Annotated in this window: 38 protein-coding genes and 2 tRNA genes (1 of these 40 running past the window's edge); 31 read left to right on the plus strand and 9 right to left on the minus strand. The window is 66.8% G+C overall.

Features of this window, described 5'->3' with window-relative positions:
- The 5 genes from C2L80_RS14120 to glmM all read left to right on the plus strand — a co-directional run.
- The coding region (locus C2L80_RS14120; RefSeq protein WP_204600519.1) for a hypothetical protein at positions 1-209 on the plus strand (209 nt) is incomplete at its 5' end.
- A 769-nt stretch (positions 210-978) separates the two neighbouring features.
- Positions 979-4,515, plus strand: a complete 3,537-nt coding sequence (rpoB, locus tag C2L80_RS02715) for a DNA-directed RNA polymerase subunit beta (protein ID WP_092199633.1) — start codon at positions 979-981, stop codon at positions 4,513-4,515.
- Positions 4,516-8,928, plus strand: coding sequence for a DNA-directed RNA polymerase subunit beta' (locus C2L80_RS02720; RefSeq protein ID WP_103262584.1), 4,413 nt, complete (start codon positions 4,516-4,518; stop codon positions 8,926-8,928).
- A gap of 265 nt (positions 8,929-9,193) precedes the next feature.
- Positions 9,194-9,682, plus strand: a complete 489-nt coding sequence (locus C2L80_RS02725) for a phosphoribosyl-ATP pyrophosphatase (RefSeq protein WP_103262585.1) — start codon at positions 9,194-9,196, stop codon at positions 9,680-9,682.
- A gap of 190 nt (positions 9,683-9,872) precedes the next feature.
- Positions 9,873-11,207, plus strand: coding sequence for a phosphoglucosamine mutase (gene glmM, locus C2L80_RS02730; protein ID WP_103262586.1), 1,335 nt, complete (start codon positions 9,873-9,875; stop codon positions 11,205-11,207).
- A 138-nt stretch (positions 11,208-11,345) separates the two neighbouring features.
- On the opposite strand, the gene C2L80_RS02735 is transcribed toward glmM, so the two are convergent.
- From C2L80_RS02735 to C2L80_RS02745, 3 genes are all read right to left on the minus strand, one after another.
- The gene (locus C2L80_RS02735) at positions 11,346-11,795 is read right to left on the minus strand and encodes a hypothetical protein (protein ID WP_092199636.1); all 450 of its coding nucleotides are present in this window, start codon (positions 11,793-11,795) and stop codon (positions 11,346-11,348) included.
- Between the two features lie 266 nt (positions 11,796-12,061).
- Complete coding sequence (gene ppk1, locus C2L80_RS02740) at positions 12,062-14,836, minus strand: polyphosphate kinase 1 (RefSeq protein WP_239938671.1); 2,775 nt, start codon at positions 14,834-14,836, stop codon at positions 12,062-12,064.
- 35 nt (positions 14,837-14,871) lie between these two features.
- Positions 14,872-15,807, minus strand: a complete 936-nt coding sequence (locus C2L80_RS02745; protein WP_103262587.1) for a Ppx/GppA phosphatase family protein — start codon at positions 15,805-15,807, stop codon at positions 14,872-14,874.
- 754 nt (positions 15,808-16,561) lie between these two features.
- Between C2L80_RS02745 and C2L80_RS02750 the strand changes: the two genes are divergently transcribed.
- The 6 genes from C2L80_RS02750 to C2L80_RS02775 all read left to right on the plus strand — a co-directional run bounded on the left by C2L80_RS02750 (position 16,562) and on the right by C2L80_RS02775 (position 24,561).
- Positions 16,562-18,319 carry a polyphosphate--AMP phosphotransferase gene (locus C2L80_RS02750; protein WP_103262588.1) on the plus strand — a complete coding sequence of 586 codons (1,758 nt, stop codon included), beginning with the start codon at positions 16,562-16,564 and terminating at the stop codon, positions 18,317-18,319.
- Positions 18,320-18,683: 364 nt separating this feature from the next.
- On the plus strand, positions 18,684-20,009 hold the full coding sequence (gene srtB, locus C2L80_RS02755; RefSeq protein ID WP_103262589.1) for a class B sortase: 1,326 nt from the start codon (positions 18,684-18,686) through the stop codon (positions 20,007-20,009).
- Entirely contained in the window at positions 20,006-21,511 is a 1,506-nt protein-coding gene (gene purF / locus C2L80_RS02760; RefSeq protein ID WP_103262590.1) for an amidophosphoribosyltransferase, read from the plus strand. The genes srtB and purF overlap by 4 nt, the downstream gene beginning before the upstream one ends.
- A gap of 24 nt (positions 21,512-21,535) precedes the next feature.
- Positions 21,536-22,681 (plus strand): phosphoribosylformylglycinamidine cyclo-ligase, encoded by a 1,146-nt coding sequence (gene purM, locus C2L80_RS02765; protein WP_103262591.1) that lies wholly within the window; start codon positions 21,536-21,538, stop codon positions 22,679-22,681.
- 279 nt (positions 22,682-22,960) lie between these two features.
- A complete protein-coding gene (purN, locus tag C2L80_RS02770; protein WP_103262592.1) occupies positions 22,961-23,572 on the plus strand; it encodes a phosphoribosylglycinamide formyltransferase in 612 nt (203 codons plus the stop codon).
- A complete protein-coding gene (locus tag C2L80_RS02775; RefSeq protein WP_087198072.1) occupies positions 23,569-24,561 on the plus strand; it encodes an XdhC family protein in 993 nt (330 codons plus the stop codon). Before purN ends, C2L80_RS02775 begins: the two co-directional genes overlap by 4 nt.
- Before the next feature lie 198 nt (positions 24,562-24,759).
- Here the strand turns inward: C2L80_RS02775 and C2L80_RS02780 are convergent, their stop codons facing one another.
- Positions 24,760-25,935 (minus strand): MFS transporter, encoded by a 1,176-nt coding sequence (locus C2L80_RS02780; protein WP_087198070.1) that lies wholly within the window; start codon positions 25,933-25,935, stop codon positions 24,760-24,762.
- Between the two features lie 311 nt (positions 25,936-26,246).
- On the opposite strand from C2L80_RS02780, the gene purH reads away from it, so the two are divergent.
- The 3 genes from purH (at position 26,247) to C2L80_RS02795 (ending at position 30,921) form a co-directional block, all read left to right on the plus strand.
- Positions 26,247-27,848, plus strand: a complete 1,602-nt coding sequence (gene purH / locus C2L80_RS02785) for a bifunctional phosphoribosylaminoimidazolecarboxamide formyltransferase/IMP cyclohydrolase (protein WP_087198068.1) — start codon at positions 26,247-26,249, stop codon at positions 27,846-27,848.
- 615 nt (positions 27,849-28,463) lie between these two features.
- Positions 28,464-29,609 carry an ATP-grasp domain-containing protein gene (locus C2L80_RS02790; protein WP_087198066.1) on the plus strand — a complete coding sequence of 382 codons (1,146 nt, stop codon included), beginning with the start codon at positions 28,464-28,466 and terminating at the stop codon, positions 29,607-29,609.
- Positions 29,610-29,637: 28 nt separating this feature from the next.
- Entirely contained in the window at positions 29,638-30,921 is a 1,284-nt protein-coding gene (locus tag C2L80_RS02795) for a lysylphosphatidylglycerol synthase transmembrane domain-containing protein (protein WP_224758738.1), read from the plus strand.
- On the opposite strand, the gene C2L80_RS02800 is transcribed toward C2L80_RS02795, so the two are convergent.
- From C2L80_RS02800 to C2L80_RS02810, 3 genes are all read right to left on the minus strand, one after another.
- The gene (locus C2L80_RS02800; RefSeq protein ID WP_087198064.1) at positions 30,918-31,355 is read right to left on the minus strand and encodes a PaaI family thioesterase; all 438 of its coding nucleotides are present in this window, start codon (positions 31,353-31,355) and stop codon (positions 30,918-30,920) included. The two genes, C2L80_RS02795 and C2L80_RS02800, sit on opposite strands and share 4 nt — an antisense overlap.
- Before the next feature lie 991 nt (positions 31,356-32,346).
- A complete protein-coding gene (locus tag C2L80_RS02805; protein ID WP_087197477.1) occupies positions 32,347-33,402 on the minus strand; it encodes an NHL repeat-containing protein in 1,056 nt (351 codons plus the stop codon).
- A gap of 243 nt (positions 33,403-33,645) precedes the next feature.
- Complete coding sequence (locus C2L80_RS02810) at positions 33,646-34,404, minus strand: hypothetical protein (protein WP_129589872.1); 759 nt, start codon at positions 34,402-34,404, stop codon at positions 33,646-33,648.
- Positions 34,405-34,626: 222 nt separating this feature from the next.
- Between C2L80_RS02810 and C2L80_RS02815 the strand changes: the two genes are divergently transcribed.
- The 15 genes from C2L80_RS02815 to C2L80_RS02885 all read left to right on the plus strand — a co-directional run bounded on the left by C2L80_RS02815 (position 34,627) and on the right by C2L80_RS02885 (position 53,204).
- Positions 34,627-34,703: transfer RNA gene (locus C2L80_RS02815), tRNA-Pro, on the plus strand.
- Between the two features lie 129 nt (positions 34,704-34,832).
- The gene (gene tatA, locus C2L80_RS02820; RefSeq protein WP_087192760.1) at positions 34,833-35,090 is read left to right on the plus strand and encodes a twin-arginine translocase TatA/TatE family subunit; all 258 of its coding nucleotides are present in this window, start codon (positions 34,833-34,835) and stop codon (positions 35,088-35,090) included.
- Positions 35,091-35,255: 165 nt separating this feature from the next.
- Positions 35,256-35,726, plus strand: coding sequence for a transcription elongation factor GreA (gene greA / locus C2L80_RS02825; protein WP_087197472.1), 471 nt, complete (start codon positions 35,256-35,258; stop codon positions 35,724-35,726).
- A gap of 192 nt (positions 35,727-35,918) precedes the next feature.
- Positions 35,919-37,952, plus strand: a complete 2,034-nt coding sequence (lysS, locus tag C2L80_RS02830) for a lysine--tRNA ligase (RefSeq protein ID WP_087197470.1) — start codon at positions 35,919-35,921, stop codon at positions 37,950-37,952.
- Positions 37,953-38,886: 934 nt separating this feature from the next.
- Positions 38,887-41,451: an ATP-dependent Clp protease ATP-binding subunit gene (locus C2L80_RS02835; RefSeq protein WP_103262594.1), complete on the plus strand. Its 2,565-nt coding sequence runs from the start codon at positions 38,887-38,889 to the stop codon at positions 41,449-41,451.
- A gap of 174 nt (positions 41,452-41,625) precedes the next feature.
- Positions 41,626-42,570, plus strand: coding sequence for a serine O-acetyltransferase (locus tag C2L80_RS02840; RefSeq protein ID WP_103262595.1), 945 nt, complete (start codon positions 41,626-41,628; stop codon positions 42,568-42,570).
- A 172-nt stretch (positions 42,571-42,742) separates the two neighbouring features.
- On the plus strand, positions 42,743-43,585 hold the full coding sequence (gene ispD, locus C2L80_RS02845; protein ID WP_103262596.1) for a 2-C-methyl-D-erythritol 4-phosphate cytidylyltransferase: 843 nt from the start codon (positions 42,743-42,745) through the stop codon (positions 43,583-43,585).
- Positions 43,585-44,091, plus strand: a complete 507-nt coding sequence (ispF, locus tag C2L80_RS02850; RefSeq protein ID WP_087197464.1) for a 2-C-methyl-D-erythritol 2,4-cyclodiphosphate synthase — start codon at positions 43,585-43,587, stop codon at positions 44,089-44,091. Before ispD ends, ispF begins: the two co-directional genes overlap by 1 nt.
- 167 nt (positions 44,092-44,258) lie before the next feature.
- Positions 44,259-45,776 (plus strand): cysteine--tRNA ligase, encoded by a 1,518-nt coding sequence (gene cysS, locus C2L80_RS02855; RefSeq protein WP_087197463.1) that lies wholly within the window; start codon positions 44,259-44,261, stop codon positions 45,774-45,776.
- 181 nt (positions 45,777-45,957) lie between these two features.
- Complete coding sequence (locus C2L80_RS02860) at positions 45,958-47,187, plus strand: peptidase U32 family protein (RefSeq protein WP_087197462.1); 1,230 nt, start codon at positions 45,958-45,960, stop codon at positions 47,185-47,187.
- A 172-nt stretch (positions 47,188-47,359) separates the two neighbouring features.
- Entirely contained in the window at positions 47,360-48,193 is an 834-nt protein-coding gene (locus C2L80_RS02865; RefSeq protein WP_087197461.1) for a tryptophan-rich sensory protein, read from the plus strand.
- Positions 48,194-48,454: 261 nt separating this feature from the next.
- Positions 48,455-49,330 (plus strand): methylenetetrahydrofolate reductase, encoded by an 876-nt coding sequence (locus C2L80_RS02870; RefSeq protein WP_087197460.1) that lies wholly within the window; start codon positions 48,455-48,457, stop codon positions 49,328-49,330.
- A complete protein-coding gene (locus tag C2L80_RS02875; protein ID WP_103262597.1) occupies positions 49,318-50,223 on the plus strand; it encodes a vitamin B12 dependent methionine synthase in 906 nt (301 codons plus the stop codon). The genes C2L80_RS02870 and C2L80_RS02875 overlap by 13 nt, the downstream gene beginning before the upstream one ends.
- Complete coding sequence (locus C2L80_RS02880; protein WP_103262598.1) at positions 50,216-52,813, plus strand: homocysteine S-methyltransferase family protein; 2,598 nt, start codon at positions 50,216-50,218, stop codon at positions 52,811-52,813. The genes C2L80_RS02875 and C2L80_RS02880 overlap by 8 nt, the downstream gene beginning before the upstream one ends.
- Positions 52,814-52,904: 91 nt before the next feature.
- On the plus strand, positions 52,905-53,204 hold the full coding sequence (locus tag C2L80_RS02885; RefSeq protein ID WP_087192745.1) for a CDP-alcohol phosphatidyltransferase: 300 nt from the start codon (positions 52,905-52,907) through the stop codon (positions 53,202-53,204).
- A 407-nt stretch (positions 53,205-53,611) separates the two neighbouring features.
- Here C2L80_RS02885 and C2L80_RS02890 read toward each other — a convergent pair.
- Together C2L80_RS02890 and C2L80_RS02895 are read right to left on the minus strand one after the other, a co-directional pair.
- Positions 53,612-53,687, minus strand: a tRNA-Ala gene (locus C2L80_RS02890).
- A gap of 420 nt (positions 53,688-54,107) precedes the next feature.
- Positions 54,108-54,950: an Mrp/NBP35 family ATP-binding protein gene (locus tag C2L80_RS02895; protein ID WP_103262599.1), complete on the minus strand. Its 843-nt coding sequence runs from the start codon at positions 54,948-54,950 to the stop codon at positions 54,108-54,110.
- A 152-nt stretch (positions 54,951-55,102) separates the two neighbouring features.
- Here C2L80_RS02895 and C2L80_RS02900 point away from each other — a divergent pair, with 152 nt between their 5' ends.
- Entirely contained in the window at positions 55,103-56,404 is a 1,302-nt protein-coding gene (locus C2L80_RS02900) for an amidohydrolase family protein (protein WP_103262600.1), read from the plus strand.
- Between the two features lie 428 nt (positions 56,405-56,832).
- Positions 56,833-57,671, plus strand: partial view of an MDR family MFS transporter gene (locus tag C2L80_RS02905; protein WP_224758737.1) — the 5' portion only. 634 nt of this gene lie beyond the right edge of the window; the window shows 839 of its 1,473 coding nt (coding positions 1-839); its start codon is at positions 56,833-56,835; the stop codon falls past the right edge of the window.

The following is a 57,671-nucleotide window of genomic DNA, read 5'->3' on the forward strand; positions in this document are numbered from 1 at the left end:
CCCCTGTCACACCCCTGTCACACGCATCCGCTCCTGCCACGCCAAAATGCACGACGTTTCGCCATCTCGGAACATGTGGCGTCATCCCGTTCTTTCGTCGCATGGTCGCGCGATGGCAGGAAATCGCCGGTTTCGGAAACTCCCACCGCCGTTTCGCCCTGTTTCGCGGCGGCTCACGCTCCCTGCGTTTTTTCGACCAGGCGTTTTAGGGGATTCGCGGTCGCGAAGTTTCCGAAATCGGTGATTTCTTGCCATTTTGGTCGGCTACGGAGCGCGGCACGCGATCCCGGTGCCCGCGTCGATGCGATTTCTGGCGGGTTTTTACGGAAATCCGCGGTCGGAGAAGGGGCTTGGCCGCCTTTCTTCCCCAAGCCACGCATGCGCGATCGATTGACCTGCGAAAACCGAAATCCTCTCGCGCGCAGAGGCTCGAATTCGCGAACGCAGAGGTGGATTTCCGTCAAAACCCGCCACGAAACCCGGATCGACGCGCGCTCGAAGCGATGGGCGACCCGCTCCCGTGCGCCGCCGGGCTGCCTCCCTCGCGCAACCGAGCCGCCTCCGTTCGCTTGCAGGCGGTTCCCCTGCGTCCGATTCCGTGATCGGCTCTGATCGAGGCATCCGATCCCGCCCGAAACCGCGCCCCCCGCGTTTGCGCCTCCTATGCGCTCGCGCACTGCGTGTGCCCGACCCTCGCTTTCGGCTGCGGACGTTCTTCGCGCGCTCGCCATCATTCGCCCGCATCTGCCCTTCCCGGCCCTCCCTCCCTCCGCACCCCGCCAAGCAACGATCCGCTGTCGGACAACGCCTGCGAGAACGCCGCCTCGCCCAACGGTCGTCCCTGCTAAAAGCCCAAATCAACAGCAAATTTCCACAGTTCGTAAAAATTTTTCTTGACATTGCTTGACACGCATCGTATTTTGATCAACTGCGAATTTTTCGCATAGGTGCGGGTGCTCATGAAGGAGGAAACGCCTCGTGGCTCAAGGAAAAACGACTGATCAGACCAGCCTTTACAGAGATCGGCGAAGCTTCGCGAAGATCCCGGACGTCATGGACGTCCCGAACCTCATCGCCATCCAGACGGAAAGCTTCGAGTTCTTCAAGGGCGAAGGTCTGGCGCAAGCGTTTAGGGACATCAGCCCCATCGAGAACAGCACGAAGGACATGTGCGTGGAGTTTGGTCGCCACGAGTTCGGCGAGCCGAAGTACACGGTCGACGAGTGCAAGGAGAAGGACGTCTCCTATCAGGCGCCGCTGTTCGTCGAGATCCGCTTCATCAACCGCGAGACCGGCGAGATCAAAGAGCAGGACGTGTTCGTGGGCGATTTCCCGCTCATGACCCCGCGCGGCACGTTCATCATCAACGGCACCGAGCGCGTCGTGGTGTCCCAGCTCGTCCGCTCGCCTGGCGTCTACTTCGCCGCCGAGCGCGACAAGGCCTCCGACAAGACCATCTACAACGCGAAGGTCATCCCGAGCCGCGGCGCGTGGCTCGAGTTCGAGACCGACAAGCGCGACATCCTGTCCGTGCGCATCGACCGCAAGCGCAAGCAGCCGGCCACGCTGCTCGTGCGCGCCCTCGGCCTCGCCGAGTCGCGCGAGGAGATCATCGAACTTCTCGGCTCGAGCGAGATGGTGCTGCGCACGCTCGACCGCGACCCCGCCACCACGAAGGAGGAGTCGCTCATCGAGCTGTACAAGCGCTTCCGTCCCGGCGAGCCTCCCACCATCGACTCTGCCCGCACGCTCCTCGAGGGCCTGTTCTTCAACCCGCAGCGCTACGACCTGGCGAAGGTGGGCCGCTACAAGATCAACAAGAAGCTCGGCTTCGACCCGGACTACGAGGCATCCACCCTCACCGACGAGGACGTCGTGCGCACGATGCAGTACATCGTGGCGCTGCACGAGGGCCAGGAGGGCTTCCAGACCGACGACATCGACCACTTCGGCAACCGCCGCATCCGCACGGTGGGCGAGCTCATCCAGAACCAGTTCCGCATCGGCCTGTCCCGCATGGAGCGCGTCGTGCGCGAGCGCATGAGCATGCAGGAGCCTGACGAGATCACGCCGCAGTCCCTGGTGAACATCCGTCCCATCGTGGCGGCCATCAAGGAGTTCTTCGGAAGCTCGCAGCTCTCGCAGTTCATGGACCAGACGAACCCCGCCGCCGGCATCACGCACAAGCGCCGTCTGTCGGCCCTCGGCCCGGGCGGTCTGTCCCGCGAGCGTGCCGGCTTCGAGGTGCGCGACGTGCACACCTCGCACTACGGCCGCATGTGCCCCATCGAGACGCCTGAAGGCCCGAACATCGGCCTCATCGGCTCGCTTGCCACCTACGCCCGCATCAACCCCTACGGCTTCATCGAGACGCCGTACCGTCGCGTGGTGGATGGCAAGGTCACCGACGAGGTGGACTACCTCACGGCCGACGAGGAGGAGAACTACGTCATCGCGCAGGCCAACGACCTGTTCGACCCTGAGACGCGCCTGTTCGGCACGTTCGACGACGACGGCGTCTTCCACGAGGCCGCGCGCGTGCTCTGCCGCACGAAAGACGCCGCCGGCGTGTTCGGCGAGCCCGACGAGGTGCCGCCCGCGCAGGTGAACTACATGGACGTGTCCCCGCGCCAGATGGTGTCGGTGGCCACCTCGCTCATCCCGTTCCTCGAGCACGACGACGCGAACCGCGCCCTCATGGGCTCGAACATGCAGCGCCAGGCCGTGCCGCTTCTGCGCCCCTCGGCGCCGCTCGTGGGCACCGGCATCGAGCACCGCATCGCGGTGGACTCCGGCGAGATCCTCGTCGCCCAGAACCCGGGCGTCGTGGACTACGTGGACGGCCAGACCATCATCATCCTGAACGACGATGGCGAGTACGACGAGTACCTCGTGCCGAAGTTCCAGCGCTCCAACCAGTCGGGCTGCATCAACCACCGTCCCATCGTCCGCAAGGGCGACGAGGTCCGGGCGGGCGACGTGCTGGCCGACGGCCCCAGCTGCGACAAGGGCGAGCTGGCGCTCGGCCAGAACCTCATGGTGGCCTACATGCCGTGGGAGGGCTACAACTACGAGGACGCCATCATCGTGTCCGAGCGCGTGGTGGCCGAAGACCTGCTCACTTCCATCCACATCTCCGAGTACGAGATCGACGCGCGCGATACGAAGCTCGGCCCCGAGGAGATCACCCGCGAGATCCCGAACATCTCCGAGGACATGATCAGCGACCTTGACGCCGACGGCATCATCCGCGTGGGCGCCGAGGTGTTCCCCGGCGACGTGCTCGTGGGCAAGGTCACGCCGAAGGGCGAGACGGAGCTCACGGCCGAGGAGCGCCTTCTGCGCGCCATCTTCGGCGAGAAGGCCCGCGAGGTGCGCGATACGTCCCTCAAGGTGCCGCACGGCTCCGGCGGCCGCGTCATCGGCATGAGCCGCTTCAGCCGCGAGGCGGGCGACGAACTGGCGCCGGGCGTCAACGAGCTCGTGCGCATCTACGTCGCTCAGAAGCGCAAGGTGCAGCAGGGCGACAAGCTGTCTGGCCGCCACGGCAACAAGGGCGTCATCTCCCGCGTGCTGCCGGTGGAGGACATGCCCTACCTCGCCGACGGCACCCCCATCGACGTCATCTTGAACCCGCTTGGCGTTCCGTCCCGTATGAACGTCGGCCAGCTCTTGGAGAACCATCTGGGCTGGGCCGCGAAGTGGGGCTGGGACGACGCGGAGGAGACGGACGCCGTGGTGGAGGGCCCGATGCACGTGGCCACGCCCGTGTTCGACGGCGCCACGGAGCGCGAGATCTCCGACGCCATCGAGAAGGCGAACCGCAACCTCATCAACATGAACCATGCGAAGTACGGCGACAAAGCGCGCGACGAGTTCGTGCCGCAGCTGTCCCGCGAGGGCAAGACGTGGCTGTACGACGGCCGCACCGGCGAGCGCTTCCGCGAGAAGATCACGGTGGGCCAAAGCTACATCCTCAAGCTCGGCCACATGGTGGACGACAAGATTCACGCCCGCTCGACCGGCCCCTACAGCCTGATCACGCAGCAGCCGCTCGGCGGCAAGGCGCAGTTCGGCGGCCAGCGCTTCGGCGAGATGGAGGTGTGGGCGCTCTACGCCTACGGCGCCTCCAACGTGCTGCAGGAGATCCTCACCGTGAAGTCCGACGACACCGCCGGACGCGTGAAGAGCTACGAGTCCATCGTCAAGGGCGAGAACATCCCCGCCGCCGAGGTGCCCGAGAGCTTCAAGGTGCTCGTGAAGGAGATGAAGTCGCTGTGCCTGAACGTGGAGCTTGAGGGCCACGATCACCAGACCATCGACGTCACTCGCGACATCGACGGCTCGCAGGACGCCGATCGCGCGCTGTACGAGGCGATAGCCGCCGACGCGCGCAAGACCGAAGAGGACGACGCGGCGAACGCGCTCGACAGCATCGCCGCTGAACTGGGAGAATTGATGGGCGAAACCAAAAACGAGAAGAACGACCTTATCGGAGAAGGGGAGGAGCTGTAAATGACGACGGAATTCGACGTCACCAATTTCGACGCCTTGCGCATCTCCCTCGCCAACGCCGAGGACGTGCGCAGCTGGTCCCGCGGCGAGGTCAAAAAGCCCGAGACCATCAACTACCGCACGCTCAAGCCCGAGAAGGACGGCCTGTTCTGCGAGAAGATCTTCGGCCCCACGAAGGACTGGGAGTGCGCGTGCGGCAAGTACAAGCGCGTGCGCTTCAAGGGCATCGTGTGCGAGCGCTGCGGCGTGGAGGTCACGCGCTCCAAGGTGCGCCGCGAGCGCATGGGCCACATCGAGCTGGCCGCGCCCGTGAGCCATATCTGGTACTTCAAGGGCTCGCCCTCGCGCCTCGGCTACCTCCTCGACATCCCGCCGAAGGAGCTGGAGAAGGTGCTGTACTTCGCCTCCTCCATCATCACGAGCGTGGACAAGGAGGCTCGCGAAGAGGATGTCGACGAACTGCGCGACGAGCTGGCCGCCGATCTTGAGGAGTTGGACGCCGAGCGCGAGCGCCTCATCGAGGCCACGCGCAAGCTGTCGGTGGACTACGTGCCCGAGGACGACGACTTCGTCGACGACATCGACGAGGACGAGCGCATGACGCCCGAAGAGGTCGAAGAGGAGATCGCCGACATCTACGAGGAGTTCAACGAGCGCAAGGCCCTGCGCCAGGACGCGTTCGACGCCTTCATGAAGATCGAGCCGAAGCAGCTCGTGCCCGACGAGGCCCTTTACCGCGAGATGCGCCTCAACTACCGCGACTACTTCACGGGCGGCATGGGTGCCGAGAGCGTGCGCGATCTGCTGGAGGCGATGGACCTCGAGGCCGTGGCCGAGGAGCTGCGCGAGGTCATCGCCAACGGGAAGGGCCAGAAGCGCGCTAAGGCCATCAAGCGCCTCAAGGTGGTGGACGCGTTCCTGAAGTCCACGAACAAGCCCACGGACATGATCCTCGACGTCATTCCGGTCATCCCGCCCGATCTGCGCCCGATGGTGCAGCTCGACGGCGGCCGCTTCGCCACGTCGGACCTCAACGACCTGTACCGTCGCGTCATCAACCGCAACAACCGCCTCAAGCGCTTGCTTGACCTCGGTGCGCCCGAGATCATCGTGAACAACGAGAAGCGCATGCTGCAGGAGGCCGTCGACAGCCTGTTCGACAACGGCCGTCGCGGTCGCCCCGTCACGGGTCCGGGCAACCGTCCGCTCAAGTCGCTCTCCGACATGCTCAAGGGCAAGCAGGGCCGCTTCCGTCAGAACCTGCTCGGCAAGCGCGTGGACTACTCCGGCCGTTCGGTCATCGTCGTGGGTCCGCAGCTGAAGCTGCACCAGTGCGGCCTGCCGAGCCAGATGGCGCTCGAGCTGTTCAAGCCGTTCGTGATGAAGCGCCTCGTGGAGCTTGAGTACGCTGCCAACATCAAGGCCGCCAAGCGCGCGGTCGATCGCGGCGCCAGCTACGTGTGGGACGTGCTCGAAGAGGTCATCACCGAGCATCCGGTGCTCTTGAACCGCGCGCCAACCCTGCACCGTCTGGGCATCCAGGCGTTCGAGCCGGTGCTCGTCGAGGGCAAGGCCATCAAGCTGCATCCGCTCGTGTGCACCGCCTTCAACGCCGACTTCGACGGCGACCAGATGGCCGTGCACGTGCCGCTCGGTGCCGAGGCGCAGGCCGAGGCCCGCGTGCTCATGCTCTCCGCTAACAACATCAAGTCGCCGGCGCATGGCCGTCCGCTCACCGTGCCCACGCAGGACATGATCATCGGCCTGTACTACCTCACGGCAGCCCGCGAGGGCTTCCCGGGCGAGGGCCGCGCGTTCATCGACTTCGACGACGCCATGAACGCCTACGACGCGCGCGCCGAGCTTGACCTGCAGGCCAAGATCTGGGTGCGCCTCACGAAGGACACGCAGGTGGCCACGGCCTTCGGCGTGTTCGAGGACCGCCGTGCGGGCGAGCGCATCGAGACGACCATCGGCCGCATCACGTTCAACAAGGTGCTGCCCGAGGACTACCCGTTCCTCAACTACGAGATGAACAAGAAGGAGATCAGCCGCCTCGTCGAGGACGTGTGCAACCGCTACGAGCTTTCCGACGTGCCGGCCATCCTCGACGGCCTGAAGGACGCGGGCTTCCACTACGCCACGCGCGCCGGCGTCACGGTGTCGGTGTACGACGCCACGGTCCCGCCGAACAAGGGCGAGATCTTGGCGGCCGCCGACGCTAAGGTCGCGGCCATCGACGAGGACTACGAGATGGGCCTCATGAGCCGCGAAGAGCGCCACAAGCAGGTCGTCGACATCTGGAACGAGGCGAACGAAGAAGTCGGCGACGCTATGGCCGAGAACTTCGACAAGTTCAACCCCATCTACATGATGGCGTTCTCCGGCGCTCGAGGCAACATCAAGCAGATTCGCCAGCTCGCCGGTATGCGCGGCCTCATGTCCGACCCGAAGGGCGAGATCATCGACCGCCCCATCAAGGCGAACTTCCGCGAGGGCTTGTCGGTGTTGGAGTACTTCATCTCCACGCACGGTGCCCGCAAGGGCCTCGCCGACACGGCGCTGCGCACCGCCGACTCGGGATACCTCACCCGCCGTCTCGTGGACGTGGCGCAAGACGTCATCATCCGCGAGATCGATTGCGGCACGACCGACGGCGTGCCGTATCCGCTGCGCAACGAGAAGGGCGATCTGGACGAGAACCTCATCGGCCGCTGCCTTCTCGAGGACGCTGCGGGCGCCAACGGGGAAGTGGTGCTGGCCGCTGGCGAGTACATCGAGCGCATGGAGCAGCTGCGCGAGATGGATCGTGCCGGCATCGAGGAAGTGGTCATCCGCACGGTCATGACCTGTCATGCTGATCATGGCGTGTGCCAGAAGTGCTATGGCTGGGATCTCGCCACGAGCCGTCCGGTGAACATCGGCACGGCGGTGGGCATCATCGCCGCCCAGTCCATCGGCGAGCCGGGCACCCAGCTCACCATGCGCACGTTCCACACCGGCGGCGTGGCTGGCGAGGACATCACGCACGGTCTGCCGCGCGTTCAGGAGCTGTTCGAGGCGCGCAAGCCCAAGGGCCTCGCCGTGCTCGCCGAGATCTCCGGCACGCTGCAGATCTCGGGTGACAAGCAGCAGAAGACGCTCACGATCCACGACCAGCAGGGCAACTTCCGCGAGTATGTGGTGAGCGCCCGCGCCCAGATGCTGCCAGGCGTTGCGGACGGTTGCGAGGTCACGGTGGGCCAACAGCTCACCAAGGGCTCCGTGAACCCGCACGACCTGCTGCGCCTCACCGACCCGAACACCACGCTGCGCTACATCGTGAGCCAGGTGCAGGGCGTGTACGTGAGCCAGGGCGTGGACATCAACGACAAGCATATCGAGGTCATCGCGCGCCAGATGCTGCGCAAGGTGGCCGTGATGGACGCCGGCGACTCCGACTACTTGCCGGGTCGCCAGGTGAACCGCTTCGAGTTCGAGAAGGCGGCCAACGAGCTGATCGCCGAGGGCAAGGAGCCGCCCGTGGGCCAGCCGCTTTTGCTCGGCATCACGAAGGCGTCGCTCGCCACGGATTCCTTCCTGTCGGCGGCCTCCTTCCAGGAGACGACGAAGGTGCTCACCGACGCGGCCATCGAGGGCAAGGTGGACCATCTGGCCGGCCTCAAGGAGAACGTCATCATCGGCAAGCCCATCCCGGCGGGCACCGGCCTTTCGCGCTACCGCGAAGTGGGGCTCACCTACAAGGGCCGTCCGGTGGCGGGCGTGCAGGGTGAGCAGCTGCCCGACTTCGCGCCCGATGCGCTTCGCGAGATCGAAGAGCTGTTGCCGCAGCCGCAGGATTGGTCGCTCGATGGCGAGGGCTACCTCAACATGGGGTCGAGCTACGGCAGCTACTACAGCGGGCTTTCGCTCGGCCACCGCGGGCCGCAGCTGTCCGACGAAGACGCGCGCCTGTACATCTACGACGATCTGGGCGTGTCGCAGCGCTGGGCCAACAAGTTCAGCGAGGCGGGCATCGAGACGGTGGCCGACCTCGTGGGACACACCGAGGAGGACCTGCTGCGCATCGAGGGCATCGGCGTGAAGGCTATCGAGGAGTTGAAGGAGGGCTTGGCGGCACGCGATCTCATGCACGTGATCGAGGACGACCTTGCTGCCACAAGCGACGATATGTCGCAGCTGCTCGACATGGTGTTCAGCCCCGACGATACCATCCTCATCGGCGGGGACGAGCCGCCCACGTTCGACACGTCCGGCGAGGACATGTTGGGCGAAGCCCTGCCGCCGCGCTCCTACCAGCGCAACCTGGAGGAGTTGGACGCGCTTCTGGGCTCGGTCGGCTCGCTTGGCTTCGGGTTGACCAGCAAAGAGGACGAAGAGGCATCCAACGATGCCGAGGACGTGGAGGAGTAGGCCACGCGAACGGGAGGGGGTGCGCTGCGGCGCGCCCCCTCTTTTCAAAGGCGGGTCGGCGCCCTCGCCCCCTTCTTTTCCATAAGCGGTTTTTGCGGTCTGCCCTCTGTGCCGCGACAGGGGGGCGATAGGGCATGCATCGCCCCCTGTCGCGACGAAAGATTCTCGACGGGAGGGCGGTTGCGCGATACGTGCGTCGACCGCTTCCGCTCAGGGTTCTCTCCCGTAGCTCTTCTTCCCTTCCCGCTATTTGAAAGGTGCTTCCATGACGCTCAAAACCTATCTTCCGGAAAACGAGGAACCGCCGTCGTCTCAGATCGGGGCGACGTTCGAAGCCCTTGCCGCCACCATCGCCGCCCGACGCGACGCGGGCGACGAGAGCTACACGCATCGTTTGCTCGTCGGTTCGCCGGACGGCGTGCTGAAGAAGGTTATGGAGGAATCCGGCGAGGTGGCGCTGGCTGCGAAGGACGTCGAGTCTTGGGCCACCTCATCGCTTGCCGCCACGCTTGCGGTGGCCGGCGCAGATGAGGGCGATGTCTTGTCTGTGGAGCTGCCGCCCGAGTACGCAACCGCCGTCGACCATCTGCGTTACGAGGCGGCCGATGTGGTGTATCATCTTCTCGTCGTGCTCGAACGTTACGGCATCGACCTCGACGAGTTCGCTGCGGAGTTGAACGCGAGGATGACGGAGGGCGAGCGCCCGCGAGGTGCCGTTCGCTTGCGCGAAGAGCATATCAAGAGAGGAAAGTAGGCGGTTCCGACGGCCTATGGCTGTCGGAACCGCTCGACGCTGCGACCTTCAGCAGCGCCCGATCTTCGCGGCGATGCCGATGACGTGCGTACCATAGTGCGCTTCGTCGTCGCCATCCCCTCGATCTCGGGTGCTGCCGAAGCCCTCGCTGGCTTTTACTGAACCGACTAGATTGGAGAGGGGCATCAACATGGCACGACTTTTCGGGACCGACGGCGTGCGCGGCGTAGCCAACACGCAGCTCACATGCGATCTGGCGTTCAAGCTCGGCCAAGCGGCGGTGGCGTTTCAGGGCAAGACCGTCCTCGTCGGCAAGGACACGCGCCTGTCGGGCGACATGCTGGAGTCGGCCGTGGCGGCCGGCATCATGTCGATGGGCGGCACGGCGTTGTTGGCGGGCATCATCCCCACGCCGGCCATCGCGCTTCTGGTGCGCGAGCTCGCCTGCGACGGCGGCATCGTGATCTCGGCGTCGCACAATCCGCCCGAGTACAACGGCATCAAGCTGTTCGATGCGCAGGGCTTCAAGCTGCCCGATGCGGTGGAGGACGAGATCGAGGCGTTCGTGGCTGCGGGCGGTGCGGCGGCCGAGGACCTGCCGGCGGGCGACGCTGTGGGCGTGGCGCTGCCGGTGGAGGAGGCGTGCGAGCTTTACATCGCGCATGCCGTGTCCACGGTGGCCGACGAGGGCATCGACCTCGCGGGCCTCAAGGTGGCGCTCGACGTGGGCCACGGGGCGTCCTGCATGACGAGCGCCGAGGCGCTGCGCCGTCTGGGCGCCGACGTGACGGTGATCAACGAGGATTTCGACGGCACCGACATCAACGTCCAGTGCGGTTCGACCTATCTCGAGCCCGTGCGCGCGCTCGTGGCTGAGATCGGGGCGGACGTGGGCATCGCGCACGACGGCGATGCCGACCGCGTGATGATGGTGGACGCGCAAGGCAACGAGGTTGACGGCGACGTGGTGGAGGCCGTGTGCGCCATCGATCTCAAGAAGCGCGGGCTGTTGCCCGGCAACACGGCGGTGTCGACGGTCATGTGCAACCTGGGCCTCTCGCACGCGCTGCGCGATGCGGGCATCGAGCTTGTCCAGACGAAGGTGGGCGACCGCTACGTGCTCGAGGCCATGCGCGAAGGCGGCTTCGCCATCGGGGGCGAGCAGAGCGGCCACATGATCTTCCTTAAGCACAACTCAACGGGCGACGGCCTCGTGACGGCGCTGCAGTTTCTGGCGGCGTGCCGCCGTGCGGGCGCGTCGGTCGAGGAGGCCGCGCGCGTGATGACGCGTTTCCCCCAGACGCTCATCAACGTGGAGGTGGCCGACAAGCACGCCGTGGACGGCAACGCCGCCGTGCGGGAGGCCGTGGCCGCCGCCGAGGCGGCTTTGGGGGATTCCGGGCGCGTGCTCTTGCGCCCTTCGGGAACCGAGCCGGTGGTGCGCGTCATGGTGGAGGCCGCGTGCGCCGAGGACGCCGAGCGCCATGCGCGCGCCATCGCCGAGGTGGTCGAGCGCGAAGTCTGAGGACGAGGTCGGGCTTCGCGTCCCGCATGCGAGGCCCGTTCGCGGGGCCGATCTTTCGCGAAAGCCCCCTGTCGAAGACGGCAGGGGGCTTTTAGTTTGCGGACTTCCGCTTGGTTGCAGAATCGGCCGTGCGGCCCTTTAGTCGGCGAGTGCGAGCCCGTCTGCCGGCATCGGCGCACTCGAGGCCTCCCTGCCGCGCAACTGGGCCCGCGTCTCGCGTTGCAGCGCGCGGAAGTTCCAAAACGTCACGGCAAAGCAAATGAGCGCATACACGAACGCGAGCGATTCCTTCGCCGAGCCGAACGGCGGCACGAGCGCCGCCTTGCTGGCGAAGGAGTAGAGCATGATGAGCAGAAACGGCAGGAGCATCACGTACTCCTTCTTGAAGAACCGTTCGAGCTGAAATCCCCCGCCGCGCAGCGTGCGCTTGCTGGCCACGAACAGGGCGATGCCCGCGTGCATGGCTGCGAGCGCGACGAAGAACCACGGCTTCTCAAGGAACTGCATGACGGTGATGCAGCCGAACGTCAGAACGGCTGCGGCCATGAACAGGGCGAGCCCTGCGGCGGGGTAGCGGGTTGGGGTCATGCGTCCTCCTTGCTCGCCCGCGCGGCTTCGCGGGCACGGATCTCGTCGCTGCCATGATACGGCAAAAGCGGACGCGCGCAATCGGTTCGCTCGAATAGCCGCGAAAACCCCTAGAGCGCCCTGGGCGGTCTAGGCGGCTTCTCCCTTCGCCTCTTCTGCGGCGGCAGGCTCGCCTTCGTTGCGCGAGTTCGATCCGCTTGGCGGCGGAGGGGCCGCCCTCGCCCGCGCTTACGTGACGAGCTCGGCCCCTTTCAGCCCTTCGCGCCTCAGCGCACGAATTTGCTCAGGATGCGCACAAGCAGGCTCGGTTTGCGCGCATCGGGCTCCGAGGCGGCGGTCACGCGGCTCAACTGCGCTTCCACCGCATGTGGTGCGTTGCTCTCAGCGACGGGAACCTCGATGATGTCGGCTTCGAGCGCCACTTTCTCGTCTCCGTTGCTCCCTGTCTGGCCTTCGGCGGTCTTGGCCGCTTGGGCCGCTTGCTCGGCGGCGCGCGCGGCGGCTTGCACGGCCAGCTCGGCGGCAGTGTTCGCCGCGGCGGCGATCACTTCGGCCTCGTGCGCGCTCGCGCGTGCATCGGACAGGCGCACGTCCTTCCCGTTGGCTTCGCGCTCGGTCATCTCGTTCGTCGCCATAAGCTGCTCGGCCCGCCGCCGCGCCACGTCGCGAGAGGCCTCCCGCTCGGCCGCTTCGAGTCTGCGCTGCTGCGCGCGCTTGATGAGGAAGTCCTGCGAGTCGAACAGCTCCGTCTCGCCTTCGTTGCCGCGCCTCGCGAACGCTCCGAGGGGCGTGTAGCTTCTGTCGGATAGAAGCTCGCGCAGCTTCGCCGTATCGCTCATGCACACGTCCAGGTAGCCGAGGATCTGCTCGCGCAGGTCGGCGTCGAGGATGGGCCAGGCGATCTCGATGCGCTTGTCCATGTTGCGCGTCATGAGGTCGGCGCTCGACAGGTACGCTTTCATGTCCTCGCGCGGGCCGAAACCGTAGATGCGGCTGTGCTCCAGAAGCCGCCCGACGATGGACACCACGCGCACGTTGTCGGTGAACCCCTCGATTCCCGGCACGATGCACGAGATGCCGCGCACGAACATGGTCACGGGCACGCCGGCCTGCGACGCCTCGACGATCTTCTCGATCACGTCCTTGTCGGTGACGGAGTTCGTCTTGAAAAAGAGGCCGCACGGCCGCCCCGCGCGCGCCCGCTCGATCTGCGCGTCGATGTTCGCCAGGATCATCGGCTTGATCTGCAGGGGAGCAACCCAGAGGATGCCGTAGTTATCGGAGGTGTTCTCAAGCCCCATGTTGCGGAAGAACTCGGTGGCGTCGCGGCCGATCGTCTCATCGGCGGTGATGAACGACAGGTCGGTGTAGAGCTTTGCCGTCTTCTCGTTGTAGTTGCCGGTGCCCAGCTGTGTGATGTGCTGCAGCCCGGAGTCGGTCTGGCGCGTGATGCAGCAGATTTTCGAGTGCACCTTGAAGTCGCGAAAGCCGTAGATCACCTTGCAGCCGGCCTGCTCGAAGCGCTGCGACCACTCGATGTTGTTGCTCTCGTCGAAGCGGGCGCGCAACTCGAACAGCGCCGTGACCTCCTTGCCGTTCTCGGCTGCGGCGATGAGCGCTTCGGCGAGATGCGACTGGCTGGCCAGGCGGTACAGCGTGATCTTGATGGAGATGACGGTCGGGTCGTTCGCTGCCTCGCGCAGAAGCTGCACGAAGGCGTCCATGCTCTCGTAGGGGTAGGACAGAAGCACCTCGCGCTCGGCCACTTGGTCGATGATGCGCCGGTTGCGGTCGAGGCATGCGGGCCACTGGGGCGAAAACGGCGGGTTCGTGAGCGCGGCGCGCAGCTTTTCGGGCAGACGCGCGCCGAGGCCCCACGTGTAGCTCATATCGAGCGGCACCGGGGTGGCGTACACCTGGTGCGCCTTCAGGCCGAGGCGCTTGAGCAGAAGCTTCTCGAGCGTGCTCGAGAGCGGCCGCTCGCATTCCAGGCGCACCGGGGCCAAGCGCGAGCGTTTCTTGAGGATGCGCTTCATGTGCTCGCGATAGTCCTCGTCCGCCTCGTCCGACCCTTCGGTGGCGTCGAGGTCGGCGTTGCGCGTGACGCAGACGACGTTCGTGTGCTTCACGGCGTACATGCTGAATATCTCGGCGGCCACCATCTCGATGGCGTGCTCGAGCAGGATGAACTGCATGCCCTCGCCCGGCAGCTCGATCACGCGCTCGCATTGGCGCGGCATAGGCACGAGGCCGAGCGTCACGCCCTCGGCGCCGAGGTTCTTCGCCTTGTCGGCTTTCTCGGCCCTTTCGCTTTTGTCGGCGCCCTTGGCCTTTGCGGCCTTCTTCTTGGCGGCGTCGCGGTCCTCGTCGAGGCGCACCACCACGTACAGCGCGCCGTTCTCCAGATGAGGGAACGGATGGCGCGCGTTGATGATCTGCGGCGAGAGGAACGGCATGACGTTTTGGTGCACGTGACGGGTCAGAAACGAGCGTTGCTCGTCGTTTAAGTCCTTGGGGCGCAGGTGGCTCACGCCGTGCTCGCGGAGCAGGCGGCGCACCTCTTCGAACGTGCGCTCCTGGATGGGGTAGAGTTCGTGGCAGCGCTCGTAGATAGCGGCAAGCTGCTCGGCCGGCGTGAGGCCCGACTTCGAGTCGACGATGTGCTTCTTCACGAGCGCGAGGTCGGTCAGGCTGCCCACGCGCACCATGAAGAACTCCTGCAAGTTGCTCCAGAAGATGGAGATGAAGTTGAGGCGCTCGAGCAGCGGCACCGTCTCGTCGGCGCCTTGGTCGAGCACGCGCTCGTTGAACGCGAGCCAGGAAAGCTCGCGGTTCTGCAGGTAAGGGGGCGCGATCGGAGCAGCCCCCTCGGCATCTGCGCCGCTCTGCACGTTCGGCAGGGGCTTGCGAGTCCGATCGGCGTCTGCGTTGCGGGCATCGCCGTTTCCCGCGTCCGCTTGCGCGGCATCGGGCACCGCCTTCGGCTGCAGGGCCTGCTCCTTCTCGACGAGGTCGATCGACGGCTTGTTCGGCGTTTTCATAGACGTCCCCTTCCTGTACGTTGCCGACCGCGCGCTCAACGCGCCGACGGCGACAGCATGCGCTCGATGAGGTAGCCCTCGCGCACACCGTACTTGCAAACCTCTAGGCGCTCGGCCCCAAGGGCCTCGAACAGCGCGAGGAGGATGACGCATCCCGGCACGAGCGTGTGGATGCGCTCGGCGGAGGCTTTGAGCGCCGTGTGCGCGAACGCGTCGGGGTCGACGCGGCACCAGTGCAGTATGGCACGAACGTCGTCGGGCGTCATGGTTTTTGGGCGAGCGCCCCCGCCTGCGGTCTGCGCGAGCATCTTGGCGGCGGCGCGGACGCTACCTCCGATGCCGAAGAGCGTTTCGGCGCGGTACGCCTCGGCCTGCGGCAGCTCGGCCAGACGCCCGAGCAGTTCGGCTGCGATGGCGTCCATCTCGGGCCCGGTGGGCAGGATGGACCTCACGTGCGCGGCGAACGACGAGAGCGACCCTTGGCCGATGCTCGCGTCGTCGAAGTCGCGCCCGTCCTCGATGCGTGTGAGCTCGGTGGACCCGCCGCCGATGTCCACGAGCGTGCCGCGCTTCGCCGAGCGGTCGCACGTGGCGCCGACGAAGCCGAGGTGCGCCTCGTCACGGGCTGACAGCAAGTTGATGGGCAGCCCGCTCGCGTCCTCGATGGCGGCAACGGCCTCGGCGCAGTTCGCCGCGTTGCGCAGCACAGCGGTGGCGAACACCTCGAGGCGCTTGCAGCGGTAGAAGCGCGCCCGCTTCGCGTGGCCCTTGAGCACGCTCGCGGCCTTCTCTATGCCGGTCTGCGTGAACGCGCCGTCCTCCACGTAGGCCGCGAGCCCCGCCATCACCTTGTCGTTGGCGAGGCTTTTGAAGTCGCGGTTCGTGTAGGCGGCCAGACGGTCGTCTTTCACCTCGTACACGACGAGGCGGATGGAGTTCGATCCGAGGTCGACAACTCCGTAGTTGGGCATGGCGCTTCCTTGTCTCTCGCGCTTCGCGTTTTGCGGCTGCGCGCCGTCCTTTCGGACGCTGCGCGGCTCGGTCAACGATTCCATTCTAAAGAACCTGCGCCCGTTGCGCAAAGCGAGCTGCTGGATTGCCGCCAAGATTTTACCGAAGCTTGATGGGGGCGTCGGCGGCCATGCGCCGATGGGGGCGCGGCCGCGAGGGGCTGCGTGGAGACAGTCCGGTCTTCGCCGCAGCCGCCCTTCCGCGCTCGCGTTTGCGTTTTCTTCCGTCGAACTCCCGCGGACACGCGTCTGATCGTCTCTACTGGCGTTCTTCGCTCCCCTCCGTCAGGTCGGGCCGTGGGTCTTCCGGGTGAGAGGGGCGATGCAGGCGCGTTGCCCTCCGGCGTGCAGCGGGCGGCGGTCTTTTTTGGCCGCGGATCGGCGTTCTGGCACGGATTTCGGCGCTTTTCATGAGAAAAGGGGGAGAGGGGAGGGTGAATCCCCAGGTGGCGAACTGGAGATCGCGCCCGGGTGGGTGCGTTTCGTGCCAGAACGCCGATCCGCGGCCATTTCGCGACGAGCAATCCGCACGGGATGGATGCGCGCGGCGGGGTCGGGCGTTTGCGCCTCCGCGTTCTTGAGTTGCGCTCGCGCATCCGCTCTCACGTTGCGCTTGCAATTCCCCGCGCTTCCGCATTCCTGGCTCTTTCCCTGCGAGACGGGGTCGGCCCGCCCCTGTGGTATGATGGCCGGGCTACCGGAGAAAGGACGAGCCATGCTGGAAACCGTCGACTTCTCGCTTGCGCCGCTGCCGAAAGAAGAGTACCGGCAGCGGCGCGATGCGCTCATGAAGCGCCTGGTCGTGCTGCAGCAGCAAGCGCGCGAACGGGGTGTGGGCCTCGTCGTGCTGTTCGAGGGGTGGGACGGCGCCGGCAAGGGAAGCCGCATCTCCGATCTCATGTACCACCTCGACGCGCGCGCCACGAGCGTGCACGTCACCGAGAACCTCGACGTGGAGGCCGCGCGCGCCTTCGCGGGGTCCGAGTACGGCGTCACCGGCTTCTATCCTGCCATGCAGCAGTTCTGGCAGGCGCTCGGCATGCGCGGCACCATCACGTTCTACGATCGCGGCTGGTACACCGTCGCCACCCAGCGCATGCTCTACGCCGAATACGGCGATCTCGTGTTGGGCGGTCGCAGCGCCGAGGGGGGCGAGAACGCGAAGGAGAAGGGGAGGCCGATGGCCGCGGCCATCGCCGAGGCGCGCGACGAGCGCCACATCGACTCGCTGCGCCGCGCGCTCACCTCGGCGGCCGACTTCGAGCGGCAGCTCGTCGACGACGGCTATCTCGTGACGAAGTTCTTCGTCCACGTCACGAAGGAGGCGCAGAGAAAGCGCCTCGTCCGTCTGCACGACGATCCCGCCACGCGCTGGCGTGTGGACGAGCGCAAGCTGGCGAGCGTCGATGCCTACGAGGAGGCTTACCGCCTCTACGACAACCTGCTCGAGGGAAGCGATTTCTCCTATGCGCCGTGGCACCTGGTCAACGGAGAGGACAAGCGCCGCGCGAACCTCGAGATAGCGAAAACGCTTGTCGACGCGCTCGAAGCCGCGCTCGCGGCGGCGCCCGACGCCGAGGCCGCCCAGGCCGCAGCGAAGGCGCAGGCGAACTCGGCCGGCGCGCTAACGGGCGCTTCGTGCGCAGAGCGCACGCCCGAGGAGGCGGCGCGCGTCCTCGAGGAGGCCGAGCGCGCTGCGGCCGAGGCAAGCGCCCGCGCCCCGCGCGCGTCGCGCTTCCGTCTTCTGCCCGACCCGCCGGAGGCCGATGGAAAGGACAGCGCGCCCGCCCTCGACCCGGAAGTCTACAAGCGTGAGCTCAAGGAGCAGCAGAAACGCCTCAACCGGCTGGAGATGGAGATGTACCAAAAGCGCATCCCCCTCATGCTCATGTACGAAGGATGGGACGCGGCCGGCAAGGGTGGCAACATCAAGCGCGTGGCCCAGGCGCTCGACGCGCGCGCCTACACCATCTTCCCCAGCCCCGCCCCCACCAAGCCCGAGCTTCTGCACCCGCACCTGTGGCGCTACTGGACGCGGTTGCCGAAGGCGGGCCACGTGGGCATCTACGACCGCAGCTGGTACGGACGCGTGCTCGTGGAGCGCGTGGAGGGCTTCGCGTCGGTGGCTGAATGGACGCGCGCCTACGACGAGATCAACGAGTTCGAGCGCGAGCTGGTGCGTTGGGGTGCCATCCTGCTGAAGTTCTGGGTGGACGTGAGCCCCGAAGAGCAGCTGCGCCGCTTTCGCGACCGCGAGGAGGATCCCGCCAAAAGGTGGAAGATCACCGACGAGGACTGGCGCAACCGCGACAAGCGCCCCCAGTACCAAGCCGCGGTGGACGACATGCTGCGCCTCACGTCCACGCCCATCGCCCCCTGGATAGTGCTCGAGAGCGACGACAAGCGCCGCGCCCGCGTCGAGGCGCTCAAAATCATCAACGACGCCCTCGAAGCGCGCTTGCGGGAAACCTGAGATAGCGCTACTATGGATGCCGACATCGAACGCGACCGTGCGCGCTTGCGCGCTTGAATGCAAAAAGGGGTAATCAGCATGACGCTTTTCGGAATCACCGTGCCCATGGAGGCCATCTGGATCATCGTGGCCATCATCGTGCTCATCATCGTGGTGTTCATCGCGAAAGGCTTCATCGACGAGATGAAGAAGTAGGGCGCCGTCTCCGGCTCCCGTCGGAAACGTGCGTTTTTTCGCAGAACGCGCCCCCATCTCGGGGGCGTTTGTTTATTATGTAACGGTTGAGAGACGGCAAGTTGCGACTGTCCTGCGGCGGCGTTCGGCGGGTTCGGCGCCTCCGTTCGACGGCGTTTGGAGGGCGAGTATGTCCGAATATCCACAGCATCCCGACGTTCCCCCGCGCGGTCGCCATGCGCGCGGGCCGGCGCCCCAGGATCCGGCATCGCAGCCGCAGCGCAGCTTCGGCGCGGGCCGGCCCGCGCCCCAGGCGGGCGACCGGGCCGGTGCGCAGCCTCGGCCCGGCCAGATCCCTCCCGCTGCGAACGCGTACCGCCGACCGGGCGCCGCGCCGGCGTTCCAGAGTGCTCGCCCCCAGGGCGGCGCTGCGCAGCCGGCGCAGGGAAGGCCCCAGGGTGCGCGGCAGACGGGGCCGTACCGTCCGCAGGACGCCGCGTGGCAGGCGGGTCAGCGTCGTCCGCAAGGCGCGGCGGGGGCGCAAAGGCCCCAGGGCGCTTCCGGAGCGTACCGTCCGGCGCAGTCTGCGGGAGGCTACCGTCCGGCGCAGCCCGCAACCGGCCGCGGACCGTCCGCGGCGCCGAAGAAGGGCGGTCCGTGGCGCGTCGTGTTCTGGATCGCGCTCGTCGTGTTCGTCATCGCGCTCGCGGCCCTCGGCGTGATCGGATTTAGCTACTGGCAGGGCCAGCGCGCCTACGACGACATCGCCGATCAGGCGTTCTCGGCTCCGTCCGACATCGAGGGCACGTCGCTTGCCGACCTTTCGGTGGACTGGGACGCGCTGCGCGCCATCAACCCCGACGTGGTGGGCTGGATCTACGTTCCCGGCACGGTGGTGAACTACCCCATCGTGCACACCGACGACGACAGCACCTACCTCACGCGCGACTTCAACGGCAACGAGGGGGGGTCCTGGCTGCCCACGTACGGCACCATCTTCCTGTCGGCGGCGAACACGGGCGATTTCTCCGATCCGAACAACATCGTCTACGGCCACCATTTGAACAACGGGTCGATGTTCGCGTGCTTTGCGGATTTCGCCGACCAGGCCACCTTCGACGAGCATCGGACGATCTACCTGCTCACGCCCCAAGGCAACTACCGCCTGACCACGTTCTCGCTCATGCACGTGGACGAGAACGATCCGCTCGCGCAGACGAGGTTCACCGACGATGCCGCTCGCGTGGAGTACGTGCAGGACAAGATCGACCGCTCGGTCGTGAAGGCCGACGGCATCGCTGCAGCCTCCGACATGGGGCGCACGTTCGCGTTCGCCACGTGCGACAACGTCGTTTCGAGCAAGCGCTACGTGCTGTTCGCCTCCGTGACTGAGAGCACGGCCGACGCTTCGGCCGATCCCGACGCCGTCCAGGCGGTGGGGGAGGCGGCCGCCGAGACGACGGGGGAGGCCGCCGGCGAGGCGTCCTCGGGCGACGCCGGGGAGGCCGCCGCGTGAGCGTCCTTCGACATCGCGCCCGCCTTGGCTGCTCGGAGCGTCCCGACCGGTTGGAGGAGGAGTGCGCCGTCTTCGGCGTGTTCGCTCCGGGTGAGGACGTCGCGCGCATGACGTGCTTTGGCTTGCAGGCCTTGCAACATCGCGGCCAGGAGAGCGCCGGCATCGCCGTGGGCGACGGCGAGACGATGATGGCGGCGAAGGATCTGGGATTGGTCACGCAGGTGTTCGACGAGGCCACGCTGGCCGCGCTCGAGGGGTTCGTGGCCGTGGGGCACGTGCGCTACTCCACGAGCGGCGGCGCGGCCTCATGGGAGGCGGCCCAGCCGCACATCTCGGCCATCGACGACGTGCTGATCGCGCTCGCGCACAACGGCACGCTCGTGAACACGGCGGCGTTGCGCGCCCGGCTCGTCCGCGACGGCGTGCAGCTGCGCGCCGGCACCGACAGCGAAGCGGCCGCGAAGCTCATCGGCCAGGTGACGCAGAAGACGCACCATTTGCGCAACGGCATCCGGCACGCGATGGAGGCGATCGAGGGCGCCTACGCCATGGTGCTGGCCAGCCCCGACGCGCTCTATGCGTTCCGCGATCCGAACGGCATCCGTCCGCTGTGCATCGGCGAGCTGCCGCAGGGCCGCGGCTGGGTCGTGTCCTCCGAGACGTGCGGGCTCGACATCGTGGGCGCGACGTACGTGCGCGACGTGGAGCCGGGCGAGATCGTGCGGTTCAACGCCGAGGGCGTGCATTCCGAGCAGGGCGTCCCCGCAGGTCGGCGCGCCTCGTGCATCTTCGAGTACGTCTACTTCGCCCGCCCCGACAGCGTGATCGACCATCAGAGCGTCTACCAGGCCCGGCGCTCTTTGGGTCGCATCCTCGCGCAAGAGGCGCCCGCGGAGGCCGACCTCGTGCTGGGCGTGCCCGACTCGGGCGTGCCCTCGGCCCTCGGGTTCGCGGCCGAGAGCGGCATCTCGTATGCGGACGGCATCGTGAAGAACCGCTACGTGGGCCGCACGTTCATCGAGCCGACGCAGGCCATGCGCCAGCTGGGAATACGCCTCAAACTCAACCCGCTTCCATCGGTCATCCGCGGCAAGCGGCTCGTCGTCATCGACGACAGCATCGTGCGCGGCAACACTTCGAAGAAGCTCGTGCAGATGCTGCGCGACGCGGGCGCGGCCGAGGTGCATCTGCGCATCGTGAGCCCCGAGGTCAAGTGGCCGTGCTTCTACGGCATCGACACCGACACGCGCGATCAACTGATCGCGGCGAACATGAGCCTAGACGAGATGAACGCGTGGATCGGTTCCGATTCTTTGGCCTTCATCTCGCTCGAAGGATTGCGGGCGGCTGTGCCCGATGCACGACACCAGGGCTTTTGCGATGCTTGCTTCACGGGAGACTACCCGGTGGCCATCCCTGAGGCGCTCGCGGCGAAAAGCTTTTCAACTAAGAAGGATTTCGAGGACGTGTACGCCGAAGGCGCCAAGGGCGCCGACGTATAGAACCCAGAAGCGCAAGGAGAGAGCATGACCGACAGAATCACCGTCAACCCGGCCCAGAATAGCGACGCCCCCTCTCTGCCCAGCTGGATGGGCGAGGAGGCCGTGACCTACGCCCAGGCGGGCGTGGACACCGCCGAGGGCGCGCGTGCCGTCGAGGCCATCAAGGACGTGGTGCACGCCACGTACCGCCCCGAGGTGGTGGGCGACATCGGCGGCTTCGGCGGCCTGTTCTCCATCGCGGCGGCCAAGAACATGATCGACCCGCTTTTGGTGAGCGGCACCGACGGCGTGGGCACGAAGCTCAAGGTGGCGCAGCTGGCCGGCAAGCACGACACGGTGGGCATCGATCTGGTGGCCATGTGCGCGAACGACATTTTGGCGTGCGGGGCCGAGCCTTTGTTCTTTTTGGACTACGTGGCCATCGGCAAGTTGAAGGCCGAGAATGTGGCCGAGATCGTGAAGGGCATCGGCGAGGGGTGCAAGCAGGCGGGCTGCGCGCTCATCGGCGGCGAGATGGCCGAGCATCCCGGCGTGATGGAGGCGGACGACTACGACTTGTCCGGCTTCTGCGTGGGCGTGGTGGATCGGCCGCGCATGCTCGATCCCGAGAGCGTGCGCGAGGGCGACGTGCTCGTCGGCCTCGCGTCGAGCGGTCTGCACTCCAACGGCTACTCGCTCGCGCGCAAGGTGTGCGTGGAGGGAAAGACGCACTACGAGCTGCGCCTCGCGCGCGAAGAGCTTGGCGGCGCCAGCGTCGAGGAGGCGCTTTTGGCCCCCACGCGCATCTACGTGAAGCCGGTGCTGTCTGCGCTTAAGGCATGCCCCGGCGCCGTGCGCGCGCTTGCGCACATCACGGGCGGCGGCATCACGGAGAACCTCGACCGTGCGCTGCCCGAGGCGTGCGACGCCGAAGTCGATCTGGGCACGTGGCCCGTGCCTCCCATCGCGAAGTTCGTGTGCGACGCCGCGCATCTCGACGAGGGGGAGGCGCTCAAGACGTTCAACATGGGTCTGGGCATGATCCTCATCGTGGATCCCGCCCGCGCCGAGGAAGTGGAGGCCGCCTTGCGCGCCGCCGGCGAGACGACCTACCGCGTGGGCCGCGTCGTCGCGGGTTCGAAGGCGGTGCGCTACGCGAACGAGGGCGCGCTGTACGGCTACGAGGGATAAGCGTCGGGCCGGGCTTGTAGGTACGCGATGCGTTCCGCGGGTTTGCGGTTCGCGCTCGCATGCTGCGGCGCGCGGTGCTTTGATCGGCATCGGTTTGCGATGGGTTTGAAAGGCGCTGTGCGATCGGGGAAGAAGACGGTAGTCGGCGGCGCGTGACCGCTCGGGAGCTTTGAGATGGTTGGCGTGCGCGCGGGCGGTTCTGTAAGGACGAGGCGCGCCGTTTCGCGTTGCGGTGTGAAACGGGCAGAGATGGAAGGTTGGGAATCGGAAGGAGGAGCGATGGAGCCGTTGAAGATCGGGGTGCTGCTTTCCGGTAGCGGGACCAATTTGCAAGCCATCATCGATGCGGTGCGTGACGACGGGCTGCCGGTGGATATCGTGAAGGTGATCTCGTCGCGGCCGGACGCGTACGGCGTCGAACGCGCGCGGGCGGCGGGCATCCCCGCAGTGGCGCTCAACCGCGACGTGTACGCCGATCCGCTGGCCGCCGACGCGCGCATCGTGGAGGAGCTGCGCGCGGCGGGCGCGGAGTACGTGGCGATGGCGGGCTACATGCGCAAGCTCACGCCCGTGATGCTGGACGCGTTCCCCGACCGCGTGCTGAACCTGCACCCGGCACTGCTGCCGTCGTTCAAGGGCGCGCATGCCATCCGCGACGCCTACGAGGCGGGCGTGAAGGTGACGGGCGTGACCGTGCATTTCGCGAACGAGGACTACGACAAGGGCCCCATCGTGGCGCAAGAGCCGGTGCGCGTGGAAGAGGGCATGTCGCTGGACGAGTTGGAGGCGGCCATCCACGCGGTGGAGCATGCGCTGTACCCGCGCGTGCTGCGCTGGGTGGCGGAGGGCCGCGTGACCATCACCCCTGAAAGGACGGTGCGCATCGCATGAAACGGGAGACGCTTGAGGCGATCATCGCCGATTTGAAGGCCGGGCGCGCGCCCGCGCTTTCCACGGAGGACTTCCCCTGCTTCTCGGCAGAGGCCTTGGAGGGCAACGAGCATGTGTCGCCCGCGTATTTGGACGCGCTGGCGAAGCGCCTCACGGCGGCCGACATCCCCACGTTCGAGCGGGCCATCCGCGCCATCGACGAGGGCGATCTGGCGTGGCTGGGCTTCAAGATCGTCTACGATGCAGACGAGGCGCAGCGCAACACCGACAACGAGGTGACGAAGAAGTACGGCGACACAGGCTCGGCCGACGGGGAGCCGCTCGTGTTCTTCTGCAACGACGCGAAGGAGATCGTGGCGTCGCGCGAGCCGAGCCCGCGCGACGTGTTCCAGATGAAGGACGTCACGCGCGGCCCGAGCATGCACAACGAGCAGTTCGAGGGCTTGACGTGGCTTTCCGTGCCGCTGTTCGAGGCGGTGCGCGTGTGGCTTCTGGGCGCGTCGGACGCGGCGAGCGAGGTGGCGGCGCTGGCCGCGCACGTGGGCTTCGACGTGACCGTGGTGGACTACGACCCCGCCTACGTGAGCGAGGCGCGCTTCCCGAGCGCCCGGCGCATCGTGCTGGAGGGCGGCGGCTTCGACGGGCTGGCCGAGCTTGCGTGCACGCCGCAGGACTACGTGTGCGTGCTGACGCGCGGCCACATGTTCGACCCCGAGGGCTGCGTGTGGGCCACGCGGCACGGCGCGCACTATGTGGGTATGATGGGCTGCGCGGGCAAGAACGACCGCGTGCACGACCTCGTGCTGGCCGCCGGGGCCACAGAGGAGGACTGGGAGCGCGTCAAGCGCCCCATTGGCCTGAAGTTCGGCGCGAAGACCCCCGCCGAGCTGGCCATCGCCATCGTCGCCGAGCTGGTGGACGTGCGCTACCGCCAACGCTACACCGAAGAGGCCCGCGCCAAGCACGAGAAGAGCCTGGGGCGGGAGTAGGGCCGCGCGTTAGTATTCGCCCGCGCGCTTCCTGCGACAAGGATGGGGTTGGCGGTTCGGGATGCCGGGTCGCCAACCCCAACCCGCTTGGGTTTCATTTTGCGATGGTGAGTCACCCTGCGTTCCCCATCGACGCCCCTGGGGCCGTTGGGGACGGGGTGGCCATCTTGCCTCCCTGTCGGCCCGCTTTCGCCCGTCTTACGCCGCGGGCGCCTCCGCGCGCTTGATGGAGCGCACGAGGTGCACGGAGCATACGGCGAACGCCGCCAGCCCCACGAGCGCGCCCGCCAACCCCACGTCGGCGATGCCCGCCGCTTGCGCCACAGCCCCGCCGATCCACGTGCCGCTTCCTATTCCCAGGTTGAAGATGCCCGAGTACGCCGACATGGCCACCGCTGAGGCGTCTTCCGTCGAATTGGCCAGCACTTCCGACTGAAACGCCACGTTGTAGGCAGTGTAGCATGCGCCCCACAGCGCGCATACGGCCACCGTTGCCGTCGCGCTTGCCGCCGTCGCCAAAAGCAGGGCCATCGACGCCGCCACGCCGATGACGACGGCGCGCATGAGCGGGAAGCGCATGCGGCCGTAGGTGCGCGAGAGCAGGGCGCTGCCCGCCATGCCCGCCGCACCGTAGAGCACCAGCGTGAGGGTGATGAGGTCGTCAGGGAAATGGGCCACCTGCTGCAAGAACGGCTCGATGTAGCTGTAGCAGGTGAAGTGCGCGGTGGCGAACAGCGCGGTGACCACGTAGATGTTGCGCAGCGCGGGCGCGGCGAAGAGCGTCGGAAGCTCGCGGGGCGAGAAGGGCTTTCCCGCGGCGAGGCGAGGGGTGGCCGCGGCGAGGTAGGCCAGGATGCCCAACGCCACCGCGCCCACGCAGGCGAACGTCATGCGCCAGCCGAGGAGCAGCCCTATGGCGCGGCCGAGCGGCAGCCCGCACACCATGGCGACGGACGATCCCGTGACGATGACGCCCACCGCGACGCCGCTGTGCTTCTCGCCCACCACGCGCACCGCCAGCGGCGAGGCGATGGACCAGAACACCGCATGGGCCGCCGCCACCATGAGGCGCGCGCCCACGAGCAGGGAAAACGACGGGGCCAGCGCCGAGGCGACCTGTCCTGCGGCGAACAGGGCGATGGAGGCCAGCAGCACGGCCTTGAGGTTGAACCGCGAGGCGAGCACCATGAGGGGGATCGACAAGAGCGCAACCGCCCACGCGTACAGCGAGATGATGAGCCCCGCCTCGGCCTCGGTCATAGAGAAGCTTTCCGCTATGTCGACGAGAAGGCCGATGGGCATGAACTCCGACGTGTTCATCACGAATGCGGAAAACGCCAGCCCGATGAGGGCCATCCAGTGCGCGCGCGGCATGGTCTTCTTCTCCTTCCCTGAAAACAGCGGGTGCGATTGTAGCAGACCTGTGCAAAGGGAGGGTAAAGCTTTTGAATTCGGCGGCCGTTCGATCTTCGCGCTGTCGGGGCGGTCCTCGCGTGCCGCCCCGACGCCTCCGATTCCTGCCTTGTTTCTGCCGCCCGCCGAATTGTGGGAGGGGGCGGCCTGAGCGCGGGCATCTGGACGGTTGTGCGGGTTCATAATGGAAACGTTGTGGGTTGGCGCAGCCAGCACGGGAATGCGGCAGCGCGTTTCAGGCGCCGTCGCCGAAAGAAAGGATGTAAGGCCATATGAGCGATCCTCAAATCAAGCGGGTTCTGATGTCGGTGACGGACAAGACGGGGGTGGTGGAGTTCGCTCGCGCCCTGTCTGAGGAGTTCGGCGCGGAGATCATCTCGACGGGCGGCACGGCGCGCGCCATCGCCGAGGCCGGGGTGCCGGTCACGCCCATCGACGAGGTGACGAACTTTCCCGAGATGATGGACGGCCGCGTGAAGACGCTGCACCCGATGGTCCACGGCGGCCTGCTGGCGAAGCGCGACAACGCCGACCACATGGCGCAGGCGGCCGAGCACGGCATCGGCATGATCGACATGGTGGTGGTGAACCTCTACGCGTTCGAGAAGACGGTGGCGGGCGGCGCGGACTTCGCGACGTGCATCGAGAACATCGACATCGGCGGCCCGTCGATGCTGCGCAGCGCCGCGAAGAACTTCGAGAGTGTGGCCGTGGTCACCGACCCGGCCAGCTACGACGCTATCCTGGCCGAGATGCGCGCCAACAACGGCGCCACCACGCGCGAGACGCGCGCGAAGCTGGCGCTGCGCGTGTTCCAGACCACGAACGCCTACGACGGGGCCATCGCCGCGTGGATGGGCGCGCAGCTGGGCGAGGCGGCCGAGTCCGCGGCAGGTGACGCCGCGCGGGACGACAAGTTCCCCGCCGCCCGCGCGCTCGGCCTCACGAAGGCGCAGGACCTGCGCTACGGCGAGAACCCGCACCAGTCCGCCGCGTTCTACCGCCGCGACGACTACGCGGGAGCCGAGCATAGCCTCGCCCACGCCACGCAGCATCAGGGCAAGGAGATGTCGTACAACAACTACCTCGACGTGGACGCCGCGTGGGCGGCCGTGCGCGAGTACGACAACCCGGCGTGCGTGATCGTGAAGCACCTCACGCCCTGCGGCGTGTGCGAGGACGGCGACCTCGTGGCCGCCTACCAGCGCGCGCACGCGTGCGACCCGGTGAGCGCCTACGGCGGCGTGATGGCGTTCAACCGCCCGGTCACAAGCGATGTCGTGGTGGCGATCTTCGAGAACAAGCAGTTCGTGGAGGCCATCATCGCGCCCGAGTTCGCCGCAGACGCGCTGGAGATGTACAGCGCTAAGAAGAACGCGCGCCTGCTTTCCACGGGCGGCGTGAACCCGGCCGGCGGGGAAGTGGAGTACCGCTCGGTGGAGGGCGGGCTTCTGTGCCAGGACAGCGACGCCGTGCATGAGGACCCCGCCAGCTTCACGGTGCCCACGAAGCGTCAGCCGAGCGACGAGGAGTTGGCCGAGCTTCTGTTCGCGTGGAAGGCATGCAAGTCGGTGAAGAGCAACGCCATCCTCATCTCGAAGGACCACGCCACGGTGGGCGTGGGCGGCGGCCAGCCGAACCGCGTGAACTCCGCGCGCATCGCCGTGGAGCAAGCGGGCGAGAAGGCCCAGGGCGCCGTGGCGGCGTCGGACGCGTTCTTCCCGTTCCGTGACGGCTTCGACGTGCTGGCGCAGGCCGGCGTGACGGCCGTCATCCAGCCCGGCGGCTCCATCCGCGACGAGGAGGTCATCGCCGCCGCCGACGAGCAGGGCATCGCGATGGTGTTCACGGGCCATCGCCACTTCCGTCACTGATCGGCTCTCGCCGACGCCGCCCTGCCTTCGGCCTTGGTTCCGAAAGCGGGGCGGCGCTTTCGGGTGGTTGCCGCTCGTCCGCGTGGCGTCTGTCCGCCGTTCGCGCTTCCTCCCGTCTGTCCGCCGGACGCGCCCCGTCTCTTCGTCTGCCGCCTCTGCCCCGCCAGTCTGCCCGCATCCGCGGCTTTTCGAGCCGCGGGCGAAAAGGATCTGAATCGGCGGTGCTTCGAGCGTCTGCCGACGAACAGGTGGAGACGCGTTCGAGAGAAACTTCCGGTCGGTTCGCCCTCCTCCCGAGGCGACGGAGCAACGGGGCGGCAGGTGCCGCTTCGGTGCGTCTGCATCCGCCGGGTTGTGCGCCGAGGCGGGCCGGGGCTCGTGCTATACTGGGGCCTTCCGGGTCGGCGTTCGCGGGATGGCCGGATCGAGCGCGCAACCGCGCCCTTGCGCGAAGGGCGCAACGGAAAACGACTTGAAAACGACAGGCTGAAGAAAGCGCGCAGACCGCCCGCTCGACGGCGCGGGCGGGTATGCTGCCCTGTGCCGCCCTTGTTCGCACGGACGCCCTCCGTTCGTGCTTGCGGGCGTCGCGATCGCACCGAAGGAGGATCTGCCGTGATAGTGCTCGACGAGCCGTACGCATCCGAGCTTCTCGTCTCTTGGCTCGAGGAGTCGCAGCATCCCGTGCTCGACAACGGCTTCGCCCGCTCGCTCGCGCCCGCGCGCCTCAACCTCGTGCCGCGCGAAGAGGCCGTCTCGCGCCTCGAAGGCGGCGAGCGCGTCTACACGAACTCGGAGAACGCGCTCGCTTGGATCGCGGACAACGTGCGCAACGACGACCTCGTGCGCGCCATCAGCCTGTTCAAGGACAAGGCGGCCATGCGCGCCGCCCTTGCGCAGCTCGACCCCGGCCTGCTCTTCAAGACGTGTTCGGCCGACGAGCTGTTCGAGCTCGATTTCTCCCGGCTCGAGCCTCCGTTCGTGCTCAAGCCCTCCGTGGGCTTTTGCAGCATGGGCGTCCACGTGATCCGAAACCGCGACGATTGGGAGCGCGCGCTCGCCGACATACGGAAGAACTCCTCGGTCTGGCGGAGCAGGTATCCGGAAAGCGTCGTCGGCTCGGGCTCGTTCATCCTCGAGGGCTACGTCGAGGGCACCGAGTACGCCCTCGACGCCTACTTCGACGAGGAGGGCCGCGCGCATCTGCTCAACGTGCTGCGCCACGATTTCGCATCGGCTGCGGACACGTCCGACCGCATGTACGTGACGAGCGCGCCTCTCGTGCGCGAGACGGCGCCCCTGTTCGCCACATGGCTCGATCGTGTGAACGCGCTCGTGGGCGCGCGCAGCGTTCCCGTGCACGTGGAGGTGCGCGTGAAGGACGGGCACGTCACGCCCATCGAGTTCAACCCGCTGCGCTTCGCGGGCCTCGGCGGCACCGACGTGAGCTTCCACGCGTACGGCTACCGCACGTACGAGGCGTTCCTCGAAGGGCGCGATCCCGATTTCGACGCCGCGTTCTCCGGCAAGGACGGCAAGGTGTACACGATGTCGCTTCTGAACCCGCCGGCCGACGCCACGGGTGAGGAGGCGTTCGACTACGACGCGTTCGCCGCCCGCTTCTCGAACGTGCTCGAGCTGCGGCGCTTCGATGCGGATCGCGTGGGCAGCTACGGCTTCCTCTTCCTCGAGACGGATGCGGATTCGGCAGACGAGCTGGACTTCCTCATGCGCTCCGACCTCAAGGAGTTCCTCCGCTAGGCGCGGGGGAGGAAGCCGGGGCGCCGTCGTGAAACTCAGCATCAGAAACCTGCTTGTGGGACTGGTCATTGTCATCGTGCTCGCGGTGGTGCTTTTGCGCGGGGACCAGCTGGTGGAGCTGGCAGACACCATCAGGAAGGGCTCCGTCATCCCGCTCGTCGCGGCGCTGCTCACGCAGCTGGGCAAGTACTTCGCCCAAAGCTTCGCGTACTCCTACGCCTTCGAGGCCGTCGACGAGCGCATGAGTCCGCGCGAAACGCTGCCGCTCGTGTTCGGCACGTTCTTCATGAACACCATCGCGCCCTCGCTCAACCTGGCGGGCACGACGCTCGTGGTGGACGACGCGCGCCGTCGCGGCATCGCTCCCGGCAAGGCCACGAGCGCGGCGCTGCTCATGCAGATCACCATCGACTCGGGCTTCGCCACCATCATGCTCGTGGGATTTGCCATCCTCGCGTTCACGGTGGGGCTGTCGCCTCTGTGGTTTCTACTGGGGCTGCTCGTCATCGTGCTCGTGGGCGGGATGGTGCTCGTGCTCGTGCTCGGACGCAAGCGGCCGGCGCTCGTGCTCAGGCTGCTGCGCCCTGTCGAGCGGCTGGTGAACCGCGTCCTCGCGCGCTTCAAGAAGCCCGCGCTCGATCCGTGGGTGGAGCGCGCTGTGGCCTCGTTCTCGGATGCGGCGGGCCTCATCGGGCACAACCCCAAGACCACCGCGAAGGCGTTCGCCTGCTCCATCTTCGCCAGCACGTGCGAGCTCGCGTGCTTCAGTTTGGTGGGCGTCGGTTTCGGCGTCACGCATCCCGAAGCGCTCATCTGCGGCTACGTGGTCGCCACCCTGTTCGCCATGATCTCGATCACGCCGCAGGGCGTGGGGGTCGTGGAGGCGGCCGTCGTGGTGGCGTTCACCTCGTTCGGCGCGTCGGGCGCGGCGGGCCTGTCCATCGCGCTCGTGTACCGCGGCATCGTGTTCTGGTTCCCGTTCCTCGTGGGCGCGGTGCTCATCCAAACCACCAAGACGTTCAAGCGCGAGGCGAAACGCGTCGCGCGCGATCAGGAGAAGGGCAAGGGCCGCATCGGCGGCACGGCCCATGTGGCGAAGCGCCTCGACGAAGAGGCCTTGCGTGCGCCTCGGCCGGCAGTGCATCCGCGGGCAGAGGCGGCTGGGCGAGCGGCGCATCCGCAGACTGAGGTGCGCATGCAGATGGAGGGCGCTTCGAAGGCGGGGGAGGCGTCCAAGGTCGCAGGGGCCTCGCAGACGGCGGTTTCGCCGCGTGCGGATGCGCGGTCGGATTCGACGGGCGGCGAGTGCTAAAGGACCTGCTCGCGGCTTGCGGCGCGTTCGCGGGCCTTCTCCTCCAGGCGCGCGAGGGGCACGATCTTCGTCATGATGGTGCCGTCGGAGACGACGTCGCCCTCGTCGTCGAAGGCAGTGACGCGCCAGAACTGCTTGACCCCGCCCGAGCGCGCGGGCTCTTCGCGCTCGAGCTCGGCCACGCCGCGCAGAAGGCCGGCCGTGCCGCTTTTGCGATGGCGCACGTGCACGTCGATGCCGAACGGGCGCTCGACGTCGAAGTCGGTGCTCTGCTCCGTTCCGATGCTCGCCACCGTCTCGAGCAGCGCGATGGTGGCGCCTCCGTGCAAAAACCCGAAGGGTTGGAACAGATCGGGCGTGATGGGCATCGTCGCCTCCACGCGGTCCTTCGCAACGGATACCGTCGTGATGCGCAGCGTGTCGACCAGGGCCATGGGCATCTCCTTCAGTGCGCCTGCACGGAGGCGGGCTTCGCGGTTCTCGCGTACCAGTATACCCGAGCGCGTGCGCGTCGGCACCGGACAGTCGGCGGCGTCCGTCCCCAGCTGGCGGTCGTTGAGCGGTGGGTACGGCAAGGCCGCTGCGCTCTGGGCGGTGGTGGACGAAGCGCGGGCGGGCGTCGGCGGCATCGACGGCGGGGCTTCGGCGAGGGGGCTTCGGTGGAGAAGTTGCTTTCGGGGTGGTTTCCTGCCAAAGAGCCTTGCTCGCAATCATTGATGCTGCAAGCGAAATAAGCTAGGTAAAATGTGCCTTAGCTGATTCGGGAGAAATAAGTCATAGCCCATGATCGACGCATCTTTGTGCCGCAATTATTAAGTTGACGTGCATTGTTGGAATTGCTTTCGATGGTGAATGCTGTCGATTTGCCGCAGAGCTCTGATGCGCTCATATGGTTGGAAACGTCGTTCCCGTTCCGGTTGAAGAAGAGAGCGATTCCGAATCGGGGGGGGGGGGGTGCTAGCTTCCTGCTTTCTTGAGCTTTTGCGACGGAAAAAGCTTGCAGCGCGCCTCTCGCAAATGCCAGACCATTTCAGAGCAAGAATTAGCCGTAACATCGCTTTTTTGCTCTTGAAACGATGCCGGTTGGCTGTGGCGAGTGTGCACAATCCCGCCGAGTGTTTGACATCTTTGAACTTATGGGAAATCCAGAGGTAGTGTGCGAGTTTGAAACGCTTTCTTCTCCGACAGGGTTGCGCTCGCCGACGCCGACTGATGAAGCGGGTGCGCTTTTCGGTGCGTTTGCCGATCCGGTCAAAGGAGCTTGCTGCTCGCGCCGCAAGCTCAAAAACGTTAGCATCCGTCACGTCCGTGCTTGTATGCTCGATTTCGAGGGACGCAGGTGGCCGCAGCGCTTTGTTTCGCATTGAGCCTCCGGTGGAATGCGCCCTTCTCCTGCTGGGTGCCGAAATCGTGATAGCTTGAGGGCTACTTCACCGGAAACAATCCTGAAAGGTAGCTGTAGCTGCCGGGCATCTTCTCGATCGGCTTGCTTCCCGCGGGCTCCATGCTTTCGGCGTCGTATCGGTGTATCGACCAGTTGTCGAGCATGTATATCGACCCGTCGGTTACGGTCATCTGGTCCACCCCGTGCTCAAGGGCGCGCTCCTCGACGGATCCCGTCTCCAGATCCACGACGCTCAGCACGCTGTCGCCTTGCTCTTGCCTGGTGTCGCAATGGGCGACGTAGAGCCTGCCGTCCACCAGGGATATGCTCGAAGCGCCTCTCTCGTTCAGCTGGATGGAGCTCAGCGTGTCGCTTTTTGTGTCCAGGACGCCGATCTGGCCTCTCGATGCGACGTCGAAGCTGCAGAAATAGATGCGGCTCTCGTCCGCAACCGCCCTGTAGACGCTCGAAGCGTAGGCGCAGCCGCTGCAATCGATCGATTTCCTGAGGGTCAGGTTCTCGTCGTAGCGCAGGATCATCGGAGAATCGTCGTCGAGGTCCAGTCCGAAAGCGTACAGGCTGCCTTCGTGCCAGACGATCTTCGACACGTAGACCCCCTCGATGGACACGCTCGACACCTCTCCGTCGTCGGTTCGGCAACGGTTTATGTAAGACGCGTAATTCAGCGTGTTGCAAGTGAAGACGTGCGCGTCGCTTGCGGCCACGTCGTTCATGGCCGGCTGCCGGATGGTGTGCGTTTCGGTGGCGAGGGAGTCCAGATCGACTTGCAGGACGGCCTCGCCGTCTTTGGTCTTGAAGTTTCCTTGGGGGATGGCGAACAGGCTGCCTTCGTAGACCAGCGGATCGTAAAAGATGTTCCCCAGCGTTGCGCAGCCGAGGGGGAGCTGCGCCACCTCGTTCATTTCCCCGTCGTAGAAGACGATCCTGCTCGTCTCTTTCTCTGATCGCGTTTCGATGACGCCGATGGCGGCGTCGACTGGGGCGGTCGGCCCTTCGTCCGAGGCGCAGCCGCAAAGGCAGGTCGCCGCCATGAAGAGCGCCGCGCCGGTTAGGAAGCGGGCAATGGTTCGTTTCATCGTCAATCCTCTGGTCGCGGCAGGCGCAGGCGGCATGCGGAGCGCATCGTCTGCGCCTTGCCAAAACTGCTTCTTGCACATCAAAGCACATTTCGCAGGCTAAAGCGTCAACGGGCACATAACCGGCTCAAAGATGCTCGCGACTGCTAATAGTTTAGTTGGAGGTACATGAGAACGCATTCTTTGGAATCTATGATCTCCATCGGGTGGATAATCGGTCCCAATACTTCGTTCGTGCTTATGTTAGCGCCAAAATTGTCGTAAAACGAAGCCCAGACCAATTGGGAGCAACAGAACGCATCCCGCCTCATCGTGTCGAAGAAGGCGTGCTAGGAGGCGCAGAGCGCTTTCCGCGAACATGGACGATGCGGTCAAGCAAGAGTTCACCAAGATCGTTGGCGAGCTGGGCATGAGCGCGACCACGGCGTCAACCTTTTCGTCCGCTCCGTCATCAGAGAGCGAGGGCTGCCTTTCCCCGTGGCTCTTCGCGTGTCGAGCGAGCGGGATCAGGCCGACTACAAAGCCCGCTAGTTCCGGCGCGGGGTCGCCGCCGTGGAAAGCGGCGACATGCTTACCGTCGAACAGGCGAAGCAGGCGCTCGGCATGGAGCGGGCGGGCGATGAGTAGCGCTTGCAGGGTGCTGATCGCCCGGTCCGTGATCGAGGACTTGGCGTCGATGGCGGGCCGGGTCAAAACCGGTTCTTCAATGTGGTCGATCTCTTGCAGCGCTTCCCCGAGATCGGCCACGGGCACGAGGCCGATCTCGGGGAAGATGAGTTGCCATTTCCTTGCAGGGAGTACCATCTGCCCGGCACCACCAAGACGATCTACTACGCGCTGGATGCCGCCTCGGGCATTGTGAAGGTGTTCGCCCTGCTCGATCAGCGGCGAAATCCGGCGAACCGGTTTCGCGGCATCGACGAGTCGAGGCTTGAAGACTTCTAGGGCGAGACCCTGGCCGTGCGAGGTCGAGCTGCGAGTATTGGTGGCCTTCTCCGGCATCGCAGCGTAAAACGTCGATAGCGGACCCCGGCTGGTTTCAATCTGCCATGATGGCCTGGGGCGAAAAGCGGGAATTGAAAAGATGCCGAAAGTTACCGACTTCGGCGAGGGGGCTTCGGTGGCGGCTTCGGTGGAGAAGCGATGGACGCGAAATTGTCGGCGTTATTGCTTTTGCTTTTCAATTCATTGTGCTATTATAACCGTTGCTGCGTGAGCAGCCATCGGGATGTGGCTCAGCTTGGTAGAGCGCTGCGTTCGGGACGCAGAGGCCGCAGGTTCAAATCCTGTCATCCCGACCATGGAGCTAAAGGGGATGTTTCCATCAAAGCGAACATCCCTTTTTTGCATCGGAGAGCCGCTTCGTCGGAGACGATGGGGCGGGGTGGAACCGCAGCGGGCGGATCCGCGCGAGCAACTTGGAGGAACGTATGAAGATCCTTGGAATGGGAATGCCGGAGCTTCTCATCATCCTCGTGGTGATTCTGCTCATCTTCGGCCCGAAGAACCTTCCGAAGCTCGGCAGCGCTCTTGGCAAGACCGTCAAGAACCTCCGCGAGGGCATCGGTGGCGGCGAGAAGGCCATCGAAGACGCCGATGACGAGGAAGAGGTCGTCGAGGAGGTTGAGGAGCAGCCTGTCAAGAAGACGACGGCGAAGAAGACGACGGTCAGGAAGAAGGCCGAGTAACCCTCTGATTTTCGTTCGAGCGCGGTATGTGCAGACGGCCCACGCCTCGCACATACCGCTTTTTTCATATCGGCGCGATGCATTCGCGCTTACATCGCAAGAAGAGCCGGATCGCACGCTTGTGGGAAGCGTGCCTGTTTTATGCAAGTGGACAGGTGGAGGAACATGGCTGACAACAACTTCATCCTCACGCCGGAAGGCAAGGAGAACCTCGAGGCCGAGCTGCACTATCTTGAGACGGAGAAGCGCGCCGAGATCGGCGAGCGCATCAAGGTGGCGCGGGAGTTCGGCGACATCTCCGAGAACTCGGAGTACGACGACGCGAAAAACGAGCAGGGCATGATGGAGGCGCGCATCGCCGAGATCAGCCGCATCCTCTCCGAAGCCACCGTGGTCAACACGCCGAAGCGTTCGAACAACGTGCACATCGGCTCGACGGTGACCGTGGACATGGGCGGCCGCGAGCGCGTGTTCACCATCGTGGGCGGTGCGGAAAGCGACGCTGCAGCCGGCAAGATATCCAACGAGTCGCCGGTGGGGTCGGCGCTTCTGGGCCGCAAGAAGGGGGACAAAGTGGAGACGACCGGCCCGACTGGCCGTGTTATCTCCATGACCATCGTCAAGATCGAGCACTAAGGATCTGGGCTCCGGCGTTCGGCAGAGCGCCGGAGCCTGCCGACGCTGCGGACGGCTGGCGCGCCCAATCTTCGCACGACGACGCGGGTTCGCGTACCGAAGTACGCTTCGCCCCCGTCGCCCCGCGAATCTCGGGCACCGCAGCCGCCCTCGCTGACTTACCACGCCAACCTGCGAGTTCGAGGACAACCTATGAGCGAAACTCCCGACCAGACCCAGCAGATCATCGAAGACGATCCCATCGCGGTGCGCCGCGCCAAGCGCGAGGCGCTCATCGCTGCGGGAAAGGACCCGTACGGGCATGCGTTCAAGTACTCGCACCATCTGGCCGAGTTAAACGAGCGCTACGCCGATCTCGAGGACGGCGCGTCCACTGAAGACGAGGTGCAGGTGGCGGGCCGCGTCATGGCCAAGCGCGACCAGGGCAAGCTGGCGTTTCTCGAGCTGCGCGACTCGTCGGGCGACATGCAGCTGTTCTGCCGCATCAACGCGCTGGGCGAGGAGGCTTATCGCCAGCTGAAGGATCTCGACGTGGGCGACTGGATCGGCGTGCGCGGCACCATGATGCGCACGAAGCGCGGGCAGCTGTCCGTTGCCGTGGCGTCGTTCGAGCTTCTGAGCAAGAGCTTGCGCCCGTTGCCGGAGAAGTTCCACGGCTTGGCCGACAAGGAGACGCGCTACCGCCAGCGCTACGTGGACTTGGTGATGAATCCCGAGGTCAAGCAGGTGTTCGAGAAGCGCTTCAAGATCGTGGCGGCCATTCGCCGTTACATGGAGGAGCAGGGCTTCTACGAGGTTGAGACTCCGTTTCTGCATCCCATCCTGGGCGGCGCGAACGCGAAGCCCTTCGTCACGCACTTCAACGCGCTCGACCGCGACTACTACCTGCGCATCGCCACGGAACTGCCGCTCAAGCGCCTTTTGGTGGGCGGGTTCGAGAAGGTGTTCGAGATCGGCCGCCAGTTCCGCAACGAGGGCATGGATCCCTACCACAACCCCGAGTTCACCACGATGGAGGCCTATCAGGCGTTCTCCGACCTCGAGGGCATGATGGAGCTCACCCAGGGCTACATCCAGGCGGCGGCGATGGCTGCATGCGGCACGCTGCAGATCACCTACCAGGGCCAGGAGGTGGACCTGTCGGGCGAGTGGCCGCGCAAGTCGATGATCGAGCTGGCGAGCGCGGGCGCGGGCGAGGACGTGAGCTTCGCACGCACGCGCGACGAGCTGGCGGCCATCCTCGAGAAGAACGGCGGGCATGCGGACAGCGCGTGGGGCAAAGGCAAGCTCATCGCCGAGATCTTCGAGGCCGTGGCCGAGGAGAAGCTCATCCAGCCCACGTTCGTGATCGACCATCCGCTCGAGGTGTCGCCGCTGGCCAAGAAGAAGGCCGGCGACCCCAACCTCACTGAGCGTTTCGAGCTGTTCATCTGCGGGCACGAGTACGCCAACGCCTTCGGCGAGCTGAACGACCCGGTCGACCAGGCCGAGCGTTTCCGCGCGCAGGTTGAGGCGAAGGACATGGGCGACGACGAGGCCATGGGCTACGACGAGGACTACGTGCGCGCGCTCGAGTACGGCATGCCGCCGGCGGGCGGCGTGGGCGTGGGCATCGACCGTTTGGTCATGCTGCTCGCCGACGCGCCGTCCATCAGGGATGTGCTGTTGTTCCCTCACATGAGGGACGAGCAGCACGCGCCCGCTCGGGCGGGAAGTATGTCTTCGAATGGTCCACTGGACTGTTCGATCCCGCACATGGGGGACGAAACTCCGGCTGGCGGGCGGGAGCGCGCTGCGGAAGCGGTCGCCGACGCCGCCGCTTCCGGCGATGCCGCTGCCCCCGCCGCCTTCGACTTCTCGAAGGTGGTCATCGAGCCTTTGTTCGAAGAGCAGGTGGACTTCGAGACGTTCAGCAAGTCGGACTTCCGCGCGGTCAAGGTGAAGGAATGCGTCGCGGTGCCCAAGAGCAAGAAGCTGCTCAAGTTCACGCTCGACGACGGAACGGGTGCAGACCGCATCATCCTCTCCGGCATCCACGCGTACTACGAGCCGGAGGATTTGGTGGGCAAGACGCTCGTCGCCATCACGAACCTGCCCCCGCGCAAGATGATGGGCATCGACTCGTGCGGCATGATCATCAGCGCCGTCCACGAGGAGGAGGGCGAGGAGCGCCTGAACCTGCTCATGGTGGATGGCCGCATCCCCGCTGGCGCGAAGCTGTACTAGCGCCGCCGCGCACGATCTTCGAGAAGGCCGCCCGGCTCTCCGTCGGGCGGCCTTCGGACGTTTGCGCTTCGTCGGTGCGGAAGGAGCGATGGCGCTACGGCGTTTTGCGCTTCGGGGTGCTTTGGCGTGCAGACCGCTTGGCGCGGGCGCGGTGCTCTTGGCCTCGCAACCGAGCGGGAGGTTCCATTTGTCGGCGTTCGCGCGCTCGACTTCCTTCGTCTCTGTTAAACCAAGATTGACACGAACCCATGTTCTTCTAGCTCCGAGCCGGGTTCCCCTGGCCGGGCGCCCCGAAAGGCCCCGCCTGACGGATCGGGGGCTTCCGAGGCGTCTGGGCGGCCCGCGCGCGGCGGGGCCGATCTGGCTATAGCAATCTTGGTTTGACAGAGACGCCTTTGCTTCGTGGCGGGTTTTGACGGAAAACCGCGGTCGAAGGGGGCCGCCGAAAGTGACGCCTCTTCCCTGCTTCGGGAAATGCCTGGTCGCGCCCGCGCTCATGCATCCGCCCGTCGCGAGCGCACGAGAGCGATCGCGGTTTTCCGTCAAAACCCGCCACCACGCACGCGGTTTCGCGCGCTCTGCCGAGCGACCGCCGCTGCTCGCTCCGTTCGCCTTTCAGCGCGCGGCACGTTTCAGAATCGTCTCAGATGCGAGCACGTTCGGAGGCAACCGGGGCCTCCGCTGCTCATCGGGGCCCGCCATGGTAGGATTGTCGCGCTGCCGCGCCCGGTCAAGCCGCCGCGTTCGATCGCGTTGCCTGATCGCGCTGCATGATCGTCCCACCGCGCTCGATCGCGCCACTTGCCGCGCCGCCCCGCGCGCCGCAAGTTATGGAGCGGGCGTGTGCGGCATGAGCCGTGTTGGCACTCTTTGCGTGCGAGTGCTAGCATAGTGCGGGTAACACCGAAGTACCGCCGCGAGAATCGAGGCTGACATGTCATTTGAGAAGTTCACGGACAAGGCGCGCAAGGTGCTCGTCCTCGCGCAGGACGAGGCCCGCTCGCTGCATCAGCCCTACGTGGGCACCGAGCACATCCTGCTCGGCCTCATACAGGAGAAAGACGGCCTGGCCGCCCAAGCCCTCGACCGCTTGAACGTCAAGTACGACGGCGTGGTGCAAGCCATTCGCCAGGTGGTCGCCATCGACGAGGACACCGACGTGTCCGGGCACCTGTCCTTCACGCCCCGCGTCAAGCGCGTGCTGGAGAACAGTCTGCGCGAGGCCATGCAGATGGGGCAGTCCTACATCTCCACCGAGCACTTGCTGCTCGGCATCGTGCGCGAGGGCGACGGCACCGCGCTCGAGGTGCTCACGCGCCTTGGCGTGTCCGGCGACGACGTGCGCGGCGCGCTCAACGACCTCGTGGGCCAAAGTCCCGTGTACGCCGGCCGCAACGCGTTCGACGCGCAGGGCCAAGGCTCCGACAGCGTGCTCAAGGAGTTCGGCACCGACCTCACGAGCAAGGCGCGCGACGGCAAGCTCGACCCGGTCATCGGCCGTGCGGGCGAGATCGAGCGCGTCATGCAGGTGCTCTCGCGCCGTCAGAAGAACAACCCGCTCCTTATCGGCGAGCCGGGCGTGGGCAAGACCGCCGTCGTGGAAGGCTTGGCGCAGCTCATCGTATCGAACCAGGTGCCCGACATCCTGCGCGGCAAGCGTCTGTTCACGCTCGACGTGAGCGCGCTCGTGGCCGGGTCGAAGTACCGCGGCGAGTTCGAGGAGCGCCTGAAGAAGTGCATCAAGGAGGTCATGGACGCGGGCGACATCATCCTGTTCATCGACGAGATGCACACGCTCATCGGCGCGGGCTCGGCCGAGGGCTCCATCGACGCGGCCGCCATCCTGAAGCCGCCGCTGTCGCGCGGCGAGATCCAGGTGATCGGCGCCACCACCATCGACGAGTACCGCAAGCACCTCGAGAAGGACTCGGCGCTCGAGCGGCGCTTCCAGCCCATCACCGTGGGGGAGCCGAACGAGGAGCAGGCCATGCGCATCATGGAGGGCTTGCGCGACCGCTACGAGGCCCATCACCAGGTGCACTTCACCGACGACGCGCTGCAAGCGGCTGTGGCGCTCTCGAGCCGCTACATCCAGGACCGCTTCCTGCCCGACAAGGCCATCGACGTGCTCGACGAGGCCGGTGCGCGCATGCGCATCCGCAACATGACGCTGCCGAAGGAGCTGCGCGACCTCGACGACGAGCTGCGTCGTTTGCGCGGCGAGAAGGACGGGGCCATCGCCGCGCAGGACTTCGAGCGCGCCGCCCAGCTGCGCGACCAGGAATCGGAGCTGAAGAAGAAGCGCGAAGAGGCCGAGAAGAAGTGGGAGGAGGACGCGCAGAAGTCCATCCACCAGGTCACCGTCGAGGATATCGCCGACGTGGTGTCCATGACGACCGGCGTGCCCGTGAGCAACCTCACCGAGGCCGAGACGGAGAAGCTTCTGCGCATGGAGGCCGTACTGCATGAGCGCGTGATCGGCCAGGAGGAGGCCGTCACGGCGCTGTCGAAGGCCATACGCCGTTCGCGTTCGGGCCTCAAGGATCCGAAGCGCCCCGCCGGCTCGTTCATCTTCCTCGGCCCCTCGGGCGTGGGCAAGACCGAGCTTTCGAAGGCGCTCGCCGAGTTCCTGTTCAACTCCGAGGACGCGCTGCTCTCGTTCGACATGTCCGAGTACATGGAGAAGCACAGCGTGTCGCGCCTCGTGGGCTCGCCTCCGGGTTACGTGGGCTTCGACGAGGGCGGCCAGCTCACGAAGGCCGTGCGCCAGCGCCCCTACTCGGTGGTGCTGTTCGACGAGATCGAGAAGGCGCACCCCGACGTGTTCAACATCCTGCTCCAGATTCTGGAGGAGGGGCGCCTCACCGACGCGCAGGGCCGCACGGTGGACTTCCGCAACACGGTGATCATCATGACGTCGAACGTGGGCGCGCGCGAGATCGCCCAGCCCACGACGCTCGGCTTCTCCACCGAGGAGCATGCGGGGCTTTCCGACAAGGAGATCAAAAGCCGCGTGATGGCCGAGATGAAGAAGCTGTTCAGGCCCGAGTTCTTGAACCGCATCGACGAGATCATCGTGTTCAAGAGCCTCACCGCCGAGCAGATCGCCGAGATCGTGAAGCTCATGGTGGCCGATTTGCGCGAGCGCTTGATCGAGCAGAACATGTCCATCAACCTGACGGAGGCGGCCTGCAAGCTCATCGCCAAGGAGGGCACCGACGCCACGTACGGGGCGCGCCCGTTGCGCCGCGCCATCCAGCGCTTGCTGGAGGATCCGCTGTCCGAGGAGATCTTGGAGGGCAAGTGGACTGCCGGATCCATCATCGACGTGGACGCGGCGGACGGCGAGCTCGTGTTCTCGCAAGGCTCGGGGGCCGTGCCAGAGCCGCGCAAGCGCGACAGCATCGCGCGCGAGGCCGAGCTTTTGCTGACGAACTACGACCTGGGCCACGCCGGCGTGCGCAGGGGCGGCTCGATGTCGGGCGGCGCGGCAGACTAGCGGCACGACGGACTGGCTTCGCAGAGCGGTTCGTTGGGAGCCCCTGTTCTTTGGGTTGTGGAATCCGAAGCCCGAAGAGCAGGGGTTTCCTGCGTCGTGCGCCGGCATTTGTCGTATACTGGAAACGTCGCTGTTGCGGAAGGCGCAGCGGATCGGCCGACCTCAGGAGGTTCCATGTTCGGAGACAACCTTGACCGCATCGTGAAGGGCATCGAGAAGAACTACGAGGCCGACGAGATATTCTTCACGAAGCCCGGACGGAGGTTTCCCAGCCGGTCGGCGGTGAAGTGGGTTCTCAAGGATCTGCGCCGGGTGCTGTTTCCGGGCTACTTCGGCGACGAGATGCTCACGCCCTCCACGAGCCCGGAGTACTTCATCGGCGAGACGCTCATCCAAATCGAGCGCGTGCTGCGCGAGCAGATCGTCCTCGCGCTCTCCTACACCTCCGACGACCGCGATGCCGCGGAGGCCGACCCGGCCCGCCATCTGTGCGGCGGGGGAACGCCCGAGCATATCTGCAAGCGCGCCTCCGAGGTGTGCACGGTGTTCTTCGACGAGCTTCCCCGCATTCAGCAGGTGCTGCTCACCGACGTGCAGGCCCTCTACGACGGCGATCCAGCGGCAGGCTCGAAAGAGGAGGTCATCTTCTCGTATCCCGGCCTGTACGCCATCTACGTGTACCGCGTCGCGCACGTGCTCTACCAGCAGAACGTGCCCATCATCCCGCGCATCATGACCGAGCTGGCGCATAGCGGCACGGGCATCGACATCGGCGCCGGCGCCGAAATAGGCGAGTACTTCTTCATCGACCACGGCACGGGCGTGGTGATCGGCGAGACGACCGTCATCGGCGACCATGTGAAGCTGTACCAGGGCGTCACGCTCGGTGCGCTGTCCACGCGCGGCGGGCAGCGTTTGGCCGGGGTGAAGCGCCATCCCACCATCGAGGACGATGTGACCATCTACTCCAACGCCTCGGTGCTCGGCGGCGAGACGGTGATCGGCGCCGGGTCGGTCATCGCCGGCTCCGCGTTCGTCACCTCGTCGGTTCCCCCGCATTCCCGCGTGACGCTGAAGGCGCAGGAGATCACCGTGCGTCGGCCGGACGAGCGTGACTAGGTTGGCGCGCATGCGGCCGCGCGCGGAGGCGACGGCGTTCGCCGATGCTGCGGGCGGCGGGCGCGGCGTGGTGGGCTGCGGGCGATGCTTGCGGGCATCGCATGGAATCGTCGCTGCCCGTAGCGACGCAGACGGGTGGAGAAGGAATGCGCAAGGCGGAGAGGAAGGCTTTATGACCCAGACAATCGACCCCGTGTTCTCGTCCGAGGTGCTGCGCGCGCCCGAGCTGGCGTGCGACGACCTCGACATCGACACGCTTGCGCAGTCGCTCGTCGGCCTCAAGGGCGAGGTGGACAAAAATCCTCAGACGGCGGCCATCATCCTGGCCGGGGGCACGGGGGAGCGCTTCGGCAAGGAAGGCGGCAAGCAGCTCGTTGAGATCGCGGGCAAGCCCATCCTCACCTGGTCGGCCGAGGCGTTCGACGCGGTGGGCGACATCGGCCTCATCGTCATCGTGTGCCCCGAGGAGCGTTGCGACGAGTACCTTAAGCGCGCCATCGACCCGTTTCCGTTCGTCACGCCCATCGTGGTGGCGCCTGCGGGGCCGAGCCGTCAGGAGTCGGCGTTCTCGGGCCTGGAATACGTGCCGGACGATTACGACTACGTTGTCTTGCACGACGGCGCTCGCCCGCTCATCACGCCCGACCTCATCGCGCACACCATCGCCACGCTCAAGGGCAACATCGACTGCGACGGGGCCGTGGTGGCGCATCCGGCCGTCGACACGCTCAAGGTGGTGGAGAGCGGCGTGATCGTGGGCACGCCCGACCGCCGCGTGTTCTGGAACGCGCAGACGCCGCAGGTGTTCCGCGCCGGCATCTACCGCCGCGCGCACGCCTCGGCGCTCTCCGACGGCTTCATGGGCACCGACGACTCGTCGCTCATCGAACGGTTGGGCGGCCGCGTGCTCGTGGTGGAGGGCAAGCGCGACAACATCAAGCTGACGGTGCCGGAGGACTACCTCATGCTGGCCGCCGCCGTGCGCACGATGTACATGAAGGGGGCCGAGGAGTGATGGCTGATCGGGCGTTCGATCCTGCGTCCTTGCGCATCGGGCAGGGCTTCGACGTGCACGCGCTCGTCGAGGGACGCAAGCTCATCCTGGGCGGCGTGGACGTCCCGCACACGCGCGGGCTGCTCGGCCACTCCGACGCCGACGTGCTCGCGCACGCCGTTGCCGACGCGCTTTTGGGCGGCATCCGCGGCGGCGACATCGGCAAGCTGTTCCCCGACACCGACCCCGCCTACGAAGGGGCCGACTCGCTCAAGCTCTTGGCCGCCGTGGCCGACAAGGTGCGCGCCGAGGGCTACGACATCCTCGATGTGGACTCCGTCATCGCCGCGCAGGCACCGAAGCTCTCGCCGTACCGCGACGCCATGCGCGAGAACTTGGCCCGCGCCATGGGCGTTTCCGTGGAGAACGTGGGCGTGAAGGCCACCACCACCGAGCGCTTGGGATTCGAGGGCCGCGAGGAGGGCATCTCGGCCACCGCCGTGTGCCTGCTGTGCCGACGTCCGTAGGGGCCCGGCCGCCCTGGATCGCGGGTGGCCCTGCCGCTTCGCCGCGCCTTTTCCCGACGCCGTTGCCGCGTCGATTGCTCCGCGCATCTCGACCGGCGCGGGGCCTTGTTGTGCTACGATAGGCGCACCGTATCCGACACGTTTCCAACGAGCGAAGGAACGTTTGTATGATCAGGCTTTACGACACGAAGACGCGCAGCAAGCAGAACCTTGAGACGCTTGAGCGCGGCAAGGTGGGCATGTACGTGTGCGGTCCCACCGTGTACAACCGCATCCATATCGGCAACGCGCGCACGTTCATCAGTTTCGACGTCATCCGCCGCTACCTCATGTGGCGCGGCTTCGACGTGACGTTCGTGCAGAACGTCACCGACGTGGACGACAAGATCATCGCGAAGGCCGCCGAGGAGGGGCGCGACGCCGCCGAGGTGGCCGCCGAGTACACCGAGGCGTTCATCGAGGACATGCGCGCCGCGGGCGTGCTCGACCCCGACGTGCGCCCGAAGGCAACCGAGGAGATCCCCGCCATGATCGAGCTCGTCCAAGAGCTCATCGACGGGGGGCACGCCTACGAGGTGGACGGCGACGTGTACTTCGCCGTGCGCTCGTATCCGGCGTACGGCGAGCTGTCCGGTCGCAACGTCGACGAGATGGAGAGCGGGCATCGCGAGCTGCGCGCCGAGATCGACGGCGCGGGGCACGTGGCCGACCGCAAGCGCGATCCGCTCGACTTCGCGCTGTGGAAGGCGGCCAAGCCCGGAGAGCCCGCGTGGGAGTCGCCGTGGGGGATGGGCCGGCCCGGTTGGCACATCGAGTGCTCGGCCATGTCGCGCAAGTACCTGGGCCTGCCGTTCGACATCCACGGCGGCGGCGCCGACCTCGTGTTCCCGCACCACGAGAACGAGCGCGCGCAGAGCGAGGCCGCGTGCGGCTGCGCGTTCGCGAACCATTGGATGCACGGCGGCATGCTGCAGGTGAACTCCGAGAAGATGAGCAAGTCGCTCGGCAACTTCAAGCTGCTGCACGACGTGCTCGAGTCGACCGATCCCGCCGTGCTGCGCTTCCTCATGCTGCAGACGCACTACCGCAGCCCGCTCGACTTCTCCGACGAACGCCTGGCCGAGGCCGACGCGGCGCTCGGGCGCATCAAAAACGCCGTGAAGAACCTCGATTGGCTCCTGGCCAACGCCGAGGACATCCCCTCGCCGCTCGACGTGCGCGCGCTCATGGAGCGCACCCGCGAGGCGAAGATGGGCTTCATCCTCGCCATGGACGACGACTTCAACACGTGCAAGGCCCTCGGGGAGATCTTCGACTTCGTCGCCGACGTGAACGCGCGGACGGCGGGCAAGACCCTTGCGATCACCGACGTGCCCTTCGTGCGCGACGCGCGCGCGCTCGTGGTCGATCTGCTCGGCGTGCTCGGGGTCGACGTGGAGGCTGCGGCGCAGGAGGCCGAAGGCACGGACGGCGCGTATCCCGCCGAGGTCGTGGGATTGGCCGCCGAAATGGCCGGGTATGAGGGCGAGGATGCCGCGGAGGCCGTGGACGCGCTGCTCGCGGTTCGCTCAAAGGCCCGCGCGGCGAAGGATTGGCCCCGCGCCGATGCCGTGCGCGACGGCCTTTCAAGCTTGGGCTTCGCCGTCGAGGACACCCCGCAAGGTCCGAGGGTCGTGCGGGCCTGAGAGGGCGCGTCGGATCGGCGCTGCGAAGCGCGGAGGCGTTCTGCCTTGCCGCCTCGAACCCTCCTCGCGTGCGGGAAAGCGCGCTTCGGCGGGCTTTCGGCGGCTGGCGCCTCTGCGCTTCTCGCTGGCGTCGCGGACGTCAGAGCGGATAGGACAGACGGGGCAGACAGGGCATCCGACCATGTTCGAGCGAAACCACACTCCCGAGCTTCTTGCGCCCGCCGGCGGGCGGGCGCAGCTTGAGGCCGCGGTGCGCTTTGGCGCGGACGCGGTGTACTTCGCGTGCGACCGCTTCGGGCTGCGCCAGCGCGCGGAGAACTTCGCGCTTGACGAGGTGCCGTCGGCCGTGGCGTGCGCGCACGCGTCCGGAGCGCGGGCGTACGTGGCGCTCAACACGCTCATGGACGCCGACGACGTGGCGGCGCTGCCCGCCTACCTGGAGGCGTTCGACGCGGCTGGCGCGGACGCGCTTATCGTGAGCGACCTCGGCGCGCTCTCGCTCGCGCGCAAGCACGCGCCCTCCCTGGAGCTGCACGTGAGCACGCAGGCGGGTGTGATGAACGCCGAGGCCGCGCGCATGTGGCACGAGCTGGGGGCGGGCCGCGTGGTGTGCGCCCGCGAGATGAGCGTGGCCGACATCGCCCGTCTGCGCGCCGACGCGCCGCGCGATCTGGAGATCGAGGCGTTCGTGCACGGCGCCATGTGCATGGCCGTGTCGGGGCGGTGCCTGATCAGCTCTGTCATGACGGGGCGCTCGGGCAACAAGGGGCACTGCGCCCAGCCGTGCCGCTGGAGCTACGCGCTTGTGGAGGAGAGGCGGCCTGGGGAGTTCTATCCGGTGGAGGAGGATGTGCGCGGCGCCTACGTCATGAACGCGCGCGACCTCAACATGATCGCCCATTTGGACGACCTGATTGAGGCCGGCGTCGATTCGCTCAAGATAGAGGGGCGCAACAAGAAGGCGTTCTACGTGGCCACGGCGGTGCACGCCTACCGTTCGGTGCTCGACGGCGCGGACGTGTCCGAGGCGGCTGCCGAGCTGGACGCCATCTCGCACCGGCCGTACTCGACCGGGTTCTACTACGGGCGCGCCGAGCAGTCGCCCGAGCGCGACGGCTACGTGAGGAAGTTCGTGCATGCGGCCACGGTGGAGCGGGCGGGCGCGCGCGTGGTCGTCGTGTGCCACAACCGCTTTCGCGAGGGCGACGAGCTCGAGGTGCTCTCGCCGCGCCGTCCCGTCGCGCGCGTGCGGGTGCGCAACCTGGCATGGCTGCCCGCGTCCGCGCCGGACGATCCGAGTGACGCCACGCCCGTGCCCGTCGCCGTGGCGAACCGTTCGGCCGAGCGCTACTCCTTCGAGGTTCACGCCGCGCTCGCGCCCGGCGACTACCTGCGCGCCCGCGTGGGCTGACGCGCCTTCCGTCGCATCTGCGCCCTGTGGGCTGACGCGTCTTCTCATCGCTGACAAACACGCTTCTGATCTGCGCCGAAGCGATGAGGGACTGCGAAGCTCCCGTAACGGCCTTCGCACGTGCGCGGCGCTACACTAAAGCACCGACCTTTGAAGGAAAGCGAGGTGCATCATGTCGAATCATGCGTATCGTGCCGCGTCGGCACCGGGCGTCGTCCAGCGCGCCCGCAACACGAAGACGGGTCGTAGGCTCGAACGCGGCGGCTACCTGACGGTGGAGACCGTCACCATGTGGATCGTCTATGCGCTCACGCTCGTGGGCAACGCCGTGATCGAGGGAGGGCAGGTAGGCGGCAACACCTCGGCTACGGTGGCGTACGGCGTGTTCACGTGGTTCACGCCCGCCGGCTACGTGTTCGCCATCTGGTCGGTCATCTACGTGGCCCTCATCGTGTGGCTCGTGGCCTACACGCGAAACGCCGCGACCCGCCCGAAGGCGTTCACCGCCACCTCGGCGCTGTTCATCGCGAGCTGCGTGCTCAACGTGCTGTGGCTGGCGCTGTGGCATTTCGAGGCCGTGGGCGTATCGTTCATCGTGATCCTGGCCGAATGGGTGGTGCTCGCCGCGCTGTATCTGAATGTGCGGAAAACGGCGCGGCGCGGCGCGGAGTGGATGCCCATCTCCCTGTACACCGCGTGGGTGACGGTGGCCACCATCGCGAACATGGCCATCCTCATCACGCGCGCGCTCGACGGCGGGCTGCCGTTCTTCAACGGGCTGTCGGCCATCGCGCTCTCGGCGGGCGTGCTGGCGCTCGGCTACCTCATGAAGAAGAGCTACGACGACTGGGTGTTTCCCGTGGTGTTCCTGTGGGCGCTCGTGGGCGTGGGCGTGAACGTGGCTCCGGTGTCGGGTTTCACGGCGGCCGTCGTGCTTCTGCTGTGCGCGGTGGGCGGTATCCTCACGTTTCTGCCGACGGGCGCGTTGCGCGGCCTGCGCGGGTAGCGCGGCGGGAATGCGAGGCGCGCGGGTGAAACGTGCATGCGAGGCGGGCGTGCGGGCGGGATAGACGTGCGTGCGGGCAGGGCGGGGCGATAGCGCCCTGTCCCGCACCGGGCGCAGCTGCCGTCCGCATGCGTTCGCGCCCGCCCGTTGCTCGCCCGCGCATCTCGGCGGCGTCAGCTGCTGCGCCGGGGGGCTCGTGGCGATTTTGCGGCCTGGAGGGCTTCGGCGCGGCGGTCGCCCGGGCTTTCGTATAATGGCTTCATGACCACGATACGAAGCATATACCGCACGGCGCGCGCTTGCGGGCGCCGTCCCGTCTCGTTCGAGATATTCCCGCCGAAGGGCGACCTCACGCTCGATGTGGCCCATGACGTGGCCGGACAGCTTGCCGAGCTCGCCCCCGACTTCATCAGCGTGACGTATTCGGCGGGCGGCAGCGGCAACAAGCGGGCCACCGCCGACGTGGCGCAGATGATCCAACGGGATTTCGACGTGCCCGCCGTGGCGCACCTCACCTGCGTCGGGGCCACGGAGGAGACGATCGCGCGCGCCGTGGACGACCTGCGGGCCCATGGCATCGACAACGTGCTCGCCCTGCGCGGAGACGCGGTGGGTGCCGACGAGCCGGGGGAGTACCGCTATGCCCGCGACTTGATCTCGCGTTTGGCCGAGGAGGGGTTCTGCGTGGGCGCGGCGGCGTATCCCGAAGGGCACATCGCCTGCGATGATGCGCGCGCGAACATCGAGCACCTGAAGCAGAAGCAGGACGCGGGCGCGAGCTTCTTCGTCACGCAGCTGTTCTTCGACAATGAGTTCTTCTACCGGTTCTGGGAGGCGGCGCGAAACGCGGGCGTCACGGCGCCCATCGCGTGCGGCATCATGCCGTTTCTGGGGAAGACCCAGATCCAGCGCATGGTGTTCATGTGCGGCGCGTCGCTGCCGTCGCCTGTCGTCAAGCTGCTCGCGCGCTTCGAGGACAGACCGGACGACCTGCGCCGCGCGGGCATCGAGTACGCGTGCGCCCAACTCGTCGACTTGGACGCGCACGGGGTGGACGGGCTGCACGTCTACACGATGAACCAGCCCGACATCGCGCGGGCGAGCATGGCGGCGCTGAGGGCGGCATGGCGGGCATAGGATCGGTTCGCGCCGCAGGGTGCGGGGACGCGGGCTGCGAGGTCGACGCGCCGTCGGATGGCGCGCCGCCCTCCCGACCGGGCGCGGGCGGGGCCGCCTTGTCGCTTGATCGCGACGAGGCGCTGCGCTATCTGGGCTATGCCGGCCAGAAGCTGGACGCGCAGCTGCTTGCGCGCTTCGAGGAGCTTGCGAGCGCATGCGAGCGCGAGCTGCGGCCGGCGTGCGCAAGCGCGTCGTTTCCCGTGGACGAGGCGCTCACCCGCTGGGACGGCGAAGGTGGCGAGAACGGCGAGGGCGACAAGGGCCCGCAGGTGGTCCTCGCCGGCTGCGGCCTCGTGCTGCCGGGCCGCGACATCGCGCGGCATCTGCGCGGCGCGCGCGAGGTGGCGCTTCTGGCGTGCACGCTCGGCGCGGCCTGCGAGCGCGAACTGCGCAAACATGCGGCGATCAGCCCGACCGACGCGCTTTTGTACGGGGCGGCGGCCTCCGCGCTCGTCGAAGCGGCCGCAGACGCCTGCGATGCCGCCGTGGCGTCGCAGGCCGCCGCGCGCGGTCTGCGCGCGAGCGCCCGCTACAGCCCCGGTTATGGCGACTTGCCGCTGTCCGTGCAGCCGGCGTTCCTCAAGGCGCTCGACGCGACGCGCCGCATCGGGCTTTCGGTGACGGCGGGCAACCTGCTCGTGCCCACGAAGAGCGTGACGGCTGTGATCGGCCTGTTCGACGAGGACCGCGCGGACGGCGGGGGATCGGGCGGCGCGCGGGAGGCGAACCGGGGCGGCGCGTGGGACGGAGCCTCGGGCCGAGCGCTCGTGCGCGCCCACGCCGACTGCGCGACGTGCCCTGCGCGCGAGGGGTGCCTGCTCAAAGGGAAAGGACGGACCTGCCATGGCTGAGACGACGCTTCGCGACCCGCTTGCCGACGTCGCCGTCAAGGACGAGCGCCTGGGGCGCGCCCTGCGCGGCGAGGGGTTCCTCGTGTTCGACGGCGCGATGGGCACGCAGCTTCAGGCGCGTGGATTGGCCGAAGCGGGCGCGCTGCCGGAGCTTTTGAACTTCACGCACGCAGACGAGATCGCCGCCATCCACGCCGACTACGTGGCCGCCGGAGCCGAGGTCGTCACCACCAACACGTTCGGCGCGAACGCCCGCAAGCTGGCGGGCGCGGCGAGCGTGGTCGAGACGTACCGCGCGGCCGCAGCGTGCGCCCGGGCGGCGGGGGCGCGCTACGTGGCGGGCGACATCGGGCCGTCGGGATTGCTTCTGGAGCCTTTGGGCACCTGCTCGTTCGAGGAGGCGTACGACCTGTTCGCCGAGCAGGTGGACGCGGTCGTCGCGGCGGGGTGCGACCTTGTGCTCATCGAGACGATGGCCGATCTGCGCGAGGCGAAGGCGGCCCTTCTGGCTGCGAAGGAGCGCTGCGACCTGCCCGTGGTCGCGACGATGACCTTCGGCGAGGACGGCCGCACGTTTCTCGGCACGCCTCCGGGCGTGGCCGCGGCCGCGCTCTCGGCGATGGGCGCGCACGCCGTGGGCCTGAACTGCTCGCTCGGGCCGGACGAAGTGCTGCCGTCGGTGCGCGAGATGGCGCGCTTCGCCCGCTGCCCGCTGCTCGTGCAACCCAACGCCGGTCTGCCGCGCGTCGAGGGCGGGCGCACGGTGTACGACGTGGACTCCGACGCCTTCACGCGCTCGATGGAGGCCGTCGTGGAGGCCGGGGCGAGCCTCGTGGGAGGCTGCTGCGGCACGTCGCCCGAGTTCATCGCGCGTTTGCGCGCGCTCGTCGATGCCCGCGCGGTGCCCGCGCCTCCTGCGCGCGAGGAGGCGTTCGTGGTGACGAGCGCGCAAGAGGCTGTCGTGCTGCCGCGCGGCGCGGCGTGGATCGCCGTCATCGGCGAGCGCATCAACCCCACGGGCAAGCCGAAGCTCAAGGAGGCCTTGCGCGCGGGCGACCTCGACCACCTCGTGGGCGAGGCCGTGGCCCAGCAGGAGGCCGGCGCCGACGTGCTCGACGTGAACGTGGGGCTGCCCGAGCTTGACGAGCCGGCCGTGCTGCGTGCCGCCGTGGAGAAGCTGCAGGCCACGGTCACGCTGCCTTTGGTGGTGGATTCGAGCGATCCGGCCGCCGTGGAGGCCGCCGTGCGCGGCTATGCCGGAAAGCCGCTCGTGAACTCCGTGAACGGCACGCGCGAGAGCATGGACGCCGTGCTTCCCCTCGTCAAGAGGTACGGTTGCGCCGTGGTGGCCCTCACGCTCGCCGAGGACGGCATCCCGCCCACGGCCGAGGGGCGTCTGCGCGTGGCGGAGCGCATCGTGGCCGAGGCCGAGCGCCGCGGCATCCCGCGCGAGGACGTGGCGGTTGACTGCCTCGTCATGGCGGCCGCCACGAACCAGGACGAGGCGCGCGAGATCGTGCGCGCCGTCGCGCTCGTGAAGGAGCGCCTCGGCGTGCGCACGGTGCTCGGCGTGTCGAACGTGAGCTTCGGCCTGCCGCAGCGCGGCCTGGTGAACGCGACGTTTCTGGCGGCGGCCTTCGGAGCGGGGCTCGACCTGCCCATCTTGAACCCGCTCTCGGCGCGCTATCGCGACACCGTGGCGGCCTTCAAGGTGCTGAACGGCCAAGACGCGGGTGCGCGTGCGTTCATCGAGGGCTATGCGGGCGCGCTCGACCCGTACGCTCCGACGGACGTCGCGAAGGCGGCGCCCGCAGCCGACGCGGGCGCGGCTCGCGCGGAGGCGTCGGGGGCGCAGGGCGCCGATGTGGGCTTACCCCAGGCGCAGGGCGCCGACCCCTTTCCCGTTCCACCCGCTCTTGCCGACGCCGCCGAGGACGTGCGCGCGATGGCGCATCTCATCCTCACGGGCCGCAAGGGCCCCATGGCGCAGGCCACCGAGCGCCTTCTTTCCGACCATGATCCGCTCGATGTGGTGAACGGCGTGTTCATTCCCGCGCTCGACGAAGTGGGCGCGCGCTTCGAGCGCGGCTCGTTCTTCCTGCCGCAGCTCATGGCGTCGGCCGAGGCCGTGAAAGCCGGCTTCGACGTGGTGCGCGCCCGCCAAGGCGCCGCGCCCGAGGCCGACGACGCGAAGACCATCGTGGTGGCCACGGTGAAAGGCGACATCCACGACATCGGCAAGAACATCGTGAAGATGCTGCTGGAGAACTACGGCTTTCGCGTGGTGGACCTTGGGCGCGACGTCGATCCCGAGGAAGTGGTGCGCGCCGTGGAGCGCACGGGCGCGCGCCTCGTGGGGCTGTCGGCCCTCATGACCACCACGGTGCGGGCCATGGAGGAGACGGTGCGCCTCGTGCACGAGCGAGCGCCCGAAGCGCGGGTGTTCGTGGGTGGGGCGGTGCTCACGCCCGAGTACGCCGCGCAGATCGGCGCCGACTTCTACGGCAAGGACGCCGCCGAGGCCGCGCGCATTGCCGAGCGCTTCTTTGCAAAGCGCGAAGACGGCAGAGGTGACGGAGGCGATGTCTGAATCTGCCGTCCGAATCGGTTTTTCTCGATGCATTCGGTCGGCGTTCTTGTTATGATGAAGGGCAAGGTATTCCCGGACGAAAGGGGTCGCTATGGGAACGAAAGCAGCCGAGGCGCTTGACGTGTCCTTCGACGAGCTGCCGACCTATCTGCACGCGAAGCATTCCGTGTACATGGAGGTCGACGGCGCGACGTACTACCTCACCGATGTGAACGACCAGTACTGGCGGGCGCAGGACACGACGAAGCTCAACGAGAAGGGCCACTACGTCGATGCGAGCGAGCTGGTGCCGACGCTGAGCGAGTTTTTGACCCTGCCGTTCGCGGATGGGAAGTCGATCGCCGACGTGTTCGACAAGGCCACGTTCTACGCATCCGAGAAAGCGGAGTGACGGATACGGGGGCGGCTGCTGAAAGCAGCCGCCCCCGATCGTTTTGAGGGGTCTGCCTGGGTGGCGGGTGCTGGCACGTGGACGGCGGTCGTGCTTTGGGGCCGCAGGGTGCCGACGGCGGGGTTTGGCGCGCTGCCTTCGTCCGCGCATTCAAGCGCGCGCTAGGCGTTGCGCGATTCGCCATTCCGTGTTCGCTATTCACGACCGAGCGTTTCTCTGAGGCGCAGCGTGCGCGCCGATGGAGGATCGCAAATGGGAGACGTATTGCGTGCGAAGCGTGGCAGGGGGGACGGCCGGATGGCCGACTTTGCGGGCTGGCTTTGCGCTGCGGTCGAAAGATCGGTGGCGGGGCTTCTGTTGGCCGGAACGCAAAACGAGCCGGATCTGCGATCCGGCTCGATGACAAGTGGTGGAGCCTAGGGGGATCGAACCCCTGACCTCATGGCTGCCAGCCATGCGCTCTCCCAGCTGAGCTAAGGCCCCGAAAAAGTGCGAGATTCAGTATAGCGGAAGCGCGTTGAGGGTCAAGGACTTTTTTGAAAATATTTTCAACGATTCGCGGGAGCGGGGTGCGGGAGTGGGAGCGAGGAGCGGGGTGCAGCTCAGGCGCGGCGGCACGGTGGGAGCGGGGCATGTAGCCGCATTTTCCGTTCGCAGGTTGAGATCGGCACCGGATCGCCGATCTTGCATGCGTGTCCAGCTCGCTCGTCCTTGTCGCTGAGTTCAGGCGCGCGACGGGGGTGGGGGCGCAGGGTCGACGCGCGGAAGGAGGGGAAGGGCAGCCGGAGGGCCGACGGGTCAAGGGGAGTGCGCAACCGCGCATGCGAAGGGCCCCTGAGCGGGGCCCTTCGCGCGTTCGATCTGGGACGCCGCGACAGGTTGGCCGGCGTCGTTTTCGTCGGGCTACTCGGCGCCGACCTTCTCGATTTGGGCGATGACGGGATCGAGCGCGCCGGCCACGTCGTAGTCTTCCACCTTGCCCGCGTCGCACAGGCGTGCGAAGGCGGGGTCGATGGGCAGCGTGGCGTAGGCGGGGATGTTGTAGCGCTCGGCCACGGCCGCGCCCTGCGGCTCGCCGAAGATGTGGTGCTCCTTGCCGCAATCGTCGCACTTGAAGTAGGCCATGTTCTCCACGAGGCCCAAAAGCGCGACGTCCATGTCGTGCGCGAGGTTCACGGCCTTGCCCACGATCATGGCCACGAGCTCTTGCGGCGCCGACACGGTGACGATGCCGTCCACCGGCAGCGACTGGAACACGGTGAGCAGCACGTCGGAGGTTCCCGGAGGCATGTCGACGAACAGGTAGTCGATCTCGCCCCAGCTGACCTCGCTGTAGAACTGCTTGATGGCGTTGGACACCACCGGGCCGCGCCAAGCGACGGGCACGTCGTCCTTCGGAAGCATCAGGTTCGTGGACACCACCTTGATGCCGCTTTGCGCCTGGGCGGGCAGGATGCCGTCGGCATCGGCCGTGAGCGGATTCGTGATGCCGAACGTCTTGGGTATGGACGGGCCGGTGACGTCGGCGTCGAGGATGCCCACCCGCTTGCCGCGCTTGCGCATCTCGCTGGCCAGCAGGCTGGTCACGAGGGATTTGCCCACGCCGCCCTTGCCTGACACCACGCCGATGACGTGGTGGATGTTCGAGCGGGCGTTCGCGGCGATGGTCGCCGGGCCCTGCGCTGTGCGCTCGCCGCAGCCGGACACGCCGCAGCTGCCGCACTCATGCGTGCATTCTTCTGTCATGGCTCCTTCTTTCACGTCGTCAACGCCCGCCTGCGGGGCGGGCGCGCCTCTCGTTGTACCGCGATCATAGCACAAGGTTTATACTACGTTGGACTGAAACGTTGGACCGAATCGGACTCGCGCGACGCGGCGCGGAGGCGAAGGAGCGGGGCATGCTGTTTGCTGACATCGATCTTCTCGACGAGAACCTGGACTTTCGGGCGCACCAATGGGTGGGCGTGCGCGACGGGCACATCGCCTACGTGGGCGGCGCCGCGCCGGAAGAGGGGGAGGCCGCGTCGTTCGGCGAGGTGTACGACGGGCGCGGCAAACTGCTCATGCCCGCCTTCTACAACGCGCACGCGCATGCGCCCATGACGCTGCTGCGGGGCTACGCGGAGGATCTTCCCTTGCAGGCGTGGCTCAACGACCTGGTGTTTCCTTTCGAGGCCAAGATCACGCCCGAGGACTGCTATTGGGGCACGCTGCTTTCGTGCATCGAGATGGCGCGCTACGGGTGCGTGGGCTTCTCGGACATGTACTATCATATGGAGGAGGGCGCGCGGGCGGCCATCGACGCGGGTGTCAAGATGAACCTCTCCGACTCGCTTCTGGCGTTCGACGGCGAGGGATTGGACGAGCTGCCGGTGAAGGGCAGCCTTGATCGGCTGACGCGCGATCTGCAGGGCGCGGCCGACGGAAGGATCGTGGTGGACTGCAACGTCCACGCCGAGTACACGTCGAACCCGCGGGCCGTGGCCGATCTGGCGGCGTACGCGAAGGAGCGGGGCCTGCGCGTGCAGGTGCACGTGTCCGAGACGCGGCTCGAGCACGAGGAGTGCAAGGAGCGTCACGGCGGCCTCACGCCCGTGCGCTACTTCGAGAGCCTGGGGCTGTTCGACTGCCCGACGACGGCGGCGCACTGCGTGTGGGTGGACGATGAGGACATCGAGGTGCTGGCCCGTCGCGGCGTGTTCGTGGCGGCGAACCCCGCGTCCAACATGAAGCTGGGCAGCGGATTCGCGCCCGTCTCGAAGATGCTTGAGCGCGGGGTGCGCGTGTGCCTGGGCACCGACGGCATGGCCTCGAACAACAACCACGACATGATGCAGGACCTCTATCTGCTGGCGCTTTCGGCGAAGGGGGCCGCGTGCGATCCGACCGCGATCTCGCCGAAGCAGGCGCTCGCCGCCGCCACGCGCACAGGTGCGCTGTCGCAGGGCCGCGAGGACTGCGGGTACGTGGGCGTGGGCGCGCGCGCGGATCTCTGCGTGCTCGACGTGGCGGGGCCGTCGTGGACGCCGATGACGAACCCGCTTGTGAACGTGGTGTACGCCGGCCATGGGGCGGACGTGTGCCTCACCATGTGCGACGGGCGCGTGGTGTATCGCGACGGGCAGTGGCCGCTTGTGGACGCGGAGCGCGCGAAAGCCGAGGTGGCCGCCCGCACGCGGCGCATCGTCGGCGAGCTGTGAGCCGCGAGGGCGCGGAGCCGCGCGGCCGCAGCGCGCGGGTGGCGAGGGGCGGCGGGGGCCGTCCTTTTGCCGCGCTCTTGCCGCGTCTTTAAGGCGCGGGGCCGTCTTGTTGACTGTATGAAGCGGGTTGACAGGACGGCCTTTCGATTTTAAGGTGCTCACCCTTATGAGCGAAGTTGTTCGAGCATATCGTCGCACTCGCGTTTTGGACGCGTTCGCGTTCGTCGAAAGCGAACGCGAACGCGCCGTGGACAACGCGTCGCTTGCTCTTTCGTCGATGCGCGTATAAGACGCGCCGCCCGATCTTGGGCGATCTTCCTTTCTATCATAACGGCATGCAAGGAGTCTCGCGGGGCGCCCGGCGACTTCGCACGTCTCGTGCGTCGTTGGGTGCGCTGGAGGGTTCGACGAAAGGCGATGACAGTATTGTGGGTGTGAATGCGCAGGTGAGCGCTTCGAAAGCGACTCGCCATGAGATCATTATCGTGGGCGTGGTGGTGGCCGGCGCCTTTTTGGCCTTGCTCAACCAGACGGTCATGTCACCGGCTCTGCCGGGTCTTATGCAGACCTTCGGCGTGGGAGCGGGCGACGCCCAGTGGGTGACCAGTATATACATGCTGGTCAACGGCATCATGGTTCCGATATCGGGTTATCTTATCGACAAGTTCTCGACGCGCAGGCTGTTCTTTGCGTCGCTGGCGGTGTTCGCTGCGGGCACGGTGCTGTGCGCTGTGGCGCCGAGTTTCGGCGTCCTTTTGGCGGGGCGCGTGCTGCAGGCCGCCGGTGCGGGCGTGCAGCTGCCGCTCGTGGCCGTGGTGCCCATGCTCGTCTTTCCACCGGAGAAGCGCGGGACTGCCATGGGCATGGCGGGCATCGTGATGTCGGCCGGTCCGGCTGTGGGGCCCGTGGCGGGCGGGGCCATCATCGATGCGTTCGGTTGGCGGCTTATGTTCTGGGCTATCGTCCCCCTGGTGCTGATCATCGCTGTGGCCAGCTGGTTTTTGCTCGACAACGTGGGCGAGCTCAAGGATCCTCGCCTCGACCTGCCTTCTGTTCTTCTGTCCACGGTCGCGTTCGGAGGCATGCTGTACGGTTTTTCGAGTGCGTCGAGTTTGGGGTGGGGCAGCCCGCTCGTCGTGGCCCCCATCGCGGTGGGCGTGGTTGCCCTCGTGGCGTTCGTTCGGCGCCAGCGCAGGCTTTCGGAGCCTTTGCTGCGCATCGACACCCTGAAGACTCCCGTGTTCCGCTCGGCGGCCATCCTGGTCAC

The sequence above is a fragment of the Rubneribacter badeniensis genome (assembly GCF_002899695.1).
GTDB classification, from domain to species: Bacteria; Actinomycetota; Coriobacteriia; order Coriobacteriales; family Eggerthellaceae; genus Rubneribacter; species Rubneribacter badeniensis.

Excerpts from the sequence above, each read along its gene's own strand:
- C2L80_RS02720 (WP_103262584.1), top strand. The coding sequence starts at position 4,516 with ATGACGACGGAATTCGACGTCACCAATTTCGACGCCTTGCGCATCTCC.
- C2L80_RS02725 (WP_103262585.1), top strand. The coding sequence starts at position 9,194 with ATGACGCTCAAAACCTATCTTCCGGAAAACGAGGAACCGCCGTCGTCT.
- glmM (WP_103262586.1), top strand. The coding sequence starts at position 9,873 with ATGGCACGACTTTTCGGGACCGACGGCGTGCGCGGCGTAGCCAACACG.
- C2L80_RS02735 (WP_092199636.1), bottom strand. The coding sequence starts at position 11,795 with ATGACCCCAACCCGCTACCCCGCCGCAGGGCTCGCCCTGTTCATGGCC.
- ppk1 (WP_239938671.1), bottom strand. The coding sequence starts at position 14,836 with ATGAAAACGCCGAACAAGCCGTCGATCGACCTCGTCGAGAAGGAGCAG.
- C2L80_RS02745 (WP_103262587.1), bottom strand. The coding sequence starts at position 15,807 with ATGCCCAACTACGGAGTTGTCGACCTCGGATCGAACTCCATCCGCCTC.
- C2L80_RS02750 (WP_103262588.1), top strand. The coding sequence starts at position 16,562 with ATGCTGGAAACCGTCGACTTCTCGCTTGCGCCGCTGCCGAAAGAAGAG.
- srtB (WP_103262589.1), top strand. The coding sequence starts at position 18,684 with ATGTCCGAATATCCACAGCATCCCGACGTTCCCCCGCGCGGTCGCCAT.
- purM (WP_103262591.1), top strand. The coding sequence starts at position 21,536 with ATGACCGACAGAATCACCGTCAACCCGGCCCAGAATAGCGACGCCCCC.
- purN (WP_103262592.1), top strand. The coding sequence starts at position 22,961 with ATGGAGCCGTTGAAGATCGGGGTGCTGCTTTCCGGTAGCGGGACCAAT.
- C2L80_RS02775 (WP_087198072.1), top strand. The coding sequence starts at position 23,569 with ATGAAACGGGAGACGCTTGAGGCGATCATCGCCGATTTGAAGGCCGGG.
- C2L80_RS02780 (WP_087198070.1), bottom strand. The coding sequence starts at position 25,935 with ATGCCGCGCGCGCACTGGATGGCCCTCATCGGGCTGGCGTTTTCCGCA.
- purH (WP_087198068.1), top strand. The coding sequence starts at position 26,247 with ATGAGCGATCCTCAAATCAAGCGGGTTCTGATGTCGGTGACGGACAAG.
- C2L80_RS02800 (WP_087198064.1), bottom strand. The coding sequence starts at position 31,355 with ATGGCCCTGGTCGACACGCTGCGCATCACGACGGTATCCGTTGCGAAG.
- C2L80_RS02805 (WP_087197477.1), bottom strand. The coding sequence starts at position 33,402 with ATGAAACGAACCATTGCCCGCTTCCTAACCGGCGCGGCGCTCTTCATG.
- C2L80_RS02810 (WP_129589872.1), bottom strand. The coding sequence starts at position 34,404 with ATGCCGGAGAAGGCCACCAATACTCGCAGCTCGACCTCGCACGGCCAG.
- tatA (WP_087192760.1), top strand. The coding sequence starts at position 34,833 with ATGAAGATCCTTGGAATGGGAATGCCGGAGCTTCTCATCATCCTCGTG.
- greA (WP_087197472.1), top strand. The coding sequence starts at position 35,256 with ATGGCTGACAACAACTTCATCCTCACGCCGGAAGGCAAGGAGAACCTC.
- lysS (WP_087197470.1), top strand. The coding sequence starts at position 35,919 with ATGAGCGAAACTCCCGACCAGACCCAGCAGATCATCGAAGACGATCCC.
- C2L80_RS02835 (WP_103262594.1), top strand. The coding sequence starts at position 38,887 with ATGTCATTTGAGAAGTTCACGGACAAGGCGCGCAAGGTGCTCGTCCTC.
- C2L80_RS02840 (WP_103262595.1), top strand. The coding sequence starts at position 41,626 with ATGTTCGGAGACAACCTTGACCGCATCGTGAAGGGCATCGAGAAGAAC.
- ispD (WP_103262596.1), top strand. The coding sequence starts at position 42,743 with ATGACCCAGACAATCGACCCCGTGTTCTCGTCCGAGGTGCTGCGCGCG.
- ispF (WP_087197464.1), top strand. The coding sequence starts at position 43,585 with ATGGCTGATCGGGCGTTCGATCCTGCGTCCTTGCGCATCGGGCAGGGC.
- cysS (WP_087197463.1), top strand. The coding sequence starts at position 44,259 with ATGATCAGGCTTTACGACACGAAGACGCGCAGCAAGCAGAACCTTGAG.
- C2L80_RS02860 (WP_087197462.1), top strand. The coding sequence starts at position 45,958 with ATGTTCGAGCGAAACCACACTCCCGAGCTTCTTGCGCCCGCCGGCGGG.
- C2L80_RS02865 (WP_087197461.1), top strand. The coding sequence starts at position 47,360 with ATGTCGAATCATGCGTATCGTGCCGCGTCGGCACCGGGCGTCGTCCAG.
- C2L80_RS02870 (WP_087197460.1), top strand. The coding sequence starts at position 48,455 with ATGACCACGATACGAAGCATATACCGCACGGCGCGCGCTTGCGGGCGC.
- C2L80_RS02875 (WP_103262597.1), top strand. The coding sequence starts at position 49,318 with ATGGCGGGCATAGGATCGGTTCGCGCCGCAGGGTGCGGGGACGCGGGC.
- C2L80_RS02880 (WP_103262598.1), top strand. The coding sequence starts at position 50,216 with ATGGCTGAGACGACGCTTCGCGACCCGCTTGCCGACGTCGCCGTCAAG.
- C2L80_RS02885 (WP_087192745.1), top strand. The coding sequence starts at position 52,905 with ATGGGAACGAAAGCAGCCGAGGCGCTTGACGTGTCCTTCGACGAGCTG.
- C2L80_RS02895 (WP_103262599.1), bottom strand. The coding sequence starts at position 54,950 with ATGACAGAAGAATGCACGCATGAGTGCGGCAGCTGCGGCGTGTCCGGC.
- C2L80_RS02900 (WP_103262600.1), top strand. The coding sequence starts at position 55,103 with ATGCTGTTTGCTGACATCGATCTTCTCGACGAGAACCTGGACTTTCGG.